43 protein-coding genes, 1 tRNA gene and 2 pseudogenes are annotated in these 46,931 nt (G+C 67.6%); 27 read left to right on the top strand and 19 right to left on the bottom strand.

Going from position 1 to position 46,931, the window contains the following annotated elements:
* Positions 1 to 50: 50 nt before the first annotated feature.
* The 4 genes and pseudogenes from FHP25_RS36430 (at position 51) to FHP25_RS42785 (ending at position 1,620) form a co-directional block, all read left to right on the top strand.
* Positions 51 to 127, top strand: a tRNA-Met gene (locus FHP25_RS36430).
* Between the two features lie 245 nt (positions 128 to 372).
* Positions 373 to 972, top strand: a complete 600-nt coding sequence (locus FHP25_RS36425) for a plasmid pRiA4b ORF-3 family protein (protein WP_147851913.1) — start codon at positions 373 to 375, stop codon at positions 970 to 972.
* Between the two features lie 2 nt (positions 973 to 974).
* Positions 975 to 1,097 (top strand): annotated as a pseudogene (locus FHP25_RS42790) (ISAzo13-like element transposase-related protein); the annotation flags it as partial.
* 143 nt (positions 1,098 to 1,240) lie between these two features.
* Positions 1,241 to 1,620: pseudogene (locus FHP25_RS42785) on the top strand (VOC family protein).
* 87 nt (positions 1,621 to 1,707) lie between these two features.
* On the opposite strand, the gene FHP25_RS36415 reads toward FHP25_RS42785, so the two are convergent.
* Together FHP25_RS36415 and FHP25_RS36410 are read right to left on the bottom strand one after the other, a co-directional pair.
* On the bottom strand, positions 1,708 to 2,277 hold the full coding sequence (locus FHP25_RS36415) for a MarR family winged helix-turn-helix transcriptional regulator (protein ID WP_147851912.1): 570 nt from the start codon (positions 2,275 to 2,277) through the stop codon (positions 1,708 to 1,710).
* A 78-nt stretch (positions 2,278 to 2,355) separates the two neighbouring features.
* A complete protein-coding gene (locus FHP25_RS36410) occupies positions 2,356 to 4,341 on the bottom strand; it encodes an NADPH-dependent 2,4-dienoyl-CoA reductase (RefSeq protein ID WP_147851911.1) in 1,986 nt (661 codons plus the stop codon).
* Between the two features lie 269 nt (positions 4,342 to 4,610).
* Between FHP25_RS36410 and FHP25_RS36405 the strand changes: the two genes are divergently transcribed.
* The gene (locus FHP25_RS36405; protein ID WP_147851910.1) at positions 4,611 to 5,447 is read left to right on the top strand and encodes a creatininase family protein; all 837 of its coding nucleotides are present in this window, start codon (positions 4,611 to 4,613) and stop codon (positions 5,445 to 5,447) included.
* Here the strand turns inward: FHP25_RS36405 and FHP25_RS36400 are convergent, their stop codons facing one another.
* Both FHP25_RS36400 and ribA read right to left on the bottom strand, forming a co-directional pair.
* Positions 5,448 to 5,981 carry a cytochrome b gene (locus tag FHP25_RS36400; RefSeq protein WP_147851909.1) on the bottom strand — a complete coding sequence of 178 codons (534 nt, stop codon included), beginning with the start codon at positions 5,979 to 5,981 and terminating at the stop codon, positions 5,448 to 5,450.
* Complete coding sequence (gene ribA, locus FHP25_RS36395) at positions 5,974 to 7,188, bottom strand: GTP cyclohydrolase II RibA (RefSeq protein ID WP_147851908.1); 1,215 nt, start codon at positions 7,186 to 7,188, stop codon at positions 5,974 to 5,976. Before ribA ends, FHP25_RS36400 begins: the two co-directional genes overlap by 8 nt.
* Here ribA and FHP25_RS36390 point away from each other — a divergent pair.
* The gene (locus FHP25_RS36390) at positions 7,187 to 7,984 is read left to right on the top strand and encodes a RibD family protein (protein WP_147851907.1); all 798 of its coding nucleotides are present in this window, start codon (positions 7,187 to 7,189) and stop codon (positions 7,982 to 7,984) included. The two genes, ribA and FHP25_RS36390, sit on opposite strands and share 2 nt — an antisense overlap.
* Here FHP25_RS36390 and FHP25_RS36385 read toward each other — a convergent pair.
* The 4 genes from FHP25_RS36385 to FHP25_RS36370 are packed head-to-tail and all read right to left on the bottom strand — an operon-like array spanning position 7,942 to position 11,225.
* Positions 7,942 to 8,778, bottom strand: coding sequence for a class I SAM-dependent methyltransferase (locus tag FHP25_RS36385; protein WP_178134061.1), 837 nt, complete (start codon positions 8,776 to 8,778; stop codon positions 7,942 to 7,944). The genes FHP25_RS36390 and FHP25_RS36385 overlap by 43 nt on opposite strands.
* A complete protein-coding gene (locus tag FHP25_RS36380) occupies positions 8,775 to 9,833 on the bottom strand; it encodes a glycosyltransferase family 4 protein (protein ID WP_231712606.1) in 1,059 nt (352 codons plus the stop codon). The genes FHP25_RS36385 and FHP25_RS36380 overlap by 4 nt, the downstream gene beginning before the upstream one ends.
* The gene (locus FHP25_RS41630) at positions 9,826 to 10,227 is read right to left on the bottom strand and encodes a 6-pyruvoyl trahydropterin synthase family protein (RefSeq protein ID WP_147851904.1); all 402 of its coding nucleotides are present in this window, start codon (positions 10,225 to 10,227) and stop codon (positions 9,826 to 9,828) included. The genes FHP25_RS36380 and FHP25_RS41630 overlap by 8 nt, the downstream gene beginning before the upstream one ends.
* A gap of 32 nt (positions 10,228 to 10,259) precedes the next feature.
* Positions 10,260 to 11,225 carry a zinc-dependent alcohol dehydrogenase gene (locus FHP25_RS36370; protein WP_231712605.1) on the bottom strand — a complete coding sequence of 322 codons (966 nt, stop codon included), beginning with the start codon at positions 11,223 to 11,225 and terminating at the stop codon, positions 10,260 to 10,262.
* Between the two features lie 105 nt (positions 11,226 to 11,330).
* Here FHP25_RS36370 and mdoH point away from each other — a divergent pair, with 105 nt between their 5' ends.
* Together mdoH and FHP25_RS36360 are read left to right on the top strand one after the other, a co-directional pair.
* Positions 11,331 to 13,148, top strand: coding sequence for a glucans biosynthesis glucosyltransferase MdoH (mdoH, locus tag FHP25_RS36365; protein WP_147851903.1), 1,818 nt, complete (start codon positions 11,331 to 11,333; stop codon positions 13,146 to 13,148).
* Positions 13,149 to 13,154: 6 nt separating this feature from the next.
* Positions 13,155 to 13,913 carry an FkbM family methyltransferase gene (locus FHP25_RS36360; RefSeq protein WP_147851902.1) on the top strand — a complete coding sequence of 253 codons (759 nt, stop codon included), beginning with the start codon at positions 13,155 to 13,157 and terminating at the stop codon, positions 13,911 to 13,913.
* A gap of 38 nt (positions 13,914 to 13,951) precedes the next feature.
* Here the strand turns inward: FHP25_RS36360 and FHP25_RS36355 are convergent, their stop codons facing one another.
* Positions 13,952 to 14,860, bottom strand: coding sequence for a LysR family transcriptional regulator (locus FHP25_RS36355; RefSeq protein ID WP_147851901.1), 909 nt, complete (start codon positions 14,858 to 14,860; stop codon positions 13,952 to 13,954).
* Positions 14,861 to 15,009: 149 nt separating this feature from the next.
* Here FHP25_RS36355 and FHP25_RS36350 point away from each other — a divergent pair, with 149 nt between their 5' ends.
* The 10 genes from FHP25_RS36350 to otnK all read left to right on the top strand — a co-directional run bounded on the left by FHP25_RS36350 (position 15,010) and on the right by otnK (position 25,257).
* Entirely contained in the window at positions 15,010 to 16,302 is a 1,293-nt protein-coding gene (locus FHP25_RS36350; protein ID WP_147851900.1) for a metal-dependent hydrolase family protein, read from the top strand.
* Between the two features lie 122 nt (positions 16,303 to 16,424).
* Positions 16,425 to 17,207, top strand: coding sequence for an alpha/beta fold hydrolase (locus tag FHP25_RS36345; protein WP_231712604.1), 783 nt, complete (start codon positions 16,425 to 16,427; stop codon positions 17,205 to 17,207).
* A gap of 63 nt (positions 17,208 to 17,270) precedes the next feature.
* A complete protein-coding gene (locus FHP25_RS36340) occupies positions 17,271 to 18,212 on the top strand; it encodes a branched-chain amino acid ABC transporter permease (protein WP_147851899.1) in 942 nt (313 codons plus the stop codon).
* 1 nt (position 18,213) lies between these two features.
* Positions 18,214 to 19,254, top strand: coding sequence for a branched-chain amino acid ABC transporter permease (locus FHP25_RS36335; RefSeq protein ID WP_147851898.1), 1,041 nt, complete (start codon positions 18,214 to 18,216; stop codon positions 19,252 to 19,254).
* Positions 19,255 to 19,326: 72 nt separating this feature from the next.
* Positions 19,327 to 20,559 carry an ABC transporter substrate-binding protein gene (locus FHP25_RS36330; RefSeq protein WP_147851897.1) on the top strand — a complete coding sequence of 411 codons (1,233 nt, stop codon included), beginning with the start codon at positions 19,327 to 19,329 and terminating at the stop codon, positions 20,557 to 20,559.
* Positions 20,560 to 20,620: 61 nt separating this feature from the next.
* Positions 20,621 to 21,478: an ABC transporter ATP-binding protein gene (locus FHP25_RS36325; protein WP_147851896.1), complete on the top strand. Its 858-nt coding sequence runs from the start codon at positions 20,621 to 20,623 to the stop codon at positions 21,476 to 21,478.
* Positions 21,468 to 22,226 (top strand): ABC transporter ATP-binding protein, encoded by a 759-nt coding sequence (locus FHP25_RS36320; RefSeq protein ID WP_147851895.1) that lies wholly within the window; start codon positions 21,468 to 21,470, stop codon positions 22,224 to 22,226. Before FHP25_RS36325 ends, FHP25_RS36320 begins: the two co-directional genes overlap by 11 nt.
* Positions 22,227 to 22,322: 96 nt before the next feature.
* Positions 22,323 to 23,240 carry an NAD(P)-dependent oxidoreductase gene (locus FHP25_RS36315; protein WP_147851894.1) on the top strand — a complete coding sequence of 306 codons (918 nt, stop codon included), beginning with the start codon at positions 22,323 to 22,325 and terminating at the stop codon, positions 23,238 to 23,240.
* A gap of 81 nt (positions 23,241 to 23,321) precedes the next feature.
* Positions 23,322 to 23,702 carry a RidA family protein gene (locus FHP25_RS36310; protein ID WP_147851893.1) on the top strand — a complete coding sequence of 127 codons (381 nt, stop codon included), beginning with the start codon at positions 23,322 to 23,324 and terminating at the stop codon, positions 23,700 to 23,702.
* 247 nt (positions 23,703 to 23,949) lie between these two features.
* A complete protein-coding gene (otnK, locus tag FHP25_RS36305; protein ID WP_147851892.1) occupies positions 23,950 to 25,257 on the top strand; it encodes a 3-oxo-tetronate kinase in 1,308 nt (435 codons plus the stop codon).
* Positions 25,258 to 25,474: 217 nt separating this feature from the next.
* Here otnK and gdhA read toward each other — a convergent pair whose 3' ends face one another.
* The 3 genes from gdhA to FHP25_RS36290 all read right to left on the bottom strand — a co-directional run bounded on the left by gdhA (position 25,475) and on the right by FHP25_RS36290 (position 29,168).
* Positions 25,475 to 26,830 carry an NADP-specific glutamate dehydrogenase gene (gene gdhA, locus FHP25_RS36300; protein ID WP_147851891.1) on the bottom strand — a complete coding sequence of 452 codons (1,356 nt, stop codon included), beginning with the start codon at positions 26,828 to 26,830 and terminating at the stop codon, positions 25,475 to 25,477.
* 161 nt (positions 26,831 to 26,991) lie between these two features.
* Positions 26,992 to 28,017 (bottom strand): zinc-dependent alcohol dehydrogenase, encoded by a 1,026-nt coding sequence (locus tag FHP25_RS36295; RefSeq protein ID WP_147851890.1) that lies wholly within the window; start codon positions 28,015 to 28,017, stop codon positions 26,992 to 26,994.
* A 110-nt stretch (positions 28,018 to 28,127) separates the two neighbouring features.
* Positions 28,128 to 29,168, bottom strand: a complete 1,041-nt coding sequence (locus FHP25_RS36290) for a hypothetical protein (protein ID WP_178134059.1) — start codon at positions 29,166 to 29,168, stop codon at positions 28,128 to 28,130.
* Positions 29,169 to 29,467: 299 nt separating this feature from the next.
* Here FHP25_RS36290 and FHP25_RS36285 point away from each other — a divergent pair, with 299 nt between their 5' ends.
* On the top strand, positions 29,468 to 30,547 hold the full coding sequence (locus FHP25_RS36285; protein ID WP_147851888.1) for a phytanoyl-CoA dioxygenase family protein: 1,080 nt from the start codon (positions 29,468 to 29,470) through the stop codon (positions 30,545 to 30,547).
* A gap of 63 nt (positions 30,548 to 30,610) precedes the next feature.
* Here FHP25_RS36285 and FHP25_RS36280 read toward each other — a convergent pair whose 3' ends face one another.
* Positions 30,611 to 31,372, bottom strand: coding sequence for a hypothetical protein (locus tag FHP25_RS36280; protein WP_218578859.1), 762 nt, complete (start codon positions 31,370 to 31,372; stop codon positions 30,611 to 30,613).
* A gap of 204 nt (positions 31,373 to 31,576) precedes the next feature.
* A complete protein-coding gene (locus FHP25_RS36275; RefSeq protein WP_178134058.1) occupies positions 31,577 to 33,595 on the bottom strand; it encodes a BTAD domain-containing putative transcriptional regulator in 2,019 nt (672 codons plus the stop codon).
* 156 nt (positions 33,596 to 33,751) lie between these two features.
* Between FHP25_RS36275 and FHP25_RS36270 the strand changes: the two genes are divergently transcribed.
* The 4 genes from FHP25_RS36270 (at position 33,752) to FHP25_RS36255 (ending at position 37,854) form a co-directional block, all read left to right on the top strand.
* Positions 33,752 to 34,594, top strand: a complete 843-nt coding sequence (locus FHP25_RS36270; RefSeq protein ID WP_147851886.1) for a class I SAM-dependent methyltransferase — start codon at positions 33,752 to 33,754, stop codon at positions 34,592 to 34,594.
* A 44-nt stretch (positions 34,595 to 34,638) separates the two neighbouring features.
* Complete coding sequence (locus FHP25_RS36265; RefSeq protein WP_147851885.1) at positions 34,639 to 35,463, top strand: alpha/beta fold hydrolase; 825 nt, start codon at positions 34,639 to 34,641, stop codon at positions 35,461 to 35,463.
* A gap of 74 nt (positions 35,464 to 35,537) precedes the next feature.
* Positions 35,538 to 36,584: a PLP-dependent cysteine synthase family protein gene (locus FHP25_RS36260; protein ID WP_147851884.1), complete on the top strand. Its 1,047-nt coding sequence runs from the start codon at positions 35,538 to 35,540 to the stop codon at positions 36,582 to 36,584.
* 307 nt (positions 36,585 to 36,891) lie between these two features.
* Positions 36,892 to 37,854: a Bug family tripartite tricarboxylate transporter substrate binding protein gene (locus FHP25_RS36255; RefSeq protein WP_218578858.1), complete on the top strand. Its 963-nt coding sequence runs from the start codon at positions 36,892 to 36,894 to the stop codon at positions 37,852 to 37,854.
* Positions 37,855 to 37,906: 52 nt separating this feature from the next.
* Here FHP25_RS36255 and FHP25_RS36250 read toward each other — a convergent pair whose 3' ends face one another.
* The 4 genes from FHP25_RS36250 to FHP25_RS36235 all read right to left on the bottom strand — a co-directional run bounded on the left by FHP25_RS36250 (position 37,907) and on the right by FHP25_RS36235 (position 42,383).
* Positions 37,907 to 38,860, bottom strand: coding sequence for a DUF2950 domain-containing protein (locus tag FHP25_RS36250; protein ID WP_218578856.1), 954 nt, complete (start codon positions 38,858 to 38,860; stop codon positions 37,907 to 37,909).
* Positions 38,861 to 38,874: 14 nt separating this feature from the next.
* Positions 38,875 to 40,191, bottom strand: coding sequence for a DUF3300 domain-containing protein (locus FHP25_RS36245; protein ID WP_147851883.1), 1,317 nt, complete (start codon positions 40,189 to 40,191; stop codon positions 38,875 to 38,877).
* A gap of 141 nt (positions 40,192 to 40,332) precedes the next feature.
* A complete protein-coding gene (locus FHP25_RS36240) occupies positions 40,333 to 41,253 on the bottom strand; it encodes a sugar phosphate isomerase/epimerase family protein (protein ID WP_178134057.1) in 921 nt (306 codons plus the stop codon).
* Between the two features lie 164 nt (positions 41,254 to 41,417).
* On the bottom strand, positions 41,418 to 42,383 hold the full coding sequence (locus FHP25_RS36235; protein WP_147851881.1) for a helix-turn-helix domain-containing protein: 966 nt from the start codon (positions 42,381 to 42,383) through the stop codon (positions 41,418 to 41,420).
* A gap of 321 nt (positions 42,384 to 42,704) precedes the next feature.
* On the opposite strand from FHP25_RS36235, the gene FHP25_RS36230 reads away from it, so the two are divergent.
* From FHP25_RS36230 to FHP25_RS36215, 4 genes are read left to right on the top strand one after another with little or no spacing between them, the layout of a single operon-like run.
* Entirely contained in the window at positions 42,705 to 43,964 is a 1,260-nt protein-coding gene (locus FHP25_RS36230; RefSeq protein ID WP_147851880.1) for a patatin-like phospholipase family protein, read from the top strand.
* 28 nt (positions 43,965 to 43,992) lie between these two features.
* Positions 43,993 to 44,499 carry a hypothetical protein gene (locus FHP25_RS36225; RefSeq protein ID WP_147851879.1) on the top strand — a complete coding sequence of 169 codons (507 nt, stop codon included), beginning with the start codon at positions 43,993 to 43,995 and terminating at the stop codon, positions 44,497 to 44,499.
* A gap of 27 nt (positions 44,500 to 44,526) precedes the next feature.
* On the top strand, positions 44,527 to 45,072 hold the full coding sequence (locus FHP25_RS36220) for a hypothetical protein (protein ID WP_147851878.1): 546 nt from the start codon (positions 44,527 to 44,529) through the stop codon (positions 45,070 to 45,072).
* 7 nt (positions 45,073 to 45,079) lie between these two features.
* On the top strand, positions 45,080 to 46,357 hold the full coding sequence (locus FHP25_RS36215; RefSeq protein WP_147851877.1) for a hypothetical protein: 1,278 nt from the start codon (positions 45,080 to 45,082) through the stop codon (positions 46,355 to 46,357).
* A gap of 45 nt (positions 46,358 to 46,402) precedes the next feature.
* Here the strand turns inward: FHP25_RS36215 and FHP25_RS36210 are convergent, their stop codons facing one another.
* Positions 46,403 to 46,684, bottom strand: coding sequence for a hypothetical protein (locus FHP25_RS36210; RefSeq protein WP_147851876.1), 282 nt, complete (start codon positions 46,682 to 46,684; stop codon positions 46,403 to 46,405).
* Positions 46,685 to 46,931: the final 247 nt, after the last annotated feature.

Genomic DNA, 46,931 nt, shown 5'->3' with positions numbered 1-46,931 from the left:
GCCTTCCAAGGCGCGCAGCACATGCACCCTCTTCACTCCACCCTCACCACCGCGGGGTGGAGCAGCCCGGTAGCTCGTCAGGCTCATAACCTGAAGGCCGCAGGTTCAAATCCTGCCCCCGCAACCACATCACAACCACAGCCCCAGCACACAAACGCTGGGGCTGTTCGCGTTGCGGGCCACGCAAGGCTGCAACCTCGAGACTGCAGCGGGCTGGGCCGTTGCTCCGGCGCTGATATGACTGCGCGGCTGGACGTCGATTGCAAAGCCTGGCTTGCGTCCTTCGCGCGTAACCGATCATCCCTTGCATTGGCTTGACGATTTGTTGCCGCGGGAGTGGGCGGCTGACTAGGATCATCGTAAGCTCGCGGCATGAGCACCGCCGACATCTTCTGCCTCAAAGTCACGCTCGACGATGTCGAGCCCCAGGTTTTGCGCCGGATCGAAGTCCCCGCGAACATCAAGCTCGACCGGCTGCATCTGACGCTACAGGCGGCTCTTGGTTGGACCAATAGCCATCTCTATGAAATCCGCGCCCGCGACACGGGCTGGGGCCTGCCGGACTCCGACTGGCCCGACGGCCCGCTCGACGCGCGCAAGGCGAAGCTCATCGATGTGCTCGAAGACATCGGAACCAAGTCGCTGCGCTATCTCTATGACTTCGGCGACGGCTGGGAGCACACGATCAAGATCGAGCGGATGATCGCTTCCGAACCCAACGTCGCTTATCCCCGTCTCACCGAGGCGTCCGGGCGTTGTCCACCCGAAGATGTCGGTGGTCCCTGGGGTTACGCCGAGATGCTCGAAGCTCTCGATAACCCGCGGCACGAGCGTCATGCTGAAATCCGTGAGTGGATCGGTGACGACTTCGATCCGCGCGCTTTCGATCCCGACTCCCTCAAAGCCGAGGTTGCCAAGCTCGCAAGGCGATGGTCGCGGAAACCTCCCGCAAGAAAGAAACGCATGGTGTGACCCGCGATCAGGGCCACCAGGTCGGGCCGCACGCTGGTGAGCGAGCTACTGCACCAGCTGGGCTATCGGCTGCGGCCAATCGCAAGACCCGCGAGGGAGCGAGCCATCCTGATCGCGAGCCCCAGGCGTATCCGCATGGGAGGGTTGCCGGCAGCGACCGTGAAATGGGCGCTCCGGCTTGTACAATTCGGCTCGTGCCGGCTTGCTTACCGATCCTCGATCGCCGGGGGCACGGTGCTTTTGCGTTGACTGGCCAAAAGGAGAATTGATGTTCACTCACATCTTTGTCGGCGCGGACGACGTCGCCGTATCGAAGAAGTTCTACGATGCGGTGCTCGGGGCGCCCTCGGTATCGCGGCGGGCAAGGCCGACCCGAAGGGGCGGGTCTTCTATCGCACCCCGGCCGGCTTGTTCGGTCTCACGAAACCGATCGATGGCGAGGCGACGACACATGCCAATGGCGGCACCATAGGCTTTGCCTGTGATAGCCCCGAGAAGGCGCAGGCCTTCCACGATGCGGGGATCGCCAACGGCGGCAAGAGCATCGAGGATCCGCCCGGCTGGCGTGAGGGTGGTGGCGCGAAGCTCTACCTCGCCTATCTGCGCGATCCCTACGGCAACAAGATCTGCGCGATGCATCGCGGCTAGGCCGACGTTCCTGCTGCATCAGCCTCGGCGCCCAAGCTCTGCTTGGGCGCCGATCGGTTGCCGAGTTCGGTTGCCACGTCTGCCAGCCTACGTCGCAAGCTCTCGCTTCTTCTTCCTGTCGCGCCGTGGCGTCTGCAGGCGAACGGTCAGCAATTGCCGCTGGAGCTCATTGAGATAGTGGGCCAGCGCTACCCGGTCATCGAAGCGAAAGTCGCTGACGGCCTGATCGTAGAACTGGAAGATGCGCTGCCGCAGGTCGGCCCAGAACGCAAACCCTTCGCGTGTCAGGCGCACGACACGCGCCCGCTTGTCTTCCGCATCGGCGATCCTCTCCACGAGGCCATCGCGCTCGAGGCGCTTCAAGACGCCGTCGAGATTCTGCCGGCTGACGACGAGAAAGTCGGCAAGTGTGCCGACCGCGATGCCGTAGGTCGGCCGCGGGTCGGAGAGGGCGCCCAGCACGGCCCACTGGACGGTTGTGACACCCAGCTCCTTGACGGCCTGGCGCTGCAGCGTGTTGGCGACTTGAAACAGCCGGAAGAAGATCCGGTTGTTGAGCAGATCGGCGCTGCGATCGGTGCCCCCAGGCCGCGTGCTGCCGGCTTCGCCGACGGAATGATCCTTGGGGACTGCTCGGGGGTGTTTCAGGGTAGCCATCCGGTCGTTCAATCGGCAGGTCGCATGATAGCCGAGGAAAAGCATGAGAACGACCGGCGGGCAACAATGGCGCCCACGTCAGATGCGGTTGCCGAGGATGGCGCCCTCATGGATCGCGCGCTTGGCATCGAGCTCGCCGGCGAGCCTGGCGCCGCCGATCACATGGACCGGTTGGCCGCTTGCTGCGATCGCATCGGCGATCCGCCGGTCCGCCTCCTGGCCGGCGCATACCACGATCGTGTCGGCCGGCAGCACCTCGATGCGATCCGCGACGGCGATGTGCAGGCCCTCGCTGTCGATCTTCACGTAGCGCGCGTCGGCGATCTGGCGGACTTTGAGATTTTTGAGCTCCTGGCGCAGGATCCAGCCCGTGCTCTTGCCGAGCGTGCGGCCGAAGCTGCCGGGCGAGCGCTTCACCATGGTGATCTGCCGGCGCGGCGGATGGGGCAGGGGCCTGCCGTCGATCCCCCATCGTGCGAAGAATTCCTGCCGCCGGCCGCCGGTGCCCGCCGCCAGGAAGAGCGCAACGTCGTGGCCGATGCCGCCGCCGCCGATGATGACGACACGCTCGCCCGCCGTGACCGAGCCGTCCAGGACCTTGGTGTCGCCGACCACCCTGGGATCATCGCCGCCCGGAATGTCGATCAGGCGGGGCGTCACGCCGGTCGAGGTGATGACCTCGTCGAAGTCGGCCGGCCTGAGGGATCGCGGATCGACCGTGCAGCCCGTCCCGATCTCGACGCCGCAATCGGCGAGCTGCGCCGACAGGCTTTGCAGCGACAGCCCGTAATCCTCCTTGCCGGGGATGTTGGCTGCCAGCGCGAACTGGCCACCGATACGGCCGGCCGATTCGAAGAGCGTGACGCGATGACCCCGGCGTGCCGCCTCGAGCGCCGCCGCAATGCCGGCGACGCCGGCACCGACGATGGCGACGCGCTTCGCCGTCGGCGCCGGCTGATCGGAGAAATCGCTCTCGCGCGCCGCGCGCGGATTGACCAGGCAGGTGATGACCTGGTCGGTGAAGTAATGGTCAAGGCAGGCCTGGTTGCAGGCGATGCAGACATTGACGAGATCGGGCCGGCCACGGCTGACCTTGTTCGCGAATTCGGCGTCCGCGAGCAGCGGCCGCGCCATGGACACGAGATCCGCAGAACCGTCGGCGATCACCTTGGCGGCGTCTTGCGGCAGGTTGATCCGGTTGCTTGCCGTGACCGGGATCGAGACCACCGCCTTCAGGCGGCGGGTCGACCCGATGAACGCGGCATGCGGGACGGGGCCGGCGATCGTGGGAACGGTTGCCTCATGCCAGCCGATCCCGGTGGCGATGCAGTCGGCGCCTGCCTTCTCGACCGCCCTGGCCAGCCAGAGCGTCTCGTCCTGCGTCAGTCCGCCATCGACCAGCTCCAGCGCCGAGATCCGGTATGACAGGATCGCATCGCCGATGGCGGCACGCACCGCCCTGACGACATCGAGGGGAAAGCGCGCGCGATTGGCCAGCGTGCCGCCCCACGCGTCGGTGCGATGATTGGTCCTGGGCGCCAGGAACTCGCTGATCAGGTAGCCCTCCGAGCCCATGACCTCGACGCCGTCGTAGCCGGCCTCGATCGCCAGCCGGGCGGTTGTCGCGTAGTCCGCGATGGTCGTGGCGATCTGAGCCGGCGTCAGCTCGGCGGGAACATCGCGATTGATCGGCGATTTGATCGGCGACGGCGCGACAATGGCGGGATGGTATCCGTAGCGGCCGGCATGCAGGATCTGCAGCAGGATGCGGCCGCCCGCCCGGTGGACGGGCCCGGTGATCCGGTGATGGTCTGCAACCTGGTCGGGACGCTCGAAGGTGCCCGGCTCGTCCTTCATGCGCCCCGCGAAGTTGGGCGCGAAGCCGCCGGTCACGATGAGCCCCGCACCGCCCTGGGCACGTTCTGCATAGAACCGCCCCAGCGCGTCGAAGCGTTCGGGATGGCACTCCAGCCCGGTATGCATGGACCCCATGACGATCCGGTTCGGCAGAGTGATGGAGCCGACGCGGATCGGCTTCAGGAGAGCAGAGTGGTCGTGTGCCATGCCGAGCTCCGAACCTCGCTATGCTCCGGAGGACTTCGCATCGACCTATCAAGTGCTGCCAAATATATCAATATATTGTATTAAATTTGATCACTCGAAAAGTGGATTCATGTGCACGAAGCGGGATCATTTTAGTAAACACTGCCATCATCGCTTCGGGCGTGGCTTCTTAAGGGAATTTTTAAGTAAATATATTGATATATAAAACGCTTCCGCCAGATGATGAGGCGTCGGATCATCCTCTGCCCTCAGGTGTCCTGGAGCCTCGCATGAGTGGAAACGTCCGCCGCTGGGAAGAGCTGACCTGGCAGGATTTTGCCGGCCTTGACGCCGGACGCTGCGTGGTCGTGCTGCCGGTGGCCGCGATCGAGCAGCATGGCCCGCATCTGCCGCTGGCCACCGATGCGATGATCAATCGCGGCATCCTCGAGCGGGCGCTGGCGCAGGTCGACGCGGATACGCCACTGCTCGTCCTGCCGGCATTCCCGGTCGGGCGCAGCGACGAGCACGCGGCTTTTCCCGGCACGCTGACCCTGGGCGCGGACACGCTTTCACGGGTCTGGTTCGAGATCGGACAGTCGGTGCATCGCGCCGGCCTGCGCAAGCTGGTGATCGTCAACTCGCATGGTGGGCAGCCGCAGATTTGCGACATCGTGGCGCTCGATCTGCGGCTGCGGCTGGGCATGCTGGCCGTCGTCGCCAACACCTTCGCCTTCGGCGAGCCGGCTGGGCTCTTCCCGGAGGAGGAGCGCCGCCATGGCATCCATGCCGGCGCCAACGAGACGTCGATCCTGCTGCACCTGCAGCCCGGCAGCGTGCGCACGGCGCTGATCGATGAATTCAAGCCGGCCTCGATCGCGCACGACAAAGCTCATCGCGAGCTGCGGTTCCATGGGAAAGTCGCGATGGGCTGGGCGACGCAGGACCTGCATCCGCTGGGAGCCTGCGGCGATGCCCGGCTTGCCAGCGCCGCAGCCGGCCATGCGATCGTCGAGCGTGTCGCCGCCCGGCTCGCCGTATTGCTGCAGGAGGTGTCACGCTATCCGCTGGCAAATCTCAAAAGCGGACCGCTCGATGCGGGCAATGCGCCGCCGAGCCCCGCGTGATCACAGCATGCGGCGCAGCACCGCGTCGCGGCGCACGAAATGGTGGAACAATGCCGCGCCGACATGGATCGCGATGGCCACCGAGAGGGTGATGCCGATGATGCCGTGCCAGCCGAGAATCTGCTTGGCCGCTGCTTCATCCTTGCTGACGAGCGGCGGCAGCTCGAACAGCCAGAAGACGTTGATCGGCGCGCCGAAGGCCGAGGTGCCCCACCAGCCGACGATCGGCTGGATCAGCAGGATGGCATAGAACAGGCGGTGCACGGTCCCCGATGCCGCGCGCTGCCAGGCGGGCAGATCGTCGGGCAGGGGCGGCGGCGGATGTGCCAGACGCCAGCCGAGGCGGATGACCACCAGCACGAACAGCAGCACCCCGATCGAGCGGTGCAGGTCGAACAGGGTGTCCTGCAGCCGCCCTTGCGGCAGATCGAGCAGGATGAAGCCGACCGGGATGGTCATGAGCACCAGCACGGCCATGGTCCAATGCAGCAGGCGCGCTGGCCCCGTGTAGCGCAGCAGCGGTGGATTAGGCATCGGGCACCTCGCTGTCGGGCTGCGCGCTGCCGATCAGATGGCCGGCACGCTGCTGCTTGGCGCGCAGATAGTCCCGGTTGCTCTCGTTCACCGGCGCGACCAGCGCGATGCGCTCGGCGATCAGGACGCCGGCCTCGCGCAGGCCGGCCATCTTTGTCGGGTTGTTGGTGAGCAGCGCGACCTCGCCGATGCCGAGCAGCCGCAGCATGCGCGCGGCGATGTCGTAGCGCCTCTCGTCGCGCTCGAAGCCGAGCGTGGTGTTGGCGTCGATGGTGTCGACGCCGCGGTCCTGCAGGGCGTAGGCCCGCATCTTGTTGGCCAGGCCGATGCCGCAGCCTTCCTGGTCGAGGTAGAGCAGCACGCCGCCGCCGCGCGCCGCGATCATGGCGATCGCCATGCGCAGCTGGTCGCCGCAATCGCAGCGCCGTGATCCGAGCGCATCGCCGGTCAGGCAGGCCGAGTGCAGCCGCACCGGCACCGGTCGCGTGCGGTCCACGTCGCCGATCACCACGGCGGTCCAGAACTGGCCCAGAGCGTCGCGGAAGACCTCGAAGCTGCTGTCGCCGGCGTCATGTAGAGGTACGCGCGCGCTGGATACAAGGCGCAGCGAGGACGCCAGCCCGGCGCGGAATGCCAGAACCTCGGACGCGGTCACGCCCGACACGGCGCCGGTCGGTGCTGCGCTACCCCCGGCGTGCCAGCGAACCGCCAGCGCCGCCGGCAACAGGCGAGCAAGCTTGGCAAGCTCGATGGCGGCTGCCGCGACGCGGTCGCCCGCGTCGACGATGACCTGGAGGTCGACCGCGCCGGCAAGCGCGAGCACCTGCTCGCAACGGCTCGATGGCGCGAGCCGGACGACTCCCGCGCCAATGCTGCGCGCACCGAGCGCGGCGGCGCGCGTGCCGGAGACGAACAGGTCGATCGGTTCATCGGCGCAGGCAGCGAGCGCCGCCAGGCGCTCCGGGGTCAGGCCCTCGACCGGCAGGACCAGCCGGGCCGCGCCTTCTCCATCGGCAAGCAGGACAGGACGCCCGGCAACGAACTCGCCAATGGCCCGTTGCGTTGCGGCAAGCGGGGTGTTGGCGAGCAAGGGCATGGGAAGTGGAGACATGTCGGCCAAGTTTGAACGCGTATGTTCGTACAATCCCACAACAAATTCCTCCCATGGGGTATTTAACACGTGAGATGTCGTGCAGGGGTCGTCCATGACTGAACAGTCCGTGAACGCGGGAAATTCCTTCGGTCACCTCGAAACGCTGTCCGACATCGATTGGTCGCATATCCGCGCCGCCCGCGATGGTGCCGATCTTCAAATCGCCGAGCCTTGGCAGTCCATCTTCGCGCCGCTGCTTGCACCGACAACGCGCGCTTCCTTCGTGATCGGCCAGATCGGCCAGTCGCTCGATGGCCGTATCGCCACGGCGAGCGGCCACTCACACTACATCAACGGCCCCGCCGCCATCACCCACCTGCATCGGCTGCGGGCGCTTGCCGATGCGGTGGTGGTCGGCATCGGCACGGTGCTGGCCGATGATCCGCAGCTGACCGTGCGAAGGGTCGAAGGCCCGAGTCCGGCGCGCGTCGTCATCGACCCGCAGGGCCGCATGCCGCGCGGCGCGAAGCTCCTTGCCGCCGACGGCTGCCGCCGCATCGTCGTGACGCGACCGCGCGCCGCGGCCGATCTGCCCGGCGATGTCGAAAGGCTGGACATCGATGACGACGCCGGCGTGCTGGCGCCGGCGGCGATCATGCGCGCGCTCACCGGGCTGGGCCTGCATCGCGTGCTGATCGAAGGTGGCGCGCTGACACTCTCGCGCTTTCTCGCTGCGGGCTGCCTGCAGCGCCTGCATGTCGTCATGGCGCCGCTGATCATCGGCTCCGGTCCGGCTGGCCTGTCACTGCCCACGATCGATCGGCTCGAGCAGGCGCTGCGCCCGCCGATGCGCGCCTGGCGGCTGGATCAGGACCTGCTGCTCGACCTCGATCTCGGCGCCGGCGGATAGGCCCAGATGTCGCAGTGCCCGACGGTGAGGCGCGTGCGCCCGGCGCGGACCGCTGCGAGCCGGCGCGCCAGCCAGCCGTCGAGCTTCTGCCGGTCGAGCACATCCTCTTCACAGGCGGCCTGATACCAGCCCTGCACCAGCTCTGCCTGCAGGGCGCGCTCACTGTCGTCCAGCACCCAATCGGCATCTGCCTGGCGCACGATGAAGCGGCGCGCGGCAAGCTGCTCGATCGCCTGGGTCGAGGCCAGCGGACCGCTGGCGTGGCCGAAGCCCTTGTCACGCCGCTGATGGGCGTCGAACGCGCACGCGACCTGAGCATCGAACGGATCAGCCGGCTCGCAGGCGATGCGGCCATTGTAGGTCAGCGTCGCGTAGACCGGACGCTGATGAGTGGCCGCCGCCTCGGCGAGGCGTTCGAGCCATGCGATCGAGGTCAGATCCAGCAACGCCGATATCGTCACCAGATCGGCCGGCAGCGCCATGACAGCCTCGAGATCTTCCTGCAGGTCGGCCTGGTGCGGTTGCCAGGCCATTGCCGGCGGCATTTCCCGGCAGCGCTGCTCGACCGCGTCCAGCAGTCCCGTGTCCTGGTCGACCAGGCGCCAGCTCTGCCGTGCGGGCAGGCGCGGGGCCAGCGTGCGCATCATGGCGCCGGTGCCGCAACCGAGATCGGTCACGGCGATCTGCGCGTGGTCGCTGAAGTGGCGCGCCACCGTCGCCAGCAGATCGGCGTTGCGGGCGCGCCGGTCGGCCGGCTCGCGCAGATCCAGCCACTGGGCGGCGAACGCGCTCATGCCGGTGCCGCCACGAGGGCGCTGGCGAACAAGGCAGCCGAGTCCTGCCATCGCGGCAAGCGTGGCGCGGCCTGTCGTGCCGCGCGCGCCAGGCCGCGGCGTGCGGCGGCATCGCTCAACAGGCGGCGCAAGGCGGCCGCCAGGGCCGGGACATCTTCCGGTGGCACCAGCAGGGCGGCACCCTCGGGCACCGCCTCGGGAATGGCGCCTGCCATGGTGCCGATCACCGGCAGGCCATGGGCGATCGCCTCGGCATAGGCCATGCCGTAACCTTCGTAGCGCGAGGCGAGGACGAAGAGATCGGCCGCGAGGTAGTGCTGCTGCAGCGCCTCGGCGGGCACGGCGTCGGCGAGCCTGATCCGTTCGTCGAGCCCGGCCTGGGCGATGAGGCGCCGCAAGGCCGCCGTGGTTGGCGGATCGCGGTCCGCGGCGCCGACAATGGTGAGCCGCCATGGCAGGTCCTGCAGCGTGGCAAGCGCCGCGATCAGCAGGTCATGCCCCTTGCGCGGCACCAGCGTGCCGACGCTCAGCAGATTCGGCGCGCCGGCATGATCGACCGCCGCGAGCGGCGCCGCATCGGTGCCCGGCGGCGCGACCGTGATGCGCGCCTGCGGCACGCCGTACTCAGCCGTCAGCACCACGGCCGTGGCGCGGCTGGTCGCGATCACACGGGATGCGGCGGCAAGGGCTGCGCGCTCGCTTGTCCGCAGGGCGTCGGCACGCGCCGCCGTGATGCCTGTTTCGAGCGCCAGCGGGTGGTGCACCAGCGCCACCAGCGGCCGCCGGGCGACGAGATGGCGGCCGATATCGGGCAGCGCGCCCAGCGCCAGGCCATCGACGATGACGGGCATGGAAGCGGGCAATTGCGCCAGCACGCGATAGGTTGCGGTCAGGGTCGACGCGTCGGGCAGGGGAAACGCGCCGCTCAGCGCGACATGGCTGATGTCCCAGCCCAGCCGGCGCAGCTCGTCCATCATGCGCCGATCGTAGGCGTAGCCACCGGTCGGCGTGTCGAGATCACCGGGGATGGCGAAGATCGCACGACGCTCAGGCAAGCGGCGCCTCGTACCAGCCGCGCGCCACGTGCGATTCGGACAGGGTGACGCGCAGAGCGTCGATCTCGGACGCGGCCCGGCCGAGCCTGCCGTCGCGGGCGCATGCGGCGATGCGCTCATGGATATGCCGGGCGAGGAACTCAGTGGTCGTGTTCCTGCCGGCGAACGCCGGCATCTCGTCGAGGTTGCGGTAGTTCAACGGCTCGAGCACCTCGCGCAGGATCGCGATCGCGCGGCCGATATCGACCACCAGCCCCGCGGCATCGAGATCGCGGGTCATGAACGCCGCATCGACCACGAAGGTGGCGCCGTGCACGCGCTGGGCGGGGCCGAAGATCTCGCCCCGGAAGCTGTGCGCCACCATGATGTGATCGCGGACCTCGACAGCGAACATGACAACGCTCCTTCGTACGGCATCGATGCGGTTCAGGGATAGGTCACGACCTGGCACATCGCGGCGCCGCCTGGCCCGAGCAGCGCCGGCAGCGCGCCGGGCAGGTCCTCGAATGCCACGTCCGGCTCGAGCAGCACCTCCAGGCGCGGATCAGCCAGCAGCGCGATCGCCTGGGCAAGGCGCCGCCGGTGCGGCCAGCGCGCCCGCATCGACGGCGCCACGCTGCCGACCTGGCTCGCGAGCAGGCGCAGCCGCCGGCTGTGGAAGGCGCCGCCGAGCGTGGCTGCAACCGTGCGATCGCCGTACCAGCTCAGCTCGATGATCGTGGCTTCATCGCCTGCCGCGGCGACGGCGGTGGCAAGACCTTCGGGCGTGGCGCTGGCATGAAAGACGAGATCGCAATCGATCGGCGCATTGCCGGGCGTCGCGAAACCGACGCCCAGGGCGCCGGCGATCGCGGCCTGCTCGGGGCGGATGTCGACCGCAATGACCTCGGTGCCGGGGATCTGGCCTGCGAGCCAGGCGACCAGGGCGCCGACCGTGCCGATGCCGACCACGGCGATGCGGCTGCCCGGCAGGACGGCGGCATCCCACAGCGCGTTGAGGGCGGTCTCCATGTTGGCGGCAAGCACCGCGCGGCGCGGCGGCAGGCCTGCCGGAAGCGCGACCACCGCTGCTGCCGGCACGACGAAGGCGCTCTGATGCGGATGCAGCGCGAAGACCGCGCGGCCCAGCAGGTCGTGCGGGCCGGCCATCACCGTGCCGACGGCGGCATAGCCGTACTTCACCGGGAACGGAAACGCGCCGGCCTGGAACGGCGCGCGCATGCGATGGTGCTCGGCTTCCGGCACCGCGCCTGCGAAGACGAGGCTCTCGGTGCCACGGCTCAGCGCCGAATAGTGTGTCTGGACCAGCACCTCATCGGGGCGGGGAGCCGGTATCGTCTCGGTGCGCAGGATCGCCTGTCCGGGAGCGGCGTACCACAACGCGCGGGTCACGGTGTCGTGTCCCGACGCGCGGTCCATTGCTTCGGCGCTGCTGCCAAGGTTAGCCTCTTCGCGCATCGATGATAGACGGCGGACGCCAATCGACATGACATCGCAATGACCGGTCCTGCACCTTCGATCCCGCCGCATCGCGACCGGATCGATATGCCACAGAAGATGGCCTGGCGCCGCATCGTTTTTGCCCTGCTGGTCACGGCGAGCGTGGCGGCGATGCTTGGGCTGATGGCCTATACGCTGGGCGATGGCGGCCTCGACATCGTCGACTGGCTGATGCTCGCATGCTTCGCCGTGACCTTGCCGTGGTCGGCGATCGGCTTCTGGAACGCCGCGATCGGGTTTGCGCTGATGCGCTTTGCGCGCGATCCTGCGGCGCTGGCCGCACCGGCAGTGCGGCTCGGCCGCAGCAATGCCGCGATCAGCGGCCGCACCGCCATTCTGGTCTGCACGCGCAACGAGGATGTCGCGCGCCTGCAGCTCAACCTCACCGAGATGACCGCCGGCCTGATCGCGACCGGCGCCGCGCCGCATCTGCATCTCTTCCTGCTGAGCGACACCGACCAGCCGGGCATCGCCGCGGCCGAGGAAGGCATGGCGGCGCGCCTGGCGGCCCGGTTCGGCGCCGCGCTGCCGATCACCTATCGGCGCCGGCAAGCCAATCCCGGCTTCAAGGCCGGCAACATCCGCGACTTCTGCCAGCGCTGGGGCGGGGATTTCGATTTCGCGCTGGTGCTCGATGCCGACAGCTTCATGAGTCCGGCGGCGATGCTGCGGCTGATCCGGGTGATCGCCGCCGATCCGCGGCTGGGCATCGTGCAGAGCCTCGTGGTCGGCCGGCCCAGCCTCAGCCCCTTCGCCCGCATCTTCCAGTTCGGCATGCGCCTGGGCATGCGGTCCTACACCCTGGGCAGCGCGTTCTGGCAGGGTGATTGCGGACCCTATTGGGGCCACAACGCCATCATCCGGCTGGCGCCTTTCATCGCGCATTGCGCCCTGCCGGTCCTGCCCGGCGGTGGCCCGCTGGCGGGCGACATATTGAGCCATGACCAGGTCGAGGCCGCCCTGATGCGGCGTGCCGGCTATGAGGTCCGCGTCCTGCCCGAGGAGGCCGGCTCGTGGGAAGAGAACCCGCCGACCCTGCTGGAGTTCATTCGCCGCGACTTGCGCTGGTGCCAGGGCAACATGCAGTACTGGAAGCTGCTCGCCATGCTCGGCCTGCAGCCGGTCAGCCGGTTCCAGCTCGCGCTGGCGATCCTGATGTTCATCGGCTCGCCCGCCTGGATGCTGCTCGTGGCGCTGGCGACGTTCCGAGGACTGCTGATCGAGACGCAGGGCCCGGTGTTCCGGCCGGACACGGGCGTGCTGCTTTTCCTCGTGGCGATGGGCATGACCTTCGCGCCCAAGATCGCGAGCATCTTCGACATACTGCTCCGGCCCGGCGCTGCCGACGGTTTCGGCGGCGCGCTCCGCTTCATCGCCAGCGCCGTCCTGGAGACGGTGTTCTTCGCGGTCCTGGCGCCGATCATGGCCGTGGCGCATACCGTGTTCATCGGCGGCCTGGTGGTCGGACGCGCGATCGGCTGGACGGCGCCGGTGCGCGAGGATCATCGCGTGACGCTCGCGGCGGCGGCGCAGCGCCTATGGGTCCAGACCCTCTGCGGCATCGGGCTGCTTGCCTGGTTCGTCGCGATGGCGCCGGGCGCGCTCGGCTACGGGATCCCGTTCTTCGCGCCGCTGCTGCTCGCGATTCCCTTCGCGATGCTGAGCGCCCGTCGCGATCTGGGCGCGGCGCTGCAGCGGCTCGGGCTTGCCGCCATACCCGAGGAAATGGCGCCGCCATCTGAGCTGGTGCGCCTGGGTCCGCCTGGCCTCGTCGGCGATGCACGGGCCACGGCCGACGCTGCCGACGGGGACTGAGCGCCGATGTTCACGACCCTGCAGCAGGTCGCCGCCATCGGCCGCTCGCTCTGGGTCTATCATGGCGATCCGGCGCGCCATCGCCGCATGGACCAGCTCTACGCCCGCTTCATGCGCCGCGGCGATCTGGTCTTCGATATCGGCGCCCATGTCGGCGATCGCATCCGGTGCTTCCGCCGGCTGGGCTGCCGGGTGGTGGCGCTGGAGCCGCAGGCGTCGCTCGTGCGCGTGCTGCGCCTGCTCTACGGCCGCGCCGAGGGCGTCACGATCCTGGAGGCGGCGGCCGGCGCGCGCAGCGGCACGCTCGAGCTGCACCTCAACCCCGCCAACCCGACCGTGGCCACCGGCTCGACCGGCTTCATCGCGGCAGCCGACGGCAGTCCGGGCTGGGAGCGCGAGCGCTGGACCGGCCGCGTGACGGTGCCGCTCACGACGCTCGATGCGCTGATCGCGCAGCACGGCGAGCCGGCCTTCATCAAGATCGATGTCGAGGGGCTGGAGGAGGCGGTCCTGCAGGGGCTGTCCTGCGCGGTGCGCGCGCTTTCGTTCGAGTTCACCACCATCCAGCGTGGCGTCGCCGTGGCCTGCCTGCAACGCTGCGCCGCGCTGGGGTCCTACCGCTTCAACGCCGCGTTGGGAGAAAGCCAGGTCCTGGCGCATGAGAGCTGGCTCGATGACGCGGCCATGGCGCGCTGGCTCATGGCGCTGCCGCACGCGGCCAACTCCGGCGACGTCTATGCCGTGCGCGCCGATGTCGCCGCCTAGGTTCTCGGCGGCGCCTTCGAAAGCACGGTCGCTATCCATCAGCTCGGCTTCCAGTAGCCTTTGCTGCTGTAGACGGCCTTGAGGTGGCTGATGAAGCGGCGGACGCGTTCCGGCACGTACCGGTTCCGTGGATAGACCGCCATGACATCGTAGTCCGGCAGCGCGAAGTCATCGAGGACGGTGACGAGCTCGCCCTTGCTGAGCTGCTCCGTGATCTCCCAGAGCGAACGCCATTGCATGCCGAGCCCTTGCAGGGTCCAGGCGTGAAGCAGGTCGCCGTCGTTGCAGTCGAGCGTGCCGTTGACCTGGACGCTGACCACCCGGCCGTTGCGCGAGAACTGCCATGGGCGGCGCTCGGCGCCGCTGGTGTTGAACGCCAGGCAGTTGTGCCGGGTCACCTCTTCCAGTGTCTGCGGCACGCCGTGGCGGAAGAAATACGCCGGCGAGCCGCAGACCACGCGTCGGTTGGTGGCCAGGCGGATGGCGACGACGTTGGGATCGATCACGCCGCCCATGCGGATCGCCAGGTCGCAGCGGTCACGCACCACGTCGACGATCTGGTCGGACAGATTGAAGGAGACCTCGACCTGCGGGTACTTCTGCAGGAACGCCGGCGCGTGGGCGGCCACGTGCTTGCGTCCGAACGAGGCAGGCGCCGATACCATCAGGCGGCCGGTGACGTCGTGCCGGCTTTGCGCCAGGGCTTCCTCGGTCTCGTCCAGGTCCGACAGGATCCGGCGGCACTGGGCGACGTAGTTCGCGCCTTCCTCGGTCAGCGCGAGGTGGCGCGTCGAGCGATGCAGCAGCTTGACACCGAGGCGTTTCTCCAGGGCGTCGATGCGCCGGCCGATCATCGCCGGCGTCACGTTCTGATCTCGCGCCGCCTTGGTGAGGCTCCCATGGTCGACCGCGGCGACGAACGCTTCAATCTGAGTCAATCGGTCCACGCTACTTGATACTCTCTGTATCGAATAAAATTACCTCTATACGTATTATCATCGCGAATGACAGTCGATATCTTCCGCACAAGACAAGCAAAAGCAGCCGCGGTCGACGATCTCGAGCCGACAAGACTTGCGGTTACTGGAGGAGATTGATGGCAAGGGTTTTCGAGAACGTGCTGGTTTTTGACGGCACCGGCAGCTCGCCGTTCCCGGGCGAGGTGCGCATCGAGGGCAATCGGATTGCTGCGGTCGCGAAGGGCAGCCACAAAATCTCGCAGGAAGGCGCCGAGGTCATCGACGGGCAGGGCGCCACGTTGATGCCGGGGCTGTGCGAGCCGCACGCGCATATCACCTATCCCGACATGCTGAAGCTGCGCGAGCTCGGCGACACGCCGCCCGAGGAGCATGTGTTCGTCACCATGCACAACGCGCGGAAGATGCTCGATGCCGGCTTCACCAGCCTCTATTCGGCGGCCTCGTCGAAGCCGAGGACCGAGGTCGTCGTGCGCAACGAGATCAATGCCGGCCGCATACCGGGACCGCGCTTCCGCGCCGCGTCGCCGGAAATCGTCTCGACCGGCGGGCTGGGCGACGAGCGGCAGCTGCACATGTACCACCAGGGCATCGAGCTCATCGCCGATGGCGCCGACGAGGTGCGCCGCACGGTGCGCATGTGCATCCGCGAAGGCGTCGATCAGATCAAGATCAACATCTCGGGCGACAATTTCGTCCGCCTGGGCCAGGACGGGGCCTGCACCTACACCGAGGAGGAGGTCAAGGCCGCCGCCGACGAGGCCAACGAGCGCGGGGTCTGGCTGTCATGCCACAGCCGCGCCGACAAGTCGGTGCGCATGGCGTTGAAGTTCGGCTTCCGCGTGCTTTACCACTGCGAGCATTCCACCGACGCGACGCTCGACCTGATCGAAGCCGCCAAGGACCGCATCTTCCTGGCGCCCGCCATCGGCGCGAACTACCGCCTGGCCCACCACGCCCAGGAATGGGGCATCACGCACGACGTGGCGGACCGCATGGGCGTGTTCAAGACCATCGAGCAGACGGCCCAGACCTACAACAAGCTGCGCAAGCGCGGTGTCCGCGTCCTGCCCGGCGGCGACTACGGGTTCATCTGGAATCCGATCGGCACCAACGCTCGGGACTTCGAGTATTTCGTCAACCTGTTCGGGTACACGCCCGCCGAGACCTTGAGCGCCGCGACCATGCTTGGCGGCCAGATCATGGGCATGCCCGATCTCGGCCTGATCAAGGAGGGCTTCCTGGCGGATCTGCTGCTCGTCGACGGCGATCCGACGGCCGACATCAAGATACTGCAGGACCAGGACAATCTGCTGATGATCATGAAGGACGGCGCGTACTACAAGGCGCCGCGGCCGCGGCGCAAGGCGGGCAAGGGATCGGCGCGCACGCGCGAGATGGCGGACGCCTGATCGAACGCTGCCCGGCGCGCTGCGCCGGGCCGCCCGACAACGCAAATCACAGCGACATCACCCGGGCTCACCGTGCTGGGCCCGCAGAGGATGCTCGTGCGCCGAAGTGGCGGAGGCAGAGCGTGCAGGTCAACGGCAAGACATTGGCCGTCGAGGTTCTCGGCGAAGGCGACGCTGTTCTGATGGTTCACGGCCTGGGCGGCACGGCCAACACCTGGCATGCCCAGCGCAGCGTGCTGGCGCAGAGCTTCCGGGTGATCTGCCCCGACCTCGAGGGCTCGGGACGCTCGCCGCTCGACGGCACGTTGTCGATCGCCAGCTTCGTGGCCGACATGGTCGGCGTGCTGGATGCCCTGGGGATCGCCTCGGTCCACGCGGTGGGCCATTCCATGGGGACGATCATCTGCCAGCACCTTGCCGCGGCTCACGCATCGCGGATCAGGAGCCTGGCGCTGCTGGGGCCGCTGGCGGAGCCGCCACCGGCCGCGCGGACGGCGCTCGCCGAGCGGGCCCAGCTGGCCCGGTCCGAGGGCATGGTGCCGATCGCCGATGCGCTCGTTCAGGCGTCGCTATCGGTCGAAAGCCGGGTCGCGAATCCGGCGGTGGCCGCCTTCGTGCGGGAAATCCTGATGCGCCAGCCGGCGGAAGGCTACGCCAGGACCTGCGAGGCGCTGGCGGCGGCGACAGCGGCCAGGTCCGATGCGATCCGGTGCCCCACCGTGCTGATCACGGGTGACGAGGACCGGGTCGGGCCCCCGCGTGCGACGGCCCGCCTGTCGCGGGCGATCGCCGGGTCCCGCGCCGTGATCCTTCCCGCGACCGGCCATTGGACGCCGATCGAACGGCCGGCAGAGGTCAATCGCGCGCTGCTCGACTTCTATTTCACCGCCCACGGCTTCGAGTGAGCGGGCGGGGGTGGATCGCATCATGTTCGGTTGGGCGACGCACGGCGCAAGGACAGCAGACCCATGAAGTGGCCGCGTCATCGCGATCGAGCCATCCTGGCCGCGACGCCGCTCGTCGTTGTCGCCGCCTGGGCATGCCACCACGACACCCGGCTGTTCGTCGCCGCCACCTTGAACGGCGTGACGCTGGCGGCCCTGTATTTCCTCGTCGCGAGCGGCTTTGCCCTGATCTTCGGGCTGATGCGCAACGTGAACCTGGCGCATGGCTCGCTCTACCTGCTGGGCGCGTATGTCGGCTACACCGTCGGCGACCAGACTGGCTCGTGGTACCTGGGGGTTGTGGCCGGTGCGCTCGGCGCGGCGGTGCTGGGCGTCGTGCTGCAGGTCTCGGTGTTCCGGTTCATGCCCGGCCAGGAGCTGCGGCAGGCGCTGGTGACGGTCGCGATCTCGGTGGTGCTGGCCGACCTGATGATGTGGGTCTGGGGCGCCGACATCTACCAGCTGGATCCGCCCGAGTGGATGTACGGGTCGTCGGTCCTGCCGATCGTGCAGCACTATCCGACGTACCGGCTGATCCTGCTGGTGCTGGCGGTCGCCGTCGGCGGCGGCCTGTGGCTGCTGCTGAACCGCACGCGCATCGGCATGATGATCCGCGCCGGCGTGGATGACCGCATGATGCTGGCGGCGACCGGCGTGAACATGCAGTTCGTGTTCGCCGTGACCTTTGCCATCGGCGCCGGGCTTGCCGGCTTCGCGGGTGTCATCGGCGGCTCGGCGCTGTCGATCTCGCCGGGCGAGGATACGCGCTATCTGCTGGCATCGTTGATCGTGGTCGTGGTCGGTGGCCTGGGCAGCGTCGCCGGCACGGCTGTCGGCGCCTTGCTGATCGGCCTTTCGGAGCAGTACGGCCTGGCGTACGCCCCGACCTACGGCGTCCTGTTCACCTTCCTGATCATGGTGGCGACGCTGTTCTATCGCCCGCAGGGCATCTTTGGCGGCCGCTGATATGGACAGCACCCGATCGACCCCGGCGGCAGGCTGGCCGCTCCTGGCGCTGCATCCGGGCCTGATGCTCGCGGCTCTCGCGATCTACCCGATGCTCGCGAACGACTTCTTCATCCTGCAGATCGGCGGACAGACGCTGATGCTCGGCCTGATCGCGCTGTCGCTGATGCTGCTCGCCGGGTACGGCGGCATGGTGACGCTGTCACAGATGACGGTCGCCGGCATCTCGGCATACATGGTGGCGTTGCTCGGCGACAGCCATGGCGGCGCCAGCCTCGGTTGGCCATGGTGGCTGGCCATACCGGCCGCGATCATGGTTGCCGTGATCGCCGCGGCGTTCATCGGCGCCCTGTCGGCAAAGACCGAGGGCATCTACACCATCATGATCACGCTGGCCGTCGGTGTCGCGGTCTTCTACCTCGTGCTGCAGAACCGGGTGATCTTCAACGGCTTCCAGGGGCTCTCCCATGTCCGGCCGCCGGTGGTGCTCGGGGTCGATTGGCGCACGCCGGTTGCGTTCTACTATCTGGCGCTGGCCTGCGCCGTGGCCGGCTACTACTTCGTATGGCGCCTGCGCCGCACCGCGTTCGGGCTCGCCCTGCAGGGCATCCGGGACAATCCGCGGCGCATGAGCGCGCTGGGCTACGACGTCATCCGGCACCGGATCGCCGCGCACGCGATGGCGGGCGCCATCGCCGGCGTCGGCGGTGTCCTGCTGGCCTGGTACAACACCTTCGTGTCGCCGGCGACCGTCGGCGTCGATGCCATGATCAACGTGCTGCTCGTCGCGGTGATCGGCGGCATCCGGCATCCGCTGGGGGCGTTCCTGGGCGCGGCCGTGTTCGTGCTGCTGCAGAGCTTCGCGATCGACCTGATCGGCAGCCAGCGTTTCCGACTCCTGATCGGTCTGATCTTCCTGTCGACCGTGCTGTTTTCCCAGGACGGCCTGCTGGGCCTGTGGGCCCAGTGTCGCCGATGGTGGGTGTCGGTGGCCGGCCGGCGGCCGTTCCTGATCAGCAGCAGCGAGCTTCCTGACCGGTAAGGGGCGCCGGCGCAGGTATGGCAGCACAGCCCTGAAGCCCTGGGGGATGACGAGATGGACGGGACAAGCAAGATGCTTCGGCGATCGCTGTTGGGAACGGCAATCCTGCTGGGATGCACCGCTGCGGCGAGCGCGCAGCAGGAGCTCAAGGTCGGGCTGGTGGCGAGCCTGGAGGGGGCCTTCGCGGTCCTCGGACAGGACGCCGTGCGCGGCGCGGAGCTGGCCCTCAAGGAGCGCGGCGGAGTCGCCGGCGGAAAGAAGATCGTTTTCGTTCGAGGATCTTCGGATGCATCGCCGGCATCGGCCGTCAATGCCACGCGCAAGCTCGTCGAGCAGGACAAGGTGGCGCTGATGATCGGGCCGCTGTCGGGCTCCGAAGGCGTGGCCGTCAAGGACTACGCCAAGACGCAGCCGGCAGTCACCTTCATCGACGGCAGCTCGGGCGGCCAGGAAACCACGCTGGTCAATCCGTCGCCGAACTTCTTCCGCTTCAATCTGGACGGCGCGCAGGTGATGGCCCCGCTGGGGCCGTATGCGTTCGAGCAGGGCTCCAAGCGGGTGATGGTGATCGCCGAGGATTACGCGTTCCCTTACTCGCAGGTGCAGGGCTTCATGTCCGGCTTCTGCAAGGCCGGCGGCAAGGTGCCGCGCAAGGCGTGGATTCCCATCGGCACCAAGGACTTCTCGTCGGTGATCGCCTCGATTCCGAATGACGTCGATTCGCTGCTCGTGGTCCTTGCCGGCGCCGACGCGGTGAACTTCATCAAGCAGTACGATCAGGCGGGCGGCAGCAAGAAGGTCATTGGCGGCTCCGTCATGGTCGACCAGACGGTGCTCAGCTACAGGGGGCGGTTCCGCAGCAACCTGGTTGGGACCCTGTCGTCGGGCTGGACTGCTGACGCGCTGGAGACGCCGGCCTGGGAGAAGTTCGTCGCCGACTACCGGGCGAGCTCCAAGGAGGCGTTCACGGCACCGTCCTACTTCGCGTTCGCGTACTACAATGCCGTCAAGGCAACGCTGAACGCGCTCGATCAGGTCGGGGGCGACTTGTCCGACGGCCAGGCCAAGTTCCGCAAGGTTCTGGCTGCCACGCAGCTGCAGTCGCCGGTCGGCCTCATCACGCTGGATCATAACCGCCAGGCAGTCGGCCCGGCGTTCATCACCAAGATCGTTCAGCGGCCCGACGGCAAGCTGGTGTCGAGCGTGGTCAAGGCCGTGCCGAAGATCGACCAGCACCTGAACATGTCGAAGGCCGAGTTCGACAAGATGGGCATCGGCTCGCGCGACGTGCCGGCCTGCCCGTGAGCATGCACGCCATCGCCGATCGCAACGGATATCGGGCGCAGAGCATGAGGCGGGTGCAGCCATGCCTGTAACGGGCATCCAGGCCGGCCGGTCCGGAGAACGGGCAGGCGTGTCCCCGGACATGCCGGCCCGCGGGGCGGGCGCGGCGGCGACGCCTCTCGCCCTGGTCCTCGAGACCTTGTCGGTCGGCTTTGGCGGGCTTCAGGTGCTGGACGGCGTGTCGATGACGATCCGCCCGGCCGAGCGCCACGCCGTGTTCGGGCCGAACGGCGCCGGCAAGACGACGCTGTTCAACCTGATCGGCGGCGACCTCATGCCGGGCGGCGGTCGCATCCTGTTCTTCGACATGGATGTCACCCGGCTGCCGCCGCATGCCCGGGTCCGCCTGGGCATGCGGCGGACCTACCAGTCGTCCATGCTCTTTCCCGAGCTGTCGGTGCTGGAGAACCTCCTGATCGCCGTCCGGGGCGTGCGGCCGGGACGCTTCGGCCTCGGCCGGATCCGCCCCGGCGATGTGGACGTCGCGGCTGCCGAGACGCTTCTGCGCAACGTCCGCCTGACGGATGTCGCGGCGCAGACGGTGGCGACCTTGTCGCACGGGCAGCAGCGCCAGCTCGAGATCGGCATGGCGCTTGCCGGCACGCCGCGCCTGATCCTGCTCGACGAGCCGGCAGCCGGCTTGTCGGCAGCCGAGCGCCGCGATCTCGGCGAGCTGCTGACCGCGCTGCCACGCAGCACCGCGTTCCTGCTGATCGAGCACGATCTGGAGATCGCCTTGCAGGTCGCCGATCGCGTGAGCGTGATGCATGGCGGCCGGGTGATGAGGCAGGGCACGCCGGACGAGATCATGAACGATGCCGAGGTGCAGGCCATCTATCTCGGCGGCGGGTCGAAGGAGGCTGGCGGTCATGCGCGCTAGCAAGCCAGCCGCGGCGCGCGAGCCCGCGACGCAAGCCGCTCTCGCCATCGACCGGCTCGATGTCCGCTACGGGCGCGCCCGCGCCGTGCAGCAGGCGTCGCTGCTGCTGGAGCGCGGCACGCTCGCGATCGTGGGCCGCAACGGGATGGGCAAGACGTCGCTGTGCAACGCCGTCACCGGGATGGTGCCGTCGAGCGGAAGCATCCGTCTGTTCGGCGAGGAGATACGCGGGCTGCCGCCGCACCGGATTGCCCGCAGGGGCGTCGCCTACGTGCCCCAGGGACGCCGCGTCTGGCGCTCGCTGACGGTGGATGAGCACCTGCGCCTGGCGCACCGCTTCCGGCGCGGCGAATGGACGCCCGACGGAATCTACGAGCTGTTTCCCCGTCTGAAGCAGCGCCGCCACAATGGCGGCACGCAGCTTTCGGGAGGCGAGCAGCAGATGCTCGCCATCGGCCGGGCGCTGCTGCTCGACCCCAGCCTGCTGCTCATGGACGAGCCGACCGAGGGGCTGGCCCCGATCATCGTCGAGCAGCTGGCAGCCACCTTGCGCTCGCTCGCTGCCAGGACCGAGATGGCGATACTGCTGGTCGAGCAGAACCTCCGCTTTGCGGTCGACGTCGCCGACAGCGTCGCCGTCATGGTGAACGGCTGCGTCGTGCGCACGATGCCGGCGGCGGCGCTGGCCGCCGATCGCGCGCTGCAGCAGCAGCTGATGGGTGTCCATGCCCAGGGAGTCGGCTCATGAAGCGCGCGTCCATGCAGCACAGGTTTGCATCCCCAACACTGTGAGCGCGCAATTCAGGCAATCGGGGATGTCAGCAGCTAATCGCGAGGAGCAACGATGAAGCAGAAACTGGGATTTGTCGGCCTGGGAACCATGGGACAGGTCATGTCGCAGCGCCTGCTCGCGGCGGGATATGGCCTGACGGTGTGGAACCGCAGCCGCGACAAGGCCGCCCCCTTGCTGCAGGCGGGCGCCAAATGGGGCGCCTCGCCGGGCGAGGTGGCGCGCGCCTCGGACATCGTGTTCACGATGGTCACGGACGCAGCGGCGTCGCAGAGCGTGATATGCGGCGCCGACGGCGTGCTTTCCGGCGCACGCCCGGGCCTGATCGTGATCGATTCGGCCAGCATCGAGCCCGAGGCATCGCTCGCGATCGCCGAGCGCGCGAGAGCGAAGGGCGTCGCGATGCTGGACGCGCCGGTGTCGGGCGGCCCCAAGGTCGCCGCCGATGGTCGCCTGGGCATCATGGTCGGAGGGCCGGCGGAAGCGTTCAAGACCTGCGAGCCGATCCTCAAGCTGCTGGGCAGCATGGTCCTGCATGTCGGCGACAACGGGCAGGGCACGACGCTCAAGCTGATCGCCAATCTGGTCATGGGGGTGGCGATCCAGGCCGTGGCCGAATCGCTCGTGCTGGCCGCGAAAGCGGGCATCGACCCGCAGCTGGTGATCGACATCACGTCGCTGCCGGGGACAGGGCCGCAGACCGGCGCCATGGCCACGCGCGGCCCGCGGATGATCCAGCACAATTTCTTCCCGGCGCATTTCTCGACCAACAACATGCACAAGGATCTGACCGGCGCGCTGAAGCTGGCGGAGAAGATCGGTGTCTCCCTGCCGACCGTGAGCGCCGCGCGCGAGATGCTGCGCGCCGTCCAATCGCAGGGCAACGGCCAGATCGACTCGAGCGCCGTGGTCACGGTCCTGGAGGCCATGGCCAATACATCGGTCCCTCGGGCGGCAGGCAAGAGCGGCTGATCCCGAACGTCCGAAGTCCGTGTCACAGGCATCGCGGATGCGCGCCAGGCGCACCCGGCGATCGATCAGGAGGAGTGGAAGATGTCGAAGAAGGTTCTGCAGCCCAAGGCGTGGATTCCGCGTGGCCCGTATTCGCTCGGCACGCAGGTTGGGAACATGGTTTTCATCTCGGGCCAGATCTCCCAGGACAATGACGGCAAGGCGATCGGTCCTGGCGACGCCAAGGCGCAGACGCGGGTCGTCATCGAGAAGATGCAGCTGATCCTGGCCGAAGCCGGCATGACCTTGGACGACGTGGTGTCGACGACGGTGTATCTGCAGGATCTGGCGGACTACGCGGCCATGAACGCGGTCTACATCGAGCTCTTCAAGAAAGACTTTCCGGCACGCGCCACCGTGCGCGCCGACCTCGCGGGCGAGGGGCTCCTGGTCGAGATCGCCGGCATTGCCGTGAAGGCGTAAGCTTCGTCGTGCTGGCAGGGCGCCCGGGATTCGTCCCGGGCGCCCCCGGCTGTCATCCTGAGCGCCCCTGCCGTCATCCCGAGCGCCCCTTCGACAGGCTCAGGAGAGGGATCCCCCGCGAATGGCGCACCGTGCGTTTTGCCGCAGGAGATCCCTCGCTACGCTCGGGATGACAGCGTGTGCGCCAGCGCGGTCCATTGCGGGTAAGGGCCACATTTCCAACCCAACGCGCGCCAGTCGAGGTGTCATGTCTTCGCTGCTGCTTGGCTGCATCGCTGACGATTTCACGGGAGCCACCGATCTTGCCAACACCCTGGCGCGCGCCGGGATGCGGGTGGTTCAGACCATCGGTGTCCCCGACGACACCAGCCGCCCGGATGCCGACGCCGTCGTCGTCGCATTGAAATCGCGCACGGCGGCGGTGTCCGATGCCGTGGCTCAGTCTGTCGATGCGTGCCGCTGGCTGCGCCGCCATGGTGCCGGTCAGATCTATTTCAAGGTATGCTCGACCTTCGACTCCACGCCGCAGGGCAACATCGGGCCGGTGCTCGAGGCATTGATGGACGAGCTTGCGTGTGCGTTCTGCATCGTCACGCCGGCCTTTCCGGAGACCGGACGAACCGTCTACCAGGGGCATCTGTTCGTCGGCGACTCGCTGCTGAACGACAGCAGCATGCGCGACCACCCGTTGACGCCCATGACGGACGCGAACCTCGTGCGGGTGCTCGAGCGTCAGCTTTCCGCCGGCAAAGGCCGCCGGGTCGGTCTCATCAATCTCCGGCATGTGGCCGCCGGCGCCGGGCAGATTCGGGAACGGATGGCCGAGCTGCAGTCGCAGGGCTGCTCGCTGGCGATCGCCGATGCCGTCACCAACGATGACCTGACGCGCCTGGGGGCTGCGGCGGCTGATCTGCCGCTGATATGCGCGGCATCGGGGCTGGCGATCGGCTTGCCGCGCAACTGGGGCATCACGCCGTCGGCGACGGCGGCGCTTTTACCCCCGGCGGATGGGCGGCGGGCGATCGTGTCGGGTAGCTGCTCGACGGCGACCAACGCCCAGGTGGCGCACTTCATCCACAGTGGCGGGGCTGCGTGGCCGCTCGACCCCTTGCGGCTCGACGCTGGCAGCGGCGACGCGCTCGCGGCGCAGGCGGATGAGGTCGCGGCATGGGCCGAGCGGCACTGGCGGGCCGGGCCGCACCGCGCGGTGCTGGTCTACAGCACCGCCAGGGCGGACGACGTGCAGGCCGTGCAATCGCGGCTGGGTGCGCAGCGGGCGGGAGGGCTGATCGAGCAGGCCCTGGCGCGGATCGCATGCCGCCTGGTTGCGCAGGGCGCACGCCAGCTGATCCTGGCCGGCGGCGAGACTTCCGGTGCCTGCATCGGTGCCCTGAACGTCACGCGCCTGCAGATCGGCCGGCAGATCGATCCCGGCGTGCCCTGGTGCCATGCGCATTCCCCGGTCGCGGGGGAGAAAGGCATGCATGTGGCGCTGAAGTCGGGCAATTTCGGCGCAACCGATTTTTTCAGCCGGGCCTTCACGACGCTCGCGTGAGGCCGCCACCTTTGCCGTCATCCCGAGGAGCGTGTGATTTTAATCTTCCCCCGGAGGGGCGGGGCATTCGCATATGCCCTCGCTGTCATCCCGAGCGCCAGCGAGGGATCTCCTGCGGCAAGGCGCACGGTGCGCCATTCGCGGGAGATCCCTCGCTACGCTCGGGATGACAGGAGGCGACCAACGGCGCGCCGGCGCCGCTGGTTCGGCGCTTGCCTCAGATGATGCCCAGCGTGTCCATGGCCTCGGCGACGCGCACGAAGCCGGCGATGTTGGCACCCAGAACGTAGTCCCCCGGCGCGCCGTACTCATCGGCGGTTTCAGCGCAGCGGTCGTGGATGTTGCGCATGATCTCGGCCAGGCGCGCTTCGGTCCGTTCGAACGTCCAGCTGTCGCGCGATGCGTTCTGCTGCATCTCCAGCGCCGAGGTGGCGACGCCGCCGGCGTTCGCTGCCTTGCCCGGACCGAACAGCACGCCGGCTTCCTGGAAGAAGCGCACGGCGTCGGGCGTGGAGGGCATGTTGGCGCCTTCGCCGACCGCGATCACGCCGTTCTTCACCAGTGTCTTGGCGTCCTTGCCGGTGAGCTCGTTCTGCGTCGCCGACGGCATGGCGACGTCGCAGGGTACGCTCCAGACCGAGCCGCCGTCGACGTAATGGCTGCCGGCGCCCTTGCAACGGGCATATTCCGAGATCCGCTGGCGGCGGACTTCCTTGATCTCCTTCACGAGGTCGAGGTCGATGCCGGACTCGTCGACGACGTAGCCGTTGGAATCCGAGCACGCGATGATCTTGCCGCCGAACTCGATGATCTTCTCCATGGTGTAGATGGCGACGTTGCCCGAGCCCGACACCACGGTCTTCTTGCCCTCGAATGTATGGCCCTTGGTGGCCAGCATCCGCTCCACGAAATAGGTCGCGCCGTAGCCGGTGGCTTCCGTGCGGGCGCGCGAGCCGCCGTAGAAGAGGGCCTTGCCGGTGAGCACGCCCGCCTCGTAGCGGTTGGTGAGGCGCTTGTACTGGCCGAACATGTAGCCGATCTCGCGTCCACCGACGCCGATGTCGCCGGCGGGAACGTCGGTATATTCGCCGAGATGGCGATAGAGCTCGGTCATGAACGACTGGCAGAACCGCATGATCTCGGCGTCGGAGCGGCCGCGCGGATTGAAGTCGGAGCCGCCTTTGCCGCCGCCGATCGGCATGCCGGTCAGGGCGTTCTTGAAGGTCTGCTCGAAGCCCAGGAACTTGATGATGCTGACGTTCACCGACGGGTGGAAGCGGAGGCCGCCTTTGTAGGGGCCGAGCGCGGAGTTGAACTGCACGCGAAACCCACGATTGATCTGCACCTTGCCGTGATCGTCGACCCAGGGAACCCGGAAGATGATCTGGCGCTCGGGCTCGCAGATCCGCTCGATCAGGGCGTTGTCAGCGTAGTTCGGATGCTTGGCGACCACGCGCCCCAGGCTTTCCAGGACTTCCCTGACAGCTTGATGGAACTCCAGCTCGCCGGCATTGCGTCGAAGGACTTCGCTCAGGATCGGTTCAAGTTTCTCATCGACGCCGACTGTCACCATGGCTCTCCTCGAAGTGTGGCGCGCTTGATAGCAGGTCATAGGCAGTCTGCACATAAAATGCGCAGTCGCAGGGTCGCAGTCCCGATGTCGCAGGGCGGCATGCCAAACAGACGAAAATCCCGGCGCAGGGCCGGGATTTTACTCGTGCACGGCGCCGGCGGCTATTGCATCCGCAGCACGATGCGGCCGTCGATGCCGCCTTGCTCCATGCGGCCGAAGATGGCGTTGATGTTCTCGAGGCTGTCCCACGAGAAATGGGCCTCTACCAGGCCGCGGCCGGCGAAATCGAGGGCCTCCTCCAGATCCTGTCGCGTGCCGACGATCGAGCCGCGCACCGTGATGCGCTTGAGCACGGTGTCGAAGATCGGCAGGGCGAACGAGCCTGCCGGCAGGCCGACCAGCGCCATCGTGCCGTGCGACCGCAGAACGCCGAAGGCTTGCTCGAAGGCGGTCGGCGAGACGGCGGTGACCAGAACGCCATGGACGCCGCCGAGGCGGGCCTGCAACTCCGTGGCCGGGTTCGTCTCGCGGGCGTTGACGGCGATCTCGGCGCCCAGCGTCGTCGCCAGCGCCAGCTTGTCGGCATGGACATCGATGGCGGCGACGTGCATGCCCATCGCCTTGGCGTATTGCACGGCCATATGGCCGAGGCCGCCGATACCCGAAATGGCGATCCATTCGCCGGGCTTCACCTCGGTCTCCTTCAGGCCCTTGTAGACGGTGACGCCGGCGCAAAGCACCGGTGCCGCCGGTCCCCAGTCCAGCGCCGCCGGCAACCGGCCGACATAATTGGGATCGGCCAGGGCATATTCCGCGAAGCTGCCGTTGATCGAATAGCCCGTGTTCTTCTGCGCCGCGCACAGGGTTTCCCAGCCCGTCCGGCAATGCGGGCAGTAGCCGCAGGCGGTGTGCAGCCACGGGATGCCGACGCGATCGCCCTCCTTGACGCGCTTCACCGACCGGCCGACGGCGGCAACCGTGCCCACGCCCTCATGACCGGGAATGAAAGGCACCGCCGGGCGCACGGGCCAATCGCCCTTCACGGCATGGAGGTCGGTGTGGCAGACGCCCGTCGCCGCGATGCGGACGAGAATCTGCTCTGGCCCCGGCTCCGGGACCGGCACGTTCTCGATCACGAGCGGCGAGCCGAGCGTGTGAACGACAGCTGCCTTCATGGTGTTCGTCATGTCGCGCTCCTTCGGGAGGAATCGAGCACATCCACCAGCGAGCCGGCTTGATCGACGTCAAGGCGCGTGATGGTCGATGTCGCTCGATTGCGACCGTCATCGGCGCGACATCATTTGACCTTCGGAAGCTTCGCGGCACGTCGAGGCTTCACCGGCTCCCAGACATAGTCCCAATCCACGATATCGCCCTTCAGCTTGCAAAGGCAGGGGCAATTCGGTCGATTCCCGGCGATTTTCGGCGCTGCGCCGGCGCCGCCGTTGAATGTCGCGCGGATCCACTCGATCGGCAGTGTCGGATCTTCCTTGTTGATGAACTGCTTGTACCCGCGGCACAGGGTCTCGGCGTACAGCAGGACGGCGGATTGAAAGATCGAGGGAACGAACTCGACGGCGCACAGCTTGACCATGATTCCGAACGTGCCCCAGTTGACAGTGCCGTTCAGCCAGCATTTCCCGTCGACCTCGACAGTATCCGAGCAGGTGCATTCGTCTTCATGCGCCTTTTCCTTCTCCTTGTGGGTCTTGGCGTTCGGGTTGATCGTCGACGGCACCGCGCAGGGCTGATGCAGCACCTTCGGTGAACGCAGCCACTCGGAGGTCCCCAGGAACAGGGGCAGGATATCCCAGCCGTCGATGTCCGGCTTCACGCCCGCCAGCGACAGCAGCTTCTTCGGATCGGCCATGATCTGCTCGAAGGTGGCGGGCGCTTCCTTCGAGGGCAGCAATGGAATGAGAATCCGCATGCATGCCGCGTCCTTCTGCGCGCGCGACAGCTTCGCGAAGTCGGTCTGGATCTTCGTATGGGTATCCTTCAGCTCCTTGTCGATCTTGGGCCCGCACACAGGCCGCGTCAGCGCGATCATGTGGTTGATCGTGCGCCCGCCCGGGTCGGCGACGCCGTCGGGATGCTTGATCAGGCCGCGGCCCTGCCAGTTCACCTGGAAGTCCCAGATCGCGTCCGCGAGCTCCTTGGGACAACTGCCGTTCGGCCCGGCAGCAGGCGGCTTTCCTGCCCACCGATCGTGCTTGCCGCCGCATTTGTCGCCGATCTTCGACAGCAGGTCGATCACCAGCTTCTGGTCGACAGCGTCGTTCTTGACGTTTGTCGTCCGGTTTCGAAGTCCAACCGGATGGGCAAGGTTGAGAGCCATGGCAGCACCTCCGCTGGCAGCGGCATGACGAGGTGACGGCTACCCGGGCTCGCGCTGCTGGTAAGCGCTGGTGATACGTTGCTACCGCTGACCCTCGGGCAAGGCGATGTCTTGTCCGGCGCGAGCAATCCTGACAGTAGACGCCGGTTTGCTGACCAGGGTCTGCTTGTGATCACCGGTCGCACGAGGAATTCCGTTGCACGGTGTTCGAATAGTCGCGGTGCCTCGGCAGCCTGAGATCCCCGGAAGGCCTGTTCGCGCGGCCGACACGATGCTGCCCAAACAGTGGTACTGTTCCGTTGAACGGCAGACTCCATCTCGGCAGGAGAAGGAACGATGCGGATGCTCCGGTTCTTTCAAGGCCAGGCAGGGCAACCGAACTTGGCGTCGGTCTGCGATCTGAGGGTTTGGGGGTTGCCATCGGCGTCGACGACGCGCCGACCGTCGTCCGGCTGAGGGCTTCGGCCATGCGGGTGTCCGACCGTGCTCTCGACGAGGTGCGCACTCAGGGCTTCACATTGGTCGAGGGCTTTCTCGACCCCGATACGCTGAAGGCAGCACAGGACGCGATGTGGCGGCTCTATCCCAGGCCCGCCGCGTATTTCGCCGATCCATCGAAGTACCCGCAGCTCTCGACCAAGCTCGCCGGCATACGCTACTGGCCGTACATCGACTGGGCGCTCTCGCGTCTGCCCGTATTGCCAGAGCTGATCGACGCCGCCGAGCGCTTCCTCGACACGAAGGATCTGGAAATCTACAAGATCGAGCTGTGGGCCAAGTACAGCGGTGCCGTCGATTACGAGCAGCCGCACCATCGCGACTATGGCAACCACACGCTGGTCGTGCCCTCGCTGGATGGCCGGCACAGGCAGATGACCACCTTCATTCTGCTGTCCGACGTCAGCGAGCACGATGCGCCAACCAAGCTGATCCCGCTCGACAAATCGCTCGAGATCCCGCTGGTGCCTTTGGAGCTGCCGATGGGCGCGCTCTTCGAGCACGAGACGGCGGCAACCGGCCCGGCTGGGAGCCTGCTGATCTACCGCACCGACGTGCTGCATCGCGCCTCGGATTTCACGTCGCCCGGCAGGGGGCGGTTCGCCTTGCTGGTCGACCTTCAGCAGCGGGGTTGGCGCTGGCAGGGCAAGATGTCGTGGGCGCACCACGCGCGGCAGCCCGGCATGACCGAGGCGATGGTGCGCATGACGCCGCGACAGCGCGACCTCTTCGGTTGGCCACCACCCGGCAGCGATTACTGGACCGATCAGACGCTGCGCGACGTCGCCGCTCGCTATCCTGGGATCGACCTGACGCCCTACATGCCCGATGCGCCGGAGAGTATCCGGGGGCGCCCTCAGGACAATGGTGTCGCGCCATAAGTGCGCGACTGGCGTCAGCTGTGGCGCTCGATGCCGGCCGCCACTCGATACGAAGCGATGACGCTACAGGTACTTTGCCGGGCGGATCATCGCCCGCCACATGTGCGCGACCGGGCTGTTGTCGAAGCCGAGGCCCTGTTCGGGCTGGCGGAAGTTGCGGCCTATGACGTCGGTGAACTCGTCGAGCTCGACATGCAGGTTGGGGTCGAACGAGTAGATGTCGTGCACGGTGATCTGCCGGCCCGACATGTACCATTTGTGGGCCCGCATCCGCTTGTAGTCCTCCTCGACGTAGGGATCGGGATGGTAGTCGGGGCCGAACGCGGTGATGTACGCTTGCGGATACTCGTAGCCGACCGATTCGTCGGGATAGAACCGCAGCACCTGGTGGGCGCGGATCGCCCAGGTCACTTCCTCGTCGACGTACGGCTCGACCAGCTGCGCCCCCCAATATCCGTGGTCACCCCGGATGAAGCCGATCGTCGAGATATCGTGCAGCAGGCAGGCGAGCACCATGTTCTCGGGCAAGCCGGCCTTGACCGCGTGCCTGGCGCTTTGCAGGAGGTGCATGCATGGGCCGAAGCGAAGCCTGAAGAAATCCATGAGGGACGGCTTCTCCGGCATTGCCGGCAGGCGCGGGTCGTCGCCCATCAGGACGCGTGCCTTCGGGTTTTCCTTCATCAGCGCGCCCGCATTCGGTGGCGGGCTCATATCGCCGTCCGCCATGCTGTAGAGGCGCGACTTGATGACGATGTAGTCGAGGTCCCGTGCCATCTTGGATTCCAGCGCATCAGCGCGCTGCGACAGGCTCATCGTACCGCTCACGGCATGTCTCCTCGGTCGTGGTTTCTCGAAACTAATCTGAAGTGCTGGAAATCGCAGGTCGCTGATATATCTGTCATCCCGAGCGCAGCGAGGGATCTCCCGCGTGTGACGCACAGTGCGCCACACGCGGGAGATCCCTCGCTGCGCTCGGGATGACAGGCACAACTCGCCTCCTACCGATAGCTACTAGTGGCGCGGGTATCCTCAACCCAACCCGATGCGCTTTTCGCCCTCCCGGAACAACGCGGCATCGTCCGGCGCGAACTGCATGGCCGTCAGGAAGTCATCGACGCGATAGTCCGGCACCATCTTGCGGATAGCTGCCATATAGGTGCGTGCCTCGTCGAGCCGGCCGGCCAGCGCCAGGCAGTAGGCGGCGATCGCCAGGATATGCGCATGTGCGTTGGGACGGGCGGTGGCCTTGACGCCCCAGTCGGCGGCTTCGGCAAAGCGGTTGAGGCGCACCAGCGCCATGGCGCGCGAGCCCAGCATGCCGAACAGGAGCGGATCGAACGGGCTCAGCTGGCGCGAATGATCAGCGTAGTTGATCGCGGCGTCGGGATCGCCGGTCTGCGCATGCACGAACGCCAGCGTGTAGTGACCAAGCGCGAAGTTCGGGCTCAGGTCGATCGCGGTTTCCAGCTCGACGAAGGACTGGTCGTGGCGGCCGCGCAGCCACAACGCGCGTCCCATGGCCCAATGCGCCGCCGGATCGCGGTCATCGGCCATGAGGCTCTGCCCGGCGGTGTCGATCGCGCGATCGATTTCCCGGCGGCGGTCCGCCCAGCCCTGGAATGCGTTCTGAAAATGCGTGAAGGACAGGCCGGCATGGGCGCGCGCGAAGGTTGGGTCGAGGCGCACGGCTGTCTCGAAGAAGTGCTGGGCCTGGACGTTGTCGACCTGGTTGAACCGGTACATGTGCCACAGGCCGCGGTGATGCGCTTCCCAGGCGTCCAGCGAGTTGGGCGGCCGCAGGATGGCGCGGTTGCGCTCGATGGCCTCGACCTCATGGGCGATGGACGCAACGATGCTGTTGCCGATGTCGTCGAAGACGAGCAGGGCGTCGTCCACCGTGCGGTCGAAGACCTCCGCCCAGACGATGCGCGCGGTCTGCGTTTCGGCCAGCTCCACCATCACCGTGACGCGCTTGCCCTGTCGCCGCAGCGAGCCGCTGACGATGTAGTCGACGCCCAGCATCCGGCCGGCATCATGCGGGGCTATGTTCCGGTCCCGCAGCGCGAAGACGGTCCCCTGCGCGATGACGAACAAGCTGCGCAGCTTGGCAAGCCGCGTGATCACGTCGTAGGCCAGCCCGTCACCGGGCCCTCCGGGCACGGCCGCGCCGCCGGTCTGGTCGGCAAACGGCATCACCGCGATGGATGCGCGCCGCGCCGCCAGCGGGCTGCCGCCCTCGGCGACGCTGCTGGCGGCGGACGCTGCGGCAACGACGAGCGGCCGCGCCGCCGCTGCGCCGTCGGTCTTTGCCCGGGCCGCGCGCCAGGCGTCGCGGATCGGCGCGTGATCGAGGCCCTCGGCCTCGAACAGCCGGGCAGACGCCGCCAGATGCTCCTCCGCCTCGCGCAGCCGGCCGCAGCGGGCCAGGGCATCCAGAAGCGCCTCGTGCACGCGCCGTTCGAATGGCGCGATCTGCAGCCAGGTGCCGAGATGGTCGAAGGCCTCATCGTCGGGGACGCTCTTGACGAGCTGCTCCAGGACGGCCGCATGGCCGTCACGGAAACGACGGCGCTGCGCCGTGAGCCAGCTGCTGAACACCGGGCTGCGGTCGATCTCCATGCCTTCGAGGAAGTCACCTGCGAACAGCGCCGCCAGCATGCGCAGGCGTGCCGGCGGCAGCGTCTCGATACCGTCCTGGAGCGCGCGCATGATCTCGATGGCATCGACGAAGCAGTCCGTCAGGTCGAGCCGGATGGTGTCGGCGCGGGCATCGACCCGGCGGCGGTCCGGCGCATCGACCAGGCCCCGGATCTTGCTCAGGCACCAGCGGAGCTCGCCGCGCGGGTCGTTGGGCACATCCCACAGCAGCTCGCAGAGCTGGCTGCGCGCGGCCGCCCGCGGCGCCAGCGTCAGATAGCCGAACAATCCGCGCGCCTTGCGCGACGCCGGCAGCGCCAGCATGGCGCCGCCGCGGGTGATCGACAGGGGGCCGAGCAGGCGCACCCGTAGCGCGGCGTCATCGCTGCGGCGCGTCTCAGAAGAATCCACGGGCACTTCCACGCCGCCTTCCACGCTCACCTCCACGGGAGCCCGCTACGCTCGAGACTGAGGTCATGACGCACCTGCAGCGTCAGATCCGGCCAACGTCCTCGCACGGGCAGGCAACATTATAGCAGGAACGACATCACGAATGGAGAGGCGATCATGGTTACGACGGCCATAGCAACAAACCAAGGTCCCGCGTCGGCTACGGTCGATCTGACGGCAGTGAAAGCGCGCCAGCAGGGCGCCTGGTCATCCGGTGACTATGCGATCGTCGGCGCGACGTTGCAGATCGTGGGCGAGACGCTGTGCGAGGCGCTTGACGTCCGTGCCGGCCAGAAGGTGCTCGACGTCGCCGCCGGCAATGGCAATGTCAGCCTCGCGGCGGCCCGCCGCTGGTGCGATGTGGTCGCCACCGACTACGTGCCGGCCTTGCTCGATCGCGCCCGCCAGCGCGCCGAGGCCGAGCGCTTCGACCTTTCGTTCCGCGAGGCGGATGCTGAAAAGCTGCCGTTCGCGGATGGCAGCTTCGACGTGGTGGTCTCCACCTTTGGCGTGATGTTCACGGCCGATCAGGAGCGCGCCGCCGCCGAGATGGTCCGCGTCTGCAGGCCGGGCGGCAAGATCGGCCTGGCCAACTGGACGCCGGACGGGTTCATCGGCCAGCTGTTCAAGACCATCGGCAAGCACATGCCGCCGCCGCCGGGCGTCAAGTCGCCGGCGCTGTGGGGCACGCCGGCGCGGCTGGCCGAGCTGTTCCCCCGGACCTCGATCAAGGCGACGCCGCAAAACTTCGTGTTCCGGTACCGCTCCGCCGAGCACTGGCTCGATGTGTTCAGGAGCTACTACGGGCCGGTCCTCAAGACATTCGCGGCGCTCGAGCCGCCGGCGCAGGCGGCCCTGGAACGTGACCTCGTGGCGCTGATCGGGCAGTTCAACCGCTCGGGGGACGGCACCATGGTCGTGCCCAGCGAGTATCTGGAGGTCGTCATCACCCGGCATTGACGGCCTGCCATCGCGTCGCGCCGCCGACCGGCCGGAGGGAACCCATGATCGATGACGTGCAGGGCACCATCGACTACCACGAGGAAGGGCGCGGCCCGACGATTGTCCTGGTGCCGGGGTCGTGCAGCACCGGCGCCGCATGGCGGCCTGTCGTCGCGCAGTGGGGCAACAGCTTCCGCTGCGTGACGACGAGCCTGCTGGGCTACGGCCGGACCGCTGAGCGCCGCACGGCGCTCGATGCCGATATCGCGCACGAGGCCGAGGTCATCGAAGCGGTCATTCGCCGTGCCGGCAGCCCGGTGCATCTCGTCGGTCATTCGTTCGGCGGGCTGGCCGCGGTTGTCGTCGCGCTCAGGAACCTTGTGCCGCTGCTGAGCCTGACGGTCATCGAGGCGCCGGCGGCGGAGCTGCTGCGCACGACGGGCGAGCTGCAGCACTACCGTGCCTTCCGCGACATGACGGACGGCTATTTCGCAGCTTTTCGCGCCGGCCGGGCGACGGCGATCGAAGCGATGGTCGACTTCTACGGCGGCGCGGGCTGCTTCGCCGCCTGGCCGCAGCGCGTGCGCGCCTATGCCGTCGAGACGACGGCGGTCAACATCCTGGACTGGGCCAGCGCATACGGCTTTCCGCTGACACCGGCGTCCCTGGCGGCCATCGCCACGCCGGCCCTTGTCATGTGGGGGGCCGACAGCCATCCTGCCGCGCAGCGCGCGAACCTGCTGCTGGCGCAGCACATGGACAAGGCGTCATCCGCCGCGCTTGCCGGCGCGTCGCATTTCGCGATCACGACACATGCCGAGGCGGTGGCAAGCGCGATCAAGGCGCATGTTGCACGTGTGGAGCACATGAGCGCATTTCCGTTCTAGCAGAGCAGGGCATGGCCGCGGCGCCCGGACCGTGCTCTGACAAGACGATTGGCGTTTGCAGTTGGGGGGCAACGATGAGCAAGTTCGGTAGCATTCTCGAGACGATCGGCAACACACCGGTTGTGCGGATCAACAACCTGGCGCCCGCGGGCGTCAATCTGTTCGCGAAGGTCGAGGCATTCAATCCCCTGGGATCCGTGAAGGACCGTCTGGCACTGGGGGTGATCGAAGCCGCCGAGCGGTCCGGTCAGCTCAAGCCCGGGCAGACCGTGATCGAGGCGACCAGCGGCAACACCGGGATCGGCCTGGCGATGGTCTGCGCCCAGAAGGGGTATCCGCTGGTCGTGACGATGGCCGAGCAGTTCAGTGTCGAGCGGCGCAAGCTGATGCGCTTCCTGGGGGCCAAGGTCGTGCTCACGCCGGCGGCCGGCCGTGCCGTCGCCATGGTGACCAAGGCCGCCGAGCTGGCAAGCGCGCATGGCTGGTTCCTGACGCGCCAGTTCGAGAACGAGGCCAATGCCGACATGCATTCCCGCACGACGGCGCGCGAGATCGTCGAGGACTTCAAGGGCGAGAGGCTCGACTACTGGGTGACGGGATACGGCACCGGCGGGACACTGAAGGGCGTCTCACGGGTGCTGGCCAAGGAGAGGCCCGACACGAAGATCGTCGTGTGCGAGCCCGAGGATGCACAGCTGCTGGCCAGTGGCGCCGAGCAGAGCCGCCATCCCGACGGGTCGGCGGCTGCGCCTCATCCTGCCTTCAAGCCGCACCCTATGCAGGGCTGGACGCCGGACTTCATCCCGAAGCTGACGGCTGACGCCGTGGCATCGGGAACGATCAGCCGCGTGATCGCCGTTTCCGGCACCGAGGCGTTGCGTTGCGCTGCCGACCTCGCCAGCAAGGAAGGCATTTTCGTCGGCATCACCGCCGGCGCGACCTTTGCCGGCGCGCTTCGCGTCTGCGCCGATGCGCCACGGAACGCGACCATCCTGTGCATGATGCCGGACACCGGCGAGCGCTATCTCAGCACGCCGTTGTTCGGCAACGTGCCGGCCGACATGTCGCCGGACGAGACGGCGATCTCGCGTTCCACGCCCGGCGCGCAATTCCCCGCCTGAACGCGCGGCGCTCACATCTTCGCCGTCATCACGACTTACTGTCATCCCGAGCGCAGCGAGGGATCTCCCGCGAATGGCGCACCGTGCGTCCTCCGCGGGAGATCCCTCGCTACGCTTCGGGATGACGGTTCGGATTTCCGAGGAAGCGCGCTCATCGCAGACAGTTCCGGCTCGCGAGACATTCGGGCGCTTCATCGCTTGTCACCGGGCGGTGGCAGACAAATAGTCCCCTAACAAAAGAGCAAGTCGTAAGGGGGTCAGCGCGATGAGGCAGAGCACTACACGGCGTATCTTGATACGTCGAGGCATGGCGATTGCGGGCGCCGCCGCAATCGTGCCGATCCTGCCGGGCGCGATGGCGCGGGCGCAGGCTTGGCCAGCCAAGCCGGTCCGCCTCGTCGTAAGCGCGCCCGCCGGTGGCTTGACCGACGTGTTCGCCCGTGCCTACGCCGAGCACATCGCGCAGAAGATCGGTCAGCCGGTGGTGGTGGAGAACAAGGCGGGCGCCAGCGGTATCATCGCTGCCGAGATGGTGAGCAAGTCGCCGGCCGACGGCTACACGCTGCTGTTCACCATCACCACGACGATGGTGATGAACCGGGTGCTGTTCAAGAGCCTGCCCTACGACCCCGAGAAGGACTTCGTCTATATCGCCTTCGCGGAAGCCGGCCATCTGCCCTTCGTGGTGCATCGCTCCGTGCCGGCGACCAACATCAAGGAGTTCGCCGCCTGGGCGCGGAACAACAAGGTCAGCGTCGGCAGCTACTCGCTCGGATCCTATGGGCACATTGTCATCGCCGAACTGAACAAGGCATTCGGGCTCAACATGGAGGCCGTGCACTATCGCGGCGAAGCGCCGATGTGGCAGGACTTCGCATCGGGCGCGCTTCATGCCGCCAGCGGCAGCTATCAGGCCGCCGCCAGCGTCCTTGCGTCCGGAACAGGCCGTGCCATCGCCGTGCCGCAGAAGACGCGCATGAAGAAGCTGCCGGACGTGGCCACGTTCCTGGAGCAGGGGGTGACCGCCAAGGCGTTCCAGATCCGCGGCTGGGCCGGCCTGCTGGGGCCGGCCGGCATTCCCGATGAGATTGTCGAACGGCTGTCGGCGCTGATGGTCGAGGCGGGGCAGACACCCCGGATCCGCGAGATGCTCGACACCTTCGGCATCGACAACGCGGCATCCGGCCGCCAGGCCTTCGCGCGAATCCTCAAGGACGAGAGTCCGGTGTGGATCGATGTCGTGAAGCAGCTCGGCATCACGCCGCAATGAGGATTGCCGGGAGCGCGCCAGGGTCGTGGCGCGCCCGCGGCAGCAATCGATCTCAGGGCGTGGTGTCGGATTTCTTCCAGGTCTTGTCCGGGTTGAAGGTCTTGATCTGGCCCACTGCAACCGCCGTGTTGGCTCCGAGGTCCTTCTCGAAGACCTCGCCGTCCTGGCTCACGATGAAGGTCATGTTGCCCGTGATGCCGTAGGTGATGGGCCACGCGACCACCGCGAAGCCGCCGATCATCCGGCCGTTCACGATGTAGTCGCGGGCGCCACCCTTGGCGTCGGGCCCTTGCGCGTAGAGCAGGCGATAGTGGTACCCGTGATACCCCGAGCCCTCGGTGGCGCCGGCAGCCTGGGCGTGGGCGATCAGATCGCCGAGCGGGCTCTCGGGCTCACCCGGCTGCGAGGGCCAGTAGAGACCATCCTTCTTGCCCGGCGAGCTCAGCAGGCGGCGCGCGTACTGACCCGTGCCGGTCTTCATGGGATCGGCCTCGGCGTATTCCTGCTGCGCGTCGACGATCGCCAGCAGCACCTGGATGACGGCGAGCTCGTTGCGGCCGAGCTCCCGGTTGCCGATCTCGTCGGCCCCGGCCACGATGTCGAAGCGCCAGCCGTCGCCGCCCTTGACCAGGGGAATCGGCATCGTCCAGCCGTGGGTGCCGACCTCGAGGATGGCCTTGGAATCGCCGTCCATGTTGATCTTGTTGCCGGCGGCGTAGGCTTCGAGGAACATCTTGCGCACCTGCTCGACGTCCTCGATGTCGTCAGGGATGAGATCCTTGTAGCTCGCGCCGAGCACCTTCTGCCACTGCGCGGGGTCGGCGCTGCGCGCGGCGGCGACGAAGGCGTCGAACGCCGCCTGGGGCGTCGCGAAGGCCTGCTGGCCGGCAGGCGGCGCGGCAGCGGCGGGTTGCGGCTTGGGCGCCGGCTTCTGCTGCGCCATGGACGGGACCGCGCCCATGACCACGACGCAACACAGTGCCAGCAGGATGTAGCGCAAGCTCATTGGTGACCCCAGCTTCATCGCCGACCTCCACCGCCACGTCCACCGCCACCACGTCCGCCGCCGCCGCGCGCGCCGCCACCGCCACGGTACCCGCCGCTCGCCCGTCCCCGGGCCGCGTCTCGATTGACGCGCTGGCCGCCGCGGTCGATGCCGCCGAACGCGCCGCCCTGCGGACTCTGCCGGGCGGCCGGCCGCTGTCCCTGGCCGACGCCACCCGGCCGCTGTCCCTGACCGACGCCTCCTGGCCGCTGCCCTTGGCCGACGCCGCCGGGCCGCTGCCCCTGACCGACGCCTCCCGGCCGCTGTCCTTGACCGATGCCACCAGGTCCACCAGGTCGCTGGCCGACGGCACCCGGCCCGCCCGGACGTCCCGCGATGTCCTTGCCGCGGAAATCGCGGCGGCCATCGGCGCCGGGAACGGATGCGCCGTACCGGCTTCGACTGCCGGCGTCCCTGTAGGCGACGCCGCGGCGATGGTCGGGCTGGTGGCTCCATTTGCCGTTTTGGTACCTGTTGCCGTTGAAGTTACGGTCGACGTAGGCGGCCCGGTTGACATTGACGTTCACGTCGCCGCCGCCCCAGTTCCAGCTGGAGAACATCGCGCCTGCGGCGGCGGCCCCGACACCCCACATGAAGCCAGTCAGCAGGGGCGCGCCGTAGCCATACCCGACCGGCGGTGGATAGGAGTAGGGCGGGTACGCCGGATACGGCCAGGAACCGTAGGCCCATGACGGCTCATAGGCGGGCACATAGATAGCCTGCGGCGAGGCCGGCTCGATGACGATCGTCTGGGGTGCGCTGGGCGTCTGAGCCGGGGCTGGCTGGACAGTGACCTTCTGCTGGTCGCCCGTCTTCAGCCGGCCGGCATCGTAGGAAAGCTTCCGCAGCCGCTGGATCGAAGCCGCCACGTCCTTCTCCTGCGACAGCATGGCGTCGCCCAGCTTCTGGGTCCAGTCGAGCTTGTCGTTCATCGTGGCGAGCACCTGGGGAAACGCGGCCAGCGACTTCACGCTGACATCCCAGGTCTTGTCCTGCACGGCCTGTACCGCCGCGTCGCCCTTGAGATTGGGGTTCGCCTTCGACCAGCGCGACGCCTCGACCACCTCCAGCGGATAGGTCGCCGCCATCAGGACCTGGGCCAGCAGCGAATCCGGATACAGCGCGATGGGCGCCAGCATCTGGTCGAGCTCCTCCGGCTTGTAGAGGGGCTTTTGCGGCGCCGGCGCCGGCGCCGTCGGTGCCGGAGCTGGCGCCTGCGCCGACGCGGGCAATGGCGCAAAGGGTGCCGTGAGCACCAAGGCGCACAGCAGGGCTCTGGTAATCCCCCTCATCCTTCACTCCGTCTGGCCATGCGGGCGCCAGTTTCACCATGATCCACGAGAACGGCTAACCGAAACCCGAACCGGGCGGGCTGCGATGCGTGCATGATCTCCCCCATGCCTCGCGCCCGGGGGCGGCGAGGGTGTCCATCCTCAGATAAGATACGGCCCGATCAGGCGCTTGCCCACGACCAGGGCCTTGCGCGCCCCTTCGGCGCCGCGGAACGTCCCGGACGGCTCGCGATGCTCGATGATCACGTCGCCGTTGAAGCCGACCCGCCATAGCGCGCCGAACAGGTTTCCCAGGTTGAGATCGCCGGTGCCGATGACGCGCTGCTGCACCAGCAGGTGGGGCAGCACCGCGACGGTCCCGACCTCGTTGGCCACCGCCTGGTTCCAGCGCCCGTCGCTGGCGCGCACGCTGATGATCCGGTCGCCGAAGCTCTCGATGGCGTATTCCGGATCGATCCGCTGGTAGACGAAATGCCAGGTGTCCAGGTGCAGGCCGAAATTGCGCTGCGGGCAGATCTCGAAGATGCGCCGCCACACGGCGGGGGTGGTAGCGACATTGAAGCCTGCCGGCCATGCCAGCGCCATGTCGAGATGCGGCCCGTTGTCGATCGCGATCTTCACCGACTTGCGCTCGGCGTAGTCGACGACCTCCGGCCAGACCGCCTCGAACAGGTCGAGGTTGTCGGCGACATCGAGCCGCGGGTCGCGTCCCACCTGCGTCGTCCAGTTGCAGCCCAGCATCGCGGCCGCATCGATCACCTGGAAGGCGCACTCCTTCGCCGGCGGGCCCATCGTGGGATGAAGCAGGTTGGGATAGTAGGCGATGGCGCTGATCCCCACGCCGGTTTCGGCCAGGAGCTGCTTGAGCGCGCTCACGCGCTCGCCCGTGAGGCCCACGATCTCGAGCTGGCCCATGCCGCCGTAGCCACCGGAGTCCGCGCCTGCCGGCAGATCGTCCATGTCATCCATCATGCCGCGCATCACGTGCGCCGCCACCTCGAGGCACTGGAAGCCGTGCTGGCTCGCCCAGCGTACGATGCCTTCGAGCGGCGTGTCGGCCATGGAGCGTGTCCCGAAGCCGAGCCTCACCTTGATCACCCGCACCTGTCCGCGCCGCGCCACGACGGCGACGAACGTCAGCGTGACCCGGTCCTTGATCTTTGGCGAACTTGCCGCCGCGCTCTATCCGATTTCCGAACCGCGCCGCGATACTGCAGCCGGTGGGTCTAGGCCTGATGGAAGGCGTCGCGGGCGGAGCGCAACGTCTCGGAGGGGCGTTCGCCGAACAGGCGGGCGTATTGTTGGGCGAAACGGCTGAGGTTGTCGAACTGGTGGTCGAAGGCGACGGCTGTGACTGATCCCCCCGCAGGCCCGCGGACCCGCAGCTGGTGGCGCGCGCGGTTCAGCCGCTCGGCCAGCAGGTATCGCGCCGGGCTGACGCCGATGACGGCCAGGAAAGCGTACTCCAGGGCCCGTGCGCTCACGCCCAGGCCCTGCGCCAGGCCCCTGACCGTGACGCGGCCTTCGATATGGGGGTCGATCCGGCGCAAGGCGGCCAGCGCCAGGTCGTAGCGGGCGACACGGTGCACCGCCGACAGGGGCTTGGGACTCTCCTTGCGGCCGAGCACGGCCAGCAGGTGCTGGCGCACGCGCTCGCGGATCGCGGCGATCCATAGCGCGGCGTCATCCTCGGAGCACGAGGGCATCGGCGTGGAAAACAGGGTGTCCGTCCACGCCTTGAAAGCCTCGATCGCGAGACGGTCCGATGCAAAGATGCTCTGCTCGGGCGCGGGGGTCCAGTCGGCAAGATCGGACAGGGGTGATCCCCACGCCGCCATGGTATCGCGCTGCACGGTGATGCATAGCGAATCCCAGGGGTGGTGCGAGACCACATTGGTTTCCCGCTGCGGCGCGATCGTGCGGAACGACTTGGCCGGCACGTCGATGCCGCACCAGCGCTTGGGGGAGGAGTCGAGAATGAATGTGTACCAGCCCGGGTCCCGCGCCGATTTGAAGAGCGCGGCCGGCTGGAAATTGAGGCGCATGAGGATCACGTCGCCGGCGTCGAGGCAGTCGCAGCCGATCGACAGGGTGCCGGGCGAGAGCTGGACAGCCTCGGTGTCCCAACAGCGCAGGTGCTCACGGTATTGGTCGAAGTCCGCGAACCGTTCGCGGCTGAGAACGTGCCCCACGGTCCGATCTCCCCTCGTTGCCGCTGGAGCGGCAACCCAAACGACTCAAAACGTACTCAAAAATGTAAAAATCCATATATCTTCTACCGAGTATTGAATAATATCTTGGACACAGGGTCAACAATCAAGAAAGAACCAGAAACTTACCGCAGCCTAGTGAATTTTTACATTGAGCCGATCCCCCTTGCAGTGCGGCGCGTCTGGTTCGGCTTTCGGATAGACCGCTTCTCATCGCTGCGCCAAGACCAGTACAAGGTGAGCGCACATCGATGCAGTCGGGCTTTCATCGTGCGTCCCCGGGTGTTGGACGGAGGTGCGGGGATGCGGTTCGGCTTCAGGCGATGGGTTGCAGTGGTGATGGTGACGATCGCCGCGACACTGAGCGGCTGCGGTGTGCTGCCTGACCGTGCGCCCTATGTCGCCGCCGATCTCAACGAGGCTCATGTGGTCGGGTTCCCCGCCGACATCCGCATCTGGGGCGACACCGGCATAACAGCAGCGCTTGAGCGCGACGTGCGCAGCGCCATCGAGCAGGAGCGGCAAGCCAGCCGTGCGGGTGCCGGTCCGCTGCCGCCCTTGAACGTGCTTGCCCTGTCGGGTGGTGGCGAGGATGGGGCGTTCGGCGCCGGCGTGCTCACCGGATGGTCGGAACGCGGTGACCGGCCGGTCTTCCATGTCGTCACCGGCGTGAGCACGGGATCCCTGATCGCGCCTTTCGCCTTTGTCGGCGCGGCGGAGGATACGCATCTGCGCGAGGCCTTCACCACCGTCGACAAGAAGAACATCTTCATCATCCAGGGCATCTTCAAGATCCTGTTCGGCGAGTCGGTCGCCGAGACCGCGCCGCTGCGCGAGATGGTCGGCCGCTTCGTGACGCCCGAGCTGCTGCAGGAGGTGGCCGCCGCGCATCGCAGCGGCCGCCGCCTGTTCGTCGTCACCACCCATCTCGACAGCCAGCGGCCCGTGCTGTGGGACATGGGCAAGATCGCCAGCAGCGGCAATCCGAAGGCGATCACGCTGTTCCGGGAAGTGCTGGTGGCGTCGGCGGCGATGCCGGGCGTGTTCCCGCCGATCTATTTCGACGTGCAGTCCGGCGACCGCCGCTTCCAGGAGATGCATGTCGACGGCGGCGTCACGGCCCAGGTCTTCTCCATGCCGCTGTCGGTGACGGCGCTGATGGCGGCAGCGCCCAGCCGCGAGCGCCATCTCTACGTCGTCATCAACAACCGCATCACGCCGCAGTTCGACATGCCGCGGCGCGGCATCGTGTCGATCGCGGGCCGCTCGATCTCGACGCTCATCAAGATGCAGGGCGCGAGCGGCACCCGCGACATCTACCATTTCGCAAAGGACGTGAAGGCCGATTTCAACCTGGCCTATATCGACGACGGCTTCACCGAGGTGACGCCGGCGCCGTTCGATCGCGGCTACATGAACAAGCTCTTCGCCTACGGCCACACCCTGGGCCGCCAGGGCTATCCCTGGCGCAAGGTGCCGCCCGGCCTCGAGGAGATCAGCAAGCCGGCGCCGTCGCCGGCCCCCGCTCCGACGCGCCGCGCTGCCGCCGCGGTGGGCGGCTGACGCATGTCAACGGGATGAGGAGGGTGCCATGATAGACAGAGGCGGTCCGTTGCGGCGGCTGCACGTGCCGATGCGCGCGTCGGCTGCAGGCCTGGTGATGACGCGCCGCGGCGTCATGATCGGATTGTCGGCGGCCGCCGGCAGCCTGGTGTCCGGCCCCGCCGCCGCCGACCCGGTGAAGAGCGGCACGGTCGAGATCGAGCAGGTCCAGATCGCGTTCCTGGCCAGCGGCAACCTCGGCGGCGGCACGCTGCATTTCGGCGGCAAGTCCTACGCGTTCCAGATCGGCGGCCTGGGCATCGGCGGCATCGGCATCTCCAAGATGCAGGCCTATGGCGAGGTCTACAACCTCAGCAACGTCTCGCAGTTCCCGGGTGCCTACGGCCAGGCCCGGATCGGCTACGCGCTGGGCGACAAGAGTGCCGGCGAGCTGTCGCTGCAGAACGAGCACAACGTGATCATGAAGCTGAAGGCGCGGCGCCAGGGCCTTGCCCTGTCGCTGGGCGCCGACGCCGTCTACGTCAACTTCAAGTGACCGGCCTCGGCGGACACGGAGGATCTCATGGCAGGCAGTGGATTGCGCTTCAGGTTCGCGGCCGCGGCGCTGGCGGCGTCCCTGGCCGGGTTGTCGGCAGCCGCGGCGCGGGCCGAGGAGCCGGTGGCGATGAATGCGTTCGCGGTCTGGACGTCGGAAGGGGCGGTGACGCGCACGGCCGAGAAGAAGCTGGCGATGGCGAGCGCGCTCACCGGCACGCTGTTCGTGGAGACGCCCGAGGGTCCGGTCGACACCGGCCGCATCGTCTGTCCGGCGATGGTGCAGGTCGAGACCGAGACCGGGCACCAGAGCGGCAACGGCTTCTGCACCTTCACCGCCTATGACGGCGCGCAGGCGTTCGGCACCTGGGAATGCACCGGCGTGCATCTGGTCGGCTGCTCCGGGAAGTTCCAGCTCACGGGCGGCACCGGCCGGCTGGCCACGATCAAGGGCAGCAGCAGCCTGGTTCTGCGCGGCCGCTTCCATGAGCTGGACGTGCAGCTGGGCAAGGCGGCATCCTACACGGTGAGCGGCATCGCGCTGTGGCGCGACCTGCGCCTGGAAAGCCAATAGGTGCGTCATGGGCAAGCACTTCGGATGGCTCGCGCTGCTGGCCGGCTTCGCGCTGGCCGCGGCGACATTGCCGGCACCGGCACGGGCGGCGCCCGACCTGCCGCCGGGCGTGCGCCTGGTCGACGGGTATATCCCGCGCTTCGACCAGAAGAAGCGCATGGACGCCCGCTACGGCTACCAGCTCGACGAGCTCAGGAAGCAGATCCTCAAGCGCGGCGAGGCGGGCGAGTACCTGCCGTGCTCGAGCCAGATCCTGGACGAGGCCGACTGGCTGATCGGCTCGACCAAGGACGAGGCGCGCATCGAGCGGCGGCTGAAGGACCTGCGCGAGAGCCTGGCGCAGCCGGCGCAGCAGCAGCACGCCGCCGGCGAGCAGTCGCCGCAGGATGGCTCATGGGGCGGCTGCTACGAGGCCTGGTTCCTGCGCATGTGGGCCTCGGCTGACCCGCTCAAGGAGCTGGTGGCGCAGGGCCGCAAGCCGGCCCATCCGCTGGGCTTCATGAAGGAGGTCGACAGCCCGCAGAAGATCGTCGAGCGCTTCCGCCGCCTGACCACGTCGCGCGTCCTGGAAGACGGCATCGACAACCGCAAGGAGCTGAACCTCACGGTCACCGGCCTGGGGCAGCTGCTGTTCCTGCCGTCCCTGGCCGGCCTGTTCCCGCCGGACTGGCCGCGCGGCCCGGTGGCGGCGGCGCTGATCGAGTACATGGACCGCGAGTGGCAGGACCCGAAGACGGGCTACTGGGGCGCCTGGTACCAGGTCGGCGATCAGCTCATCAAGACCGAGGACCTCAGCATGACCTTCCACATCGCGAGCTATCGCGACGGGAAGATCGAGCGCCTGCCCGAGCTGATCCGCACCACCTTCCGTACCCGCGAGCGCGCCTATCCCTATGGCTGGCAGGACCGCGGCTCGCAGAACTGCCATCATGCCTATGACGTGGTGCGGCTGGTGCGCTTCGGCTGGCCGCACATGAGCGAGCTGCAGAAGGCGTTCGCGCGCGCCCAGATCGCGATCATCCTGGCCCGCACGGTGCGCTTGTCGATCAATACAGTCGGCGAGGTCGACACGCGGCCCTACAACAGGGTGGCGGAGGCGTACTATTTCTGCACCAGCCTGCTGGACGATATCGGCTACTTCCGGCGCTCGCGCAACTTCTGGTCCAACCTCGAATTCGACAACGCCGATGAGCTGCGCGAGAAGATGCTGGACCAGATCAAGGGCCTGCCGAACGACGACCCGATGATCGAGGCCGCGCGCCGCAAGCTGGAGCAGCGGGACTGAGGCATCGCCGTCATCCCGGGCGTTGCCCGGGATGACGGCGTATCGCTATCGCTTCTCGAGCGCCTGCACGCGGCGCTCCAGCGCCGCCAGGCGGTCGGTGAGATCGTTGATGCGCAGCGCCGCCGCCTCGGTGTCGACCGCCACCGACGCCACGCCCATCGCGATGGCCAGCATGTTGGGGTCCATTGCCGGGCGGTCGGCCTGGGCCAGGGCGCTGGCGATGATCGGCACCGGCGCGGTGCGCGTATCGAGCCCGCCGCCAGCCAGCCAGCCGGCTGTGAATATGCCCATGGCGGCCAGCGCCGTGCCGATCCTGGCATGCCTCATGTCGATCTCCTCGGTCGATCCGACGCAGCGATAGACCGAAACGGCGGCGTGCGATATCCGAATTCCGAAGCGCGCCTTGTCATCAGCTCCGGGTAGGGCAGCCATGCCATCCTGGGCTTTTAGCCCGAAGTTACCCCTGAGGGAATTGAGCAAGTTGTTGTGATCGCAGGGATTTGTTGACTGCGAAGTGTTTCGTGCTGCCTACAGCGAGGGTGTCAGGTCGAGCAGATCGAAGGCGCGTTGCTGG

The organism is Vineibacter terrae (genome assembly GCF_008039615.1).
Lineage (GTDB): Bacteria > Pseudomonadota > Alphaproteobacteria > Reyranellales > Reyranellaceae > Vineibacter > Vineibacter terrae.
Note: the sequence above shows the minus strand (reverse complement) of the source record. Positions and strands in the feature narration are given on the sequence as shown.

What these genes read in the sequence shown, in the direction of transcription:
- FHP25_RS36425 (WP_147851913.1), top strand. Translation starts at nt 373, where the DNA reads ATGAGCACCGCCGACATCTTCTGCCTCAAAGTCACGCTCGACGATGTC.
- FHP25_RS36415 (WP_147851912.1), bottom strand. Translation starts at nt 2,277, where the DNA reads ATGGCTACCCTGAAACACCCCCGAGCAGTCCCCAAGGATCATTCCGTC.
- FHP25_RS36410 (WP_147851911.1), bottom strand. Translation starts at nt 4,341, where the DNA reads ATGGCACACGACCACTCTGCTCTCCTGAAGCCGATCCGCGTCGGCTCC.
- FHP25_RS36405 (WP_147851910.1), top strand. Translation starts at nt 4,611, where the DNA reads ATGAGTGGAAACGTCCGCCGCTGGGAAGAGCTGACCTGGCAGGATTTT.
- FHP25_RS36400 (WP_147851909.1), bottom strand. Translation starts at nt 5,981, where the DNA reads ATGCCTAATCCACCGCTGCTGCGCTACACGGGGCCAGCGCGCCTGCTG.
- FHP25_RS36390 (WP_147851907.1), top strand. Translation starts at nt 7,187, where the DNA reads ATGACTGAACAGTCCGTGAACGCGGGAAATTCCTTCGGTCACCTCGAA.
- ribA (WP_147851908.1), bottom strand. Translation starts at nt 7,188, where the DNA reads ATGGACGACCCCTGCACGACATCTCACGTGTTAAATACCCCATGGGAG.
- FHP25_RS36385 (WP_178134061.1), bottom strand. Translation starts at nt 8,778, where the DNA reads ATGAGCGCGTTCGCCGCCCAGTGGCTGGATCTGCGCGAGCCGGCCGAC.
- FHP25_RS41630 (WP_147851904.1), bottom strand. Translation starts at nt 10,227, where the DNA reads ATGTTCGCTGTCGAGGTCCGCGATCACATCATGGTGGCGCACAGCTTC.
- mdoH (WP_147851903.1), top strand. Translation starts at nt 11,331, where the DNA reads ATGACCGGTCCTGCACCTTCGATCCCGCCGCATCGCGACCGGATCGAT.
- FHP25_RS36360 (WP_147851902.1), top strand. Translation starts at nt 13,155, where the DNA reads ATGTTCACGACCCTGCAGCAGGTCGCCGCCATCGGCCGCTCGCTCTGG.
- FHP25_RS36350 (WP_147851900.1), top strand. Translation starts at nt 15,010, where the DNA reads ATGGCAAGGGTTTTCGAGAACGTGCTGGTTTTTGACGGCACCGGCAGC.
- FHP25_RS36340 (WP_147851899.1), top strand. Translation starts at nt 17,271, where the DNA reads ATGAAGTGGCCGCGTCATCGCGATCGAGCCATCCTGGCCGCGACGCCG.
- FHP25_RS36335 (WP_147851898.1), top strand. Translation starts at nt 18,214, where the DNA reads ATGGACAGCACCCGATCGACCCCGGCGGCAGGCTGGCCGCTCCTGGCG.
- FHP25_RS36330 (WP_147851897.1), top strand. Translation starts at nt 19,327, where the DNA reads ATGCTTCGGCGATCGCTGTTGGGAACGGCAATCCTGCTGGGATGCACC.
- FHP25_RS36325 (WP_147851896.1), top strand. Translation starts at nt 20,621, where the DNA reads ATGCCTGTAACGGGCATCCAGGCCGGCCGGTCCGGAGAACGGGCAGGC.
- FHP25_RS36320 (WP_147851895.1), top strand. Translation starts at nt 21,468, where the DNA reads ATGCGCGCTAGCAAGCCAGCCGCGGCGCGCGAGCCCGCGACGCAAGCC.
- FHP25_RS36315 (WP_147851894.1), top strand. Translation starts at nt 22,323, where the DNA reads ATGAAGCAGAAACTGGGATTTGTCGGCCTGGGAACCATGGGACAGGTC.
- FHP25_RS36310 (WP_147851893.1), top strand. Translation starts at nt 23,322, where the DNA reads ATGTCGAAGAAGGTTCTGCAGCCCAAGGCGTGGATTCCGCGTGGCCCG.
- otnK (WP_147851892.1), top strand. Translation starts at nt 23,950, where the DNA reads ATGTCTTCGCTGCTGCTTGGCTGCATCGCTGACGATTTCACGGGAGCC.
- gdhA (WP_147851891.1), bottom strand. Translation starts at nt 26,830, where the DNA reads ATGGTGACAGTCGGCGTCGATGAGAAACTTGAACCGATCCTGAGCGAA.
- FHP25_RS36295 (WP_147851890.1), bottom strand. Translation starts at nt 28,017, where the DNA reads ATGACGAACACCATGAAGGCAGCTGTCGTTCACACGCTCGGCTCGCCG.
- FHP25_RS36290 (WP_178134059.1), bottom strand. Translation starts at nt 29,168, where the DNA reads ATGGCTCTCAACCTTGCCCATCCGGTTGGACTTCGAAACCGGACGACA.
- FHP25_RS36270 (WP_147851886.1), top strand. Translation starts at nt 33,752, where the DNA reads ATGGTTACGACGGCCATAGCAACAAACCAAGGTCCCGCGTCGGCTACG.
- FHP25_RS36265 (WP_147851885.1), top strand. Translation starts at nt 34,639, where the DNA reads ATGATCGATGACGTGCAGGGCACCATCGACTACCACGAGGAAGGGCGC.
- FHP25_RS36260 (WP_147851884.1), top strand. Translation starts at nt 35,538, where the DNA reads ATGAGCAAGTTCGGTAGCATTCTCGAGACGATCGGCAACACACCGGTT.
- FHP25_RS36255 (WP_218578858.1), top strand. Translation starts at nt 36,892, where the DNA reads ATGGCGATTGCGGGCGCCGCCGCAATCGTGCCGATCCTGCCGGGCGCG.
- FHP25_RS36250 (WP_218578856.1), bottom strand. Translation starts at nt 38,860, where the DNA reads ATGAGCTTGCGCTACATCCTGCTGGCACTGTGTTGCGTCGTGGTCATG.
- FHP25_RS36245 (WP_147851883.1), bottom strand. Translation starts at nt 40,191, where the DNA reads ATGAGGGGGATTACCAGAGCCCTGCTGTGCGCCTTGGTGCTCACGGCA.
- FHP25_RS36240 (WP_178134057.1), bottom strand. Translation starts at nt 41,253, where the DNA reads ATGGCCGACACGCCGCTCGAAGGCATCGTACGCTGGGCGAGCCAGCAC.
- FHP25_RS36230 (WP_147851880.1), top strand. Translation starts at nt 42,705, where the DNA reads ATGCGGTTCGGCTTCAGGCGATGGGTTGCAGTGGTGATGGTGACGATC.
- FHP25_RS36225 (WP_147851879.1), top strand. Translation starts at nt 43,993, where the DNA reads ATGATAGACAGAGGCGGTCCGTTGCGGCGGCTGCACGTGCCGATGCGC.
- FHP25_RS36220 (WP_147851878.1), top strand. Translation starts at nt 44,527, where the DNA reads ATGGCAGGCAGTGGATTGCGCTTCAGGTTCGCGGCCGCGGCGCTGGCG.
- FHP25_RS36215 (WP_147851877.1), top strand. Translation starts at nt 45,080, where the DNA reads ATGGGCAAGCACTTCGGATGGCTCGCGCTGCTGGCCGGCTTCGCGCTG.
- FHP25_RS36210 (WP_147851876.1), bottom strand. Translation starts at nt 46,684, where the DNA reads ATGAGGCATGCCAGGATCGGCACGGCGCTGGCCGCCATGGGCATATTC.